The organism is Pantoea eucrina, from assembly GCF_001691555.1.
Lineage (GTDB): Bacteria > Pseudomonadota > Gammaproteobacteria > Enterobacterales > Enterobacteriaceae > Pantoea > Pantoea borealis.
The window spans coordinates 56,634-113,743 of record NZ_MAYN01000008.1; the positions used below are offsets into that span (position 1 = coordinate 56,634).

At 56.0% G+C, this 57,110-nt stretch carries 53 protein-coding genes and 1 riboswitch (1 of these 54 only partly in view); of the genes, 26 read left to right on the forward strand and 27 right to left on the reverse strand.

All coding sequences use genetic code 11. The annotated features are described in order from the left end of the window. The 3 genes in view from rfaC to rfaD are tightly spaced (at most 17 nt apart) and all read right to left on the reverse strand, a layout consistent with a single transcriptional unit that may run on beyond the window. On the reverse strand, positions 1-212 hold the 5' end (the start) of the coding sequence (rfaC, locus tag BBA90_RS06325) for a lipopolysaccharide heptosyltransferase RfaC (RefSeq protein WP_065648425.1). It extends 757 nt beyond the left edge of the window; 212 of the gene's 969 nt are visible here — the first part of the coding sequence; it begins with the start codon at positions 210-212; its stop codon lies off the left edge, out of view. After that, positions 200-1,258 carry an ADP-heptose--LPS heptosyltransferase RfaF gene (gene rfaF / locus BBA90_RS06330; protein WP_065648426.1) on the reverse strand — a complete coding sequence of 353 codons (1,059 nt, stop codon included), beginning with the start codon at positions 1,256-1,258 and terminating at the stop codon, positions 200-202. Before rfaF ends, rfaC begins: the two co-directional genes overlap by 13 nt. A gap of 17 nt (positions 1,259-1,275) precedes the next feature. Continuing rightward, positions 1,276-2,208, reverse strand: coding sequence for an ADP-glyceromanno-heptose 6-epimerase (gene rfaD / locus BBA90_RS06335; protein WP_065648427.1), 933 nt, complete (start codon positions 2,206-2,208; stop codon positions 1,276-1,278). Between the two features lie 230 nt (positions 2,209-2,438). On the opposite strand from rfaD, the gene BBA90_RS06340 reads away from it, so the two are divergent. Both BBA90_RS06340 and tdh read left to right on the forward strand, forming a co-directional pair. Further along, a complete protein-coding gene (locus tag BBA90_RS06340) occupies positions 2,439-3,650 on the forward strand; it encodes a glycine C-acetyltransferase (protein ID WP_065648428.1) in 1,212 nt (403 codons plus the stop codon). After that, entirely contained in the window at positions 3,647-4,675 is a 1,029-nt protein-coding gene (gene tdh / locus BBA90_RS06345) for an L-threonine 3-dehydrogenase (RefSeq protein WP_065648429.1), read from the forward strand. The genes BBA90_RS06340 and tdh overlap by 4 nt, the downstream gene beginning before the upstream one ends. Positions 4,676-4,705: 30 nt before the next feature. Here the strand turns inward: tdh and BBA90_RS06350 are convergent, their stop codons facing one another. From BBA90_RS06350 to envC, 4 genes are all read right to left on the reverse strand, one after another. Then, positions 4,706-5,617, reverse strand: a complete 912-nt coding sequence (locus BBA90_RS06350; protein WP_065648430.1) for a glycosyltransferase family A protein — start codon at positions 5,615-5,617, stop codon at positions 4,706-4,708. Further along, positions 5,610-6,839, reverse strand: a complete 1,230-nt coding sequence (locus BBA90_RS06355) for a glycosyltransferase (protein ID WP_065648431.1) — start codon at positions 6,837-6,839, stop codon at positions 5,610-5,612. The genes BBA90_RS06350 and BBA90_RS06355 overlap by 8 nt, the downstream gene beginning before the upstream one ends. 102 nt (positions 6,840-6,941) lie before the next feature. Then, positions 6,942-7,841: a divergent polysaccharide deacetylase family protein gene (locus BBA90_RS06360; RefSeq protein WP_065650417.1), complete on the reverse strand. Its 900-nt coding sequence runs from the start codon at positions 7,839-7,841 to the stop codon at positions 6,942-6,944. 3 nt (positions 7,842-7,844) lie between these two features. Beyond that, complete coding sequence (gene envC, locus BBA90_RS06365; RefSeq protein ID WP_065648432.1) at positions 7,845-9,146, reverse strand: murein hydrolase activator EnvC; 1,302 nt, start codon at positions 9,144-9,146, stop codon at positions 7,845-7,847. A 249-nt stretch (positions 9,147-9,395) separates the two neighbouring features. Between envC and BBA90_RS06370 the strand changes: the two genes are divergently transcribed. The 5 genes from BBA90_RS06370 (at position 9,396) to cysE (ending at position 12,506) form a co-directional block, all read left to right on the forward strand. Further along, positions 9,396-9,827 carry a rhodanese-like domain-containing protein gene (locus tag BBA90_RS06370; RefSeq protein ID WP_065648433.1) on the forward strand — a complete coding sequence of 144 codons (432 nt, stop codon included), beginning with the start codon at positions 9,396-9,398 and terminating at the stop codon, positions 9,825-9,827. Between the two features lie 18 nt (positions 9,828-9,845). Then, positions 9,846-10,100 (forward strand): glutaredoxin 3, encoded by a 255-nt coding sequence (grxC, locus tag BBA90_RS06375; protein ID WP_039381226.1) that lies wholly within the window; start codon positions 9,846-9,848, stop codon positions 10,098-10,100. A 40-nt stretch (positions 10,101-10,140) separates the two neighbouring features. Further along, a complete protein-coding gene (secB, locus tag BBA90_RS06380; RefSeq protein ID WP_039381225.1) occupies positions 10,141-10,605 on the forward strand; it encodes a protein-export chaperone SecB in 465 nt (154 codons plus the stop codon). Next, complete coding sequence (gpsA, locus tag BBA90_RS06385) at positions 10,605-11,624, forward strand: NAD(P)H-dependent glycerol-3-phosphate dehydrogenase (RefSeq protein ID WP_065648434.1); 1,020 nt, start codon at positions 10,605-10,607, stop codon at positions 11,622-11,624. Before secB ends, gpsA begins: the two co-directional genes overlap by 1 nt. Positions 11,625-11,690: 66 nt before the next feature. After that, complete coding sequence (gene cysE, locus BBA90_RS06390) at positions 11,691-12,506, forward strand: serine O-acetyltransferase (protein ID WP_065648435.1); 816 nt, start codon at positions 11,691-11,693, stop codon at positions 12,504-12,506. On the opposite strand, the gene trmL is transcribed toward cysE, so the two are convergent. The 3 genes from trmL to cpxR are packed head-to-tail and all read right to left on the reverse strand — an operon-like array spanning position 12,503 to position 15,086. Beyond that, a complete protein-coding gene (gene trmL / locus BBA90_RS06395; protein WP_065648436.1) occupies positions 12,503-12,976 on the reverse strand; it encodes a tRNA (uridine(34)/cytosine(34)/5-carboxymethylaminomethyluridine(34)-2'-O)-methyltransferase TrmL in 474 nt (157 codons plus the stop codon). The two genes, cysE and trmL, sit on opposite strands and share 4 nt — an antisense overlap. A 35-nt stretch (positions 12,977-13,011) precedes the next feature. Continuing rightward, on the reverse strand, positions 13,012-14,388 hold the full coding sequence (gene cpxA, locus BBA90_RS06400; RefSeq protein ID WP_039381221.1) for an envelope stress sensor histidine kinase CpxA: 1,377 nt from the start codon (positions 14,386-14,388) through the stop codon (positions 13,012-13,014). Next, complete coding sequence (gene cpxR / locus BBA90_RS06405; protein ID WP_065648437.1) at positions 14,385-15,086, reverse strand: envelope stress response regulator transcription factor CpxR; 702 nt, start codon at positions 15,084-15,086, stop codon at positions 14,385-14,387. Before cpxR ends, cpxA begins: the two co-directional genes overlap by 4 nt. Before the next feature lie 150 nt (positions 15,087-15,236). On the opposite strand from cpxR, the gene cpxP reads away from it, so the two are divergent. The 5 genes from cpxP (at position 15,237) to BBA90_RS06430 (ending at position 20,025) form a co-directional block, all read left to right on the forward strand. Then, positions 15,237-15,749 carry a cell-envelope stress modulator CpxP gene (cpxP, locus tag BBA90_RS06410; protein WP_065648438.1) on the forward strand — a complete coding sequence of 171 codons (513 nt, stop codon included), beginning with the start codon at positions 15,237-15,239 and terminating at the stop codon, positions 15,747-15,749. A 186-nt stretch (positions 15,750-15,935) separates the two neighbouring features. Beyond that, positions 15,936-16,838 carry a CDF family cation-efflux transporter FieF gene (gene fieF, locus BBA90_RS06415; protein WP_065648439.1) on the forward strand — a complete coding sequence of 301 codons (903 nt, stop codon included), beginning with the start codon at positions 15,936-15,938 and terminating at the stop codon, positions 16,836-16,838. A 206-nt stretch (positions 16,839-17,044) separates the two neighbouring features. Continuing rightward, positions 17,045-18,007 carry a 6-phosphofructokinase gene (gene pfkA, locus BBA90_RS06420; protein ID WP_039381217.1) on the forward strand — a complete coding sequence of 321 codons (963 nt, stop codon included), beginning with the start codon at positions 17,045-17,047 and terminating at the stop codon, positions 18,005-18,007. Between the two features lie 140 nt (positions 18,008-18,147). Continuing rightward, positions 18,148-19,137, forward strand: coding sequence for a sulfate ABC transporter substrate-binding protein (locus BBA90_RS06425; RefSeq protein WP_065648440.1), 990 nt, complete (start codon positions 18,148-18,150; stop codon positions 19,135-19,137). A gap of 129 nt (positions 19,138-19,266) precedes the next feature. Continuing rightward, a complete protein-coding gene (locus tag BBA90_RS06430) occupies positions 19,267-20,025 on the forward strand; it encodes a CDP-diacylglycerol diphosphatase (protein ID WP_065650418.1) in 759 nt (252 codons plus the stop codon). A 55-nt stretch (positions 20,026-20,080) separates the two neighbouring features. On the opposite strand, the gene tpiA is transcribed toward BBA90_RS06430, so the two are convergent. The 3 genes from tpiA to fpr form a co-directional block, all read right to left on the reverse strand. After that, on the reverse strand, positions 20,081-20,848 hold the full coding sequence (gene tpiA / locus BBA90_RS06435) for a triose-phosphate isomerase (protein WP_065648441.1): 768 nt from the start codon (positions 20,846-20,848) through the stop codon (positions 20,081-20,083). A 121-nt stretch (positions 20,849-20,969) separates the two neighbouring features. Beyond that, positions 20,970-21,557 carry a YiiQ family protein gene (locus BBA90_RS06440; RefSeq protein ID WP_065648442.1) on the reverse strand — a complete coding sequence of 196 codons (588 nt, stop codon included), beginning with the start codon at positions 21,555-21,557 and terminating at the stop codon, positions 20,970-20,972. Positions 21,558-21,661: 104 nt separating this feature from the next. Next, a complete protein-coding gene (gene fpr, locus BBA90_RS06445; RefSeq protein WP_065648443.1) occupies positions 21,662-22,408 on the reverse strand; it encodes a ferredoxin--NADP(+) reductase in 747 nt (248 codons plus the stop codon). A 286-nt stretch (positions 22,409-22,694) separates the two neighbouring features. Here fpr and emrD point away from each other — a divergent pair, with 286 nt between their 5' ends. After that, on the forward strand, positions 22,695-23,891 hold the full coding sequence (gene emrD, locus BBA90_RS06450) for a multidrug efflux MFS transporter EmrD (protein WP_065648444.1): 1,197 nt from the start codon (positions 22,695-22,697) through the stop codon (positions 23,889-23,891). Here the strand turns inward: emrD and glpX are convergent. The 3 genes from glpX to BBA90_RS06465 form a co-directional block, all read right to left on the reverse strand. Continuing rightward, positions 23,881-24,891, reverse strand: a complete 1,011-nt coding sequence (gene glpX / locus BBA90_RS06455; protein WP_065648445.1) for a class II fructose-bisphosphatase — start codon at positions 24,889-24,891, stop codon at positions 23,881-23,883. The two genes, emrD and glpX, sit on opposite strands and share 11 nt — an antisense overlap. A 97-nt stretch (positions 24,892-24,988) precedes the next feature. Next, positions 24,989-26,500: a glycerol kinase GlpK gene (gene glpK / locus BBA90_RS06460; protein ID WP_065648446.1), complete on the reverse strand. Its 1,512-nt coding sequence runs from the start codon at positions 26,498-26,500 to the stop codon at positions 24,989-24,991. 29 nt (positions 26,501-26,529) lie between these two features. Further along, positions 26,530-27,378: an MIP/aquaporin family protein gene (locus BBA90_RS06465; RefSeq protein WP_039381201.1), complete on the reverse strand. Its 849-nt coding sequence runs from the start codon at positions 27,376-27,378 to the stop codon at positions 26,530-26,532. Between the two features lie 407 nt (positions 27,379-27,785). Here BBA90_RS06465 and zapB point away from each other — a divergent pair, with 407 nt between their 5' ends. Continuing rightward, positions 27,786-28,025, forward strand: coding sequence for a cell division protein ZapB (gene zapB / locus BBA90_RS06470; protein ID WP_065648447.1), 240 nt, complete (start codon positions 27,786-27,788; stop codon positions 28,023-28,025). A 51-nt stretch (positions 28,026-28,076) separates the two neighbouring features. On the opposite strand, the gene rraA is transcribed toward zapB, so the two are convergent. From rraA to priA, 6 genes are all read right to left on the reverse strand, one after another. Further along, the gene (gene rraA, locus BBA90_RS06475) at positions 28,077-28,562 is read right to left on the reverse strand and encodes a ribonuclease E activity regulator RraA (protein WP_065648448.1); all 486 of its coding nucleotides are present in this window, start codon (positions 28,560-28,562) and stop codon (positions 28,077-28,079) included. A gap of 155 nt (positions 28,563-28,717) precedes the next feature. Continuing rightward, complete coding sequence (gene hslU, locus BBA90_RS06480) at positions 28,718-30,052, reverse strand: HslU--HslV peptidase ATPase subunit (protein WP_065648449.1); 1,335 nt, start codon at positions 30,050-30,052, stop codon at positions 28,718-28,720. An 11-nt stretch (positions 30,053-30,063) separates the two neighbouring features. Continuing rightward, on the reverse strand, positions 30,064-30,594 hold the full coding sequence (gene hslV / locus BBA90_RS06485; RefSeq protein WP_071668633.1) for an ATP-dependent protease subunit HslV: 531 nt from the start codon (positions 30,592-30,594) through the stop codon (positions 30,064-30,066). A gap of 175 nt (positions 30,595-30,769) precedes the next feature. Beyond that, positions 30,770-31,708, reverse strand: a complete 939-nt coding sequence (ftsN, locus tag BBA90_RS06490) for a cell division protein FtsN (RefSeq protein ID WP_065648450.1) — start codon at positions 31,706-31,708, stop codon at positions 30,770-30,772. Between the two features lie 210 nt (positions 31,709-31,918). Continuing rightward, complete coding sequence (cytR, locus tag BBA90_RS06495) at positions 31,919-32,950, reverse strand: DNA-binding transcriptional regulator CytR (protein ID WP_065648451.1); 1,032 nt, start codon at positions 32,948-32,950, stop codon at positions 31,919-31,921. Positions 32,951-33,114: 164 nt separating this feature from the next. Beyond that, the gene (gene priA / locus BBA90_RS06500; RefSeq protein ID WP_065648452.1) at positions 33,115-35,313 is read right to left on the reverse strand and encodes a primosomal protein N'; all 2,199 of its coding nucleotides are present in this window, start codon (positions 35,311-35,313) and stop codon (positions 33,115-33,117) included. A gap of 221 nt (positions 35,314-35,534) precedes the next feature. On the opposite strand from priA, the gene rpmE reads away from it, so the two are divergent. Continuing rightward, positions 35,535-35,750, forward strand: coding sequence for a 50S ribosomal protein L31 (gene rpmE / locus BBA90_RS06505; RefSeq protein ID WP_039381182.1), 216 nt, complete (start codon positions 35,535-35,537; stop codon positions 35,748-35,750). A gap of 73 nt (positions 35,751-35,823) precedes the next feature. Here the strand turns inward: rpmE and metJ are convergent, their stop codons facing one another. After that, positions 35,824-36,141, reverse strand: a complete 318-nt coding sequence (metJ, locus tag BBA90_RS06510) for a met regulon transcriptional regulator MetJ (protein ID WP_065648453.1) — start codon at positions 36,139-36,141, stop codon at positions 35,824-35,826. A gap of 275 nt (positions 36,142-36,416) precedes the next feature. Between metJ and metB the strand changes: the two genes are divergently transcribed. Both metB and BBA90_RS06520 read left to right on the forward strand, forming a co-directional pair. Further along, complete coding sequence (gene metB / locus BBA90_RS06515; protein WP_039381178.1) at positions 36,417-37,577, forward strand: cystathionine gamma-synthase; 1,161 nt, start codon at positions 36,417-36,419, stop codon at positions 37,575-37,577. 2 nt (positions 37,578-37,579) lie between these two features. Beyond that, positions 37,580-40,012 carry a bifunctional aspartate kinase/homoserine dehydrogenase II gene (locus BBA90_RS06520; protein ID WP_065648454.1) on the forward strand — a complete coding sequence of 811 codons (2,433 nt, stop codon included), beginning with the start codon at positions 37,580-37,582 and terminating at the stop codon, positions 40,010-40,012. Positions 40,013-40,069: 57 nt separating this feature from the next. Here the strand turns inward: BBA90_RS06520 and ppc are convergent, their stop codons facing one another. Both ppc and argE read right to left on the reverse strand, forming a co-directional pair. Further along, positions 40,070-42,721: a phosphoenolpyruvate carboxylase gene (gene ppc, locus BBA90_RS06525; RefSeq protein WP_065648455.1), complete on the reverse strand. Its 2,652-nt coding sequence runs from the start codon at positions 42,719-42,721 to the stop codon at positions 40,070-40,072. Positions 42,722-42,970: 249 nt separating this feature from the next. Next, positions 42,971-44,119, reverse strand: a complete 1,149-nt coding sequence (gene argE / locus BBA90_RS06530) for an acetylornithine deacetylase (protein WP_065648456.1) — start codon at positions 44,117-44,119, stop codon at positions 42,971-42,973. A gap of 164 nt (positions 44,120-44,283) precedes the next feature. Here argE and argC point away from each other — a divergent pair, with 164 nt between their 5' ends. From argC to oxyR, 5 genes are all read left to right on the forward strand, one after another. After that, positions 44,284-45,288 (forward strand): N-acetyl-gamma-glutamyl-phosphate reductase, encoded by a 1,005-nt coding sequence (gene argC, locus BBA90_RS06535; protein WP_039381168.1) that lies wholly within the window; start codon positions 44,284-44,286, stop codon positions 45,286-45,288. Between the two features lie 18 nt (positions 45,289-45,306). Next, on the forward strand, positions 45,307-46,083 hold the full coding sequence (argB, locus tag BBA90_RS06540; RefSeq protein WP_039381166.1) for an acetylglutamate kinase: 777 nt from the start codon (positions 45,307-45,309) through the stop codon (positions 46,081-46,083). Between the two features lie 14 nt (positions 46,084-46,097). Further along, on the forward strand, positions 46,098-47,315 hold the full coding sequence (locus BBA90_RS06545) for an argininosuccinate synthase (RefSeq protein WP_039381164.1): 1,218 nt from the start codon (positions 46,098-46,100) through the stop codon (positions 47,313-47,315). Positions 47,316-47,383: 68 nt separating this feature from the next. Beyond that, positions 47,384-48,757 (forward strand): argininosuccinate lyase, encoded by a 1,374-nt coding sequence (gene argH, locus BBA90_RS06550; RefSeq protein WP_065648457.1) that lies wholly within the window; start codon positions 47,384-47,386, stop codon positions 48,755-48,757. Between the two features lie 351 nt (positions 48,758-49,108). Beyond that, positions 49,109-50,026, forward strand: a complete 918-nt coding sequence (oxyR, locus tag BBA90_RS06555; protein WP_065648458.1) for a DNA-binding transcriptional regulator OxyR — start codon at positions 49,109-49,111, stop codon at positions 50,024-50,026. Here the strand turns inward: oxyR and sthA are convergent. Further along, on the reverse strand, positions 50,009-51,409 hold the full coding sequence (sthA, locus tag BBA90_RS06560) for a Si-specific NAD(P)(+) transhydrogenase (RefSeq protein WP_039381156.1): 1,401 nt from the start codon (positions 51,407-51,409) through the stop codon (positions 50,009-50,011). The two genes, oxyR and sthA, sit on opposite strands and share 18 nt — an antisense overlap. Positions 51,410-51,602: 193 nt before the next feature. Here sthA and fabR point away from each other — a divergent pair, with 193 nt between their 5' ends. Further along, positions 51,603-52,247, forward strand: a complete 645-nt coding sequence (fabR, locus tag BBA90_RS06565) for an HTH-type transcriptional repressor FabR (protein WP_065648459.1) — start codon at positions 51,603-51,605, stop codon at positions 52,245-52,247. An 18-nt stretch (positions 52,248-52,265) separates the two neighbouring features. Then, positions 52,266-52,622 carry a YijD family membrane protein gene (locus tag BBA90_RS06570; RefSeq protein WP_065648460.1) on the forward strand — a complete coding sequence of 119 codons (357 nt, stop codon included), beginning with the start codon at positions 52,266-52,268 and terminating at the stop codon, positions 52,620-52,622. Positions 52,623-52,650: 28 nt separating this feature from the next. Here BBA90_RS06570 and trmA read toward each other — a convergent pair whose 3' ends face one another. Beyond that, positions 52,651-53,754 carry a tRNA (uridine(54)-C5)-methyltransferase TrmA gene (gene trmA, locus BBA90_RS06575; protein ID WP_065648461.1) on the reverse strand — a complete coding sequence of 368 codons (1,104 nt, stop codon included), beginning with the start codon at positions 53,752-53,754 and terminating at the stop codon, positions 52,651-52,653. Between the two features lie 113 nt (positions 53,755-53,867). Beyond that, positions 53,868-54,047: riboswitch (cobalamin riboswitch) on the forward strand. A gap of 69 nt (positions 54,048-54,116) precedes the next feature. Here trmA and btuB point away from each other — a divergent pair. Both btuB and murI read left to right on the forward strand, forming a co-directional pair. Further along, positions 54,117-55,982: a TonB-dependent vitamin B12 receptor BtuB gene (gene btuB / locus BBA90_RS06580; RefSeq protein ID WP_065648462.1), complete on the forward strand. Its 1,866-nt coding sequence runs from the start codon at positions 54,117-54,119 to the stop codon at positions 55,980-55,982. Next, positions 55,927-56,778: a glutamate racemase gene (murI, locus tag BBA90_RS06585; protein ID WP_065648463.1), complete on the forward strand. Its 852-nt coding sequence runs from the start codon at positions 55,927-55,929 to the stop codon at positions 56,776-56,778. Before btuB ends, murI begins: the two co-directional genes overlap by 56 nt. The last annotated feature ends 332 nt before the right edge of the window (positions 56,779-57,110 follow it).

The window sequence follows — 57,110 nt, forward strand, 5'->3', positions numbered from 1 at the left end:
TGCTGGCTGCCAAACCAGTGTTTGCGCCAGCGCCGGATCGCGACCGGCAGCACCTTATCTACAGCAGGATGCCAGCCGGGGATCTGAGCAAAATTTTCTTCGACGACCCAGTCAAAGCGTATGCCTGGCAGTGCCTGCATCGCATCGGTAAGCGCGGGCAGCGTATGAAGGACATCCCCCATCGAAGAGGTTTTAACGATTAAAACGCGCATGTCTGCTCCTGCGCCGGCTGCAGCAGCGCGCTCAGGGTCTGATGCACGCGCGCAGGCGTGATGTCGATCAGACTCTGATGATACCCTTCAGCGGCATCGCCTTTACGCACCGTGTGATAGCCGCTGATCAACCGGATAACGCGTGCCTGGCGGGAAAGTGGCGGCGTGAAGTCCGGGCTGCTCGGGCCATACAGCGCGACCAGCGGTCGGTTGAGCGCAGCTGCAATGTGCATCAGACCGGAATCGTTGCTGACCACGGCACGACAATGGGCGAGCAGGATCACCGCCTGCTCCAGCTGCGTCTCGCCCGCCAGATTTTTACCGTGCGCGCGTAACGGATCAGGCAGCGCCTGCAGAATGGACTCACCGGTATCGCGATCTTTGGCTGAGCCAAACAGCACGACCTGGTAGCCCTCTGCAATCAGCTGTTCTGCCAGGGCGGCATAGTGATAATGCGGCCAGCGTTTCGCCGGCCCGAACTCTGCGCCCGGACAAAAGCCGATAACCGGACGATCGGCGGAGAGGCCAAACTGCGCGGCTGTCATGCGCTTTTCATCGTCCTCTACGCGCAGCTGCGGCCAGAGCAGAGGCTGCGGCAGTTGCTCAGCTGAGGTAACCGGCGTGTCATACGCCAGAGCAACATAGCGCTCTACCATCAGCGGAAACGCCGCTTTGTCCAGTACCCGCACATCATTGAGCACGCCGTAGCGCATTTCACCGCGCCAGCCGGTGCGTCGCGGAATGCCAGCGAAAAACGGCACCAGCGCCGACTTAAATGAATTCGGCAAGACGTAAGCGCGGTCGTAACCGCTGGCTTGCAGGGTTTTGCCAAGACGACGGCGCTCGCCCAGCGCCAGCGCGCCGTGTCCCAGCGGCATCGCCAGCGCCTGATTCACTTCCGGCATGCGTGACAGCAGCGGGCGGCACCAGGCGGGTGCCATAACATCAATGACCGCATCAGGATGCGCCACCTTGAGAGTGCGATAGAGACTTTGCGACATCATCATATCGCCGACCCAGGAAGGGCCAATAACCAGAATTTTCATCGCTGATGCGGGTGTCCTTATGCGTTGCGATTCAGCCAGGCCATATATTCGCCTACGCCCTGTGCGACGGTTTTGAAGGGCTTGTCATAGCCCGCTTCACGCAGTTTTGTAAGATCGGCCTGGGTAAATGCCTGATAACGCCCTTTGAGCTTATCCGGGAAAGGAATGTACTCAATCTGGCCTTTCTGATGGAATTTAAGCACGGCATCAGCCACTTCCTGGAACGACTCTGCACGTCCGGTGCCGCAGTTATAGATACCGGATACGCCGTTCTCCCAGCACCACAGGTTCACCGCAACAACATCATCTACATGAATAAAATCACGACGGAAGCTGTCGCTGCCTTCAAACAGCTTAGGGTTTTCGCCGTTGCTGATTTGCGTATTCAGATGAAATGCCACGCTGGCCATACTGCCTTTGTGCCCTTCGCGCGGACCATACACATTGAAATAGCGGAAACCACATACCGGCGAATCTGCTTCAGGCAGAATCTGACGCACGTAGTGATCGAACAGCATTTTTGAATAGCCGTAGACGTTCAGCGGCTCTTCATACTGGCGCTCTTCGATAAAGTTCTCATTGCGGCCACCATACGTCGCAGCAGAAGAGGCGTAGAGAAACGGGATCTCACGCTCAAGGCAGAAATGCAGCAGATCTTTGGAGTACTGGTAGTTGTTATCCATCATGTACTTGCCATCCCACTCGGTGGTGGCTGAACAGGCACCTTCATGGAAGACTGCTTCAATGGGTCCCAGATCTTCGCCTGACATGATGTAAGAGAGAAACTCTTCTTTATCCATATAATCGGCGATATTCAGATCCGCCAGATTCACAAATTTGGTGCCATCTTTCAGGTTATCCACGACCAGAATGTCGCTATGACCGCGATCGTTAAGCGCTTTAACGATGTTGCTGCCAATCATGCCAGCGCCGCCGGTAACGATAATCATATGCTTAGCCTTTAATCAGTTGGGGTGAAACAGAAGGTTTCACGCACGAATACTTATCATCATAACATTTCAGCCCTGTCCGGACAGCCAGATGCGTGAGGCGTATCGCACAAACGCTGGCCATGGCGTGAACTATGCTGCAAAACGAACATTTAGCTGGCTGAAATATCGTCTGCACACCATTTGCTCAGTAAGATGCCCCGGTAATTGGCGATCTAAGGAGCAGAATCATGTCCGGTCAGTTTTATTCGCAAATCCGTCAGCAGCTTGAGACAACGCGTCAGGACGGATTGTTCAAACAGGAACGCCGCATTACGTCGGCCCAGCAGGCAGAGATCAGCGTCGACCACGGCGCCCCGGTCATTAACTTTTGTGCTAACAACTATCTCGGTCTGGCTAACCATCCGGCGCTGATTCAGGCGGCCAAAGAGGGTATGGATTCTCACGGCTTTGGTATGGCATCGGTGCGCTTTATCTGTGGTACGCAGGATACGCATCAGCAGCTGGAGCGTAAGCTGGCTGACTTTCTTGGTATGGAAGAGGCGATTCTGTTCTCCTCCTGTTTTGACGCTAACGGCGGCCTGTTTGAGGCGCTGCTGGGGCCGGAGGATGCCATTGTTTCCGATGCGCTGAATCACGCGTCCATCATCGATGGCATACGTCTGTGCAAGGCACAGCGTTATCGCTACGCCAATAACGATATGCAGGCGCTGCGTGCCTGTCTGCAGGAGGCGCGTGATAAGGGTGCCCGTCATATAATGATTGCCACCGATGGCGTGTTCTCCATGGATGGCGTGATTGCTAACCTGCAGGGAATTTGCGACCTGGCGGAGGAGTTTGATGCGCTGGTCATGGTGGATGATTCTCACGCGGTGGGCGTCGTCGGCGCAGCCGGACGCGGTACGCATGAATACTGCGGCGTGATGGATCGCGTCGATATTCTCACCGGGACATTAGGTAAAGCGCTGGGCGGCGCGTCCGGCGGCTACGTGGCTGCGAAAAAAGAGGTGGTGGAGTGGCTGCGTCAGCGTGCACGCCCCTATCTGTTTTCTAACTCGCTGGCGCCGGCCATTGTCTCTGCCTCACTGCGGGTGCTGGATTTGCTGAGTGAGGGCGACGGCCTGCGCCAGCGGCTCTGGGATAATGCACGCTTTTTCCGCGAAAAAATGCGCGCTGCCGGCTTTACGCTGGCTGGGGCTGACCACGCCATTATTCCGGTGATGCTGGGTGAAGCAAACGTGGCGCAGCAGTTTGCCACGCTGCTGCAGCAGGAAGGCATTTACGTCACCGGCTTTTTCTATCCGGTGGTGCCGCAGGGTGAAGCGCGCATCCGCACGCAGATGTCTGCTGCTCATACGCAGGCGCAGCTGGAACAGGCCATCGCCGCGTTTATCCGCGTGGGCCAGCAGCTGGGCGTGATTGCTGCAGGAGCAGAACAATGAAAGCACTTGCCAAACTGAAAGCTGAAGAGGGGATCTGGATGGTGCGGGATGCGCCGGTGCCGGAACCCGGGCATAACGATTTGCTGATTAAGATCCGCAAAACCGCTATTTGCGGCACGGATATTCACATCTACAACTGGGATGAGTGGTCACGCAAAACCATTCCGGTACCGATGATCACCGGACATGAGTATGTCGGTGAAGTGGTTGGCATGGGGCAGGAGGTCAAAGGCTTCGCCATCGGCGATCGCGTTTCCGGAGAGGGCCATATTACCTGCGGTCACTGCCGTAACTGCCGGGCCGGGCGAACGCACCTGTGCCGCAATACGGTGGGCGTGGGGGTAAACCGGCAGGGCTGCTTCGCGGAGTATCTGGTTATCCCGGCGTACAATGCGTTTAAAATTCCCGATAACATTTCTGACGAGCTGGCCGCCATCTTTGATCCGTTCGGCAACGCCGTACATACTGCGCTGTCATTTGATCTGCCAGGTGAAGATGTCCTGATCTGCGGCGCCGGGCCGATTGGTATTATGGCCGCCGCCGTCTGCAGGCATGTGGGTGCCCGTCATGTGGTGATCACCGACGTGAATGACTACCGTCTGAGTCTGGCGCGCGGGATGGGTGTGACCCGGGCCGTTAACGTGGCGCAGGAGAATCTGCGCGACGTGATGCAGGAGCTCGGTATGACCGAAGGGTTTGATGTCGGACTGGAGATGTCAGGCGCACCGGCAGCTTTCCGCACGATGCTGGAAACCATGAATCACGGCGGGCGCATTGCGCTGCTGGGCATTCCACCCGGTGATATGGCGATCGACTGGAATCTGGTCATCTTCAAAGGCCTGTTTATCAAAGGCATTTATGGCCGTGAGATGTTTGAGACCTGGTACAAAATGGCGGCACTGATCCAGTCCGGACTGGATCTCACGCCAGTGATCACCCATCGCTATCATATCGACGAATTTCAGCAGGGTTTCGATGAAATGCGCTCCGGGCGCTCAGGGAAAGTCGTGCTGAGCTGGGATTGACCGGACTCCGGCCCGCGGGCCGGAGTCATATCAGCTGCGTTTTTTCTCTTCATCAGTCAGGTAGCGTACTTTGCGCGTGTAGTCCTGACCTTTAAACTGCAGCGGCTGTGCCGGGTCCTGCAGGTACTTCTGCCATTCACTTAACGGAAAACCGCCGTGGGCGCCAATGACCTCAGGCGGGATCACCGCTGCGGTCCCGCCGATGCGCTTGGAGACCGGCCAGTTTGCCCATTCGCCCAGGTTGACCGTGACCAGATCGAGCATATCCAGCAGCGCAGAGAGCGGCAGCTGATCGGTGGGTGGCTGATTGTCATTCATCAGCTCCCAGGTATCCTGAAACAGCGTCAGCCACAGCAGGCAGATACGCTTCCAGGTCTGACGCGTGGCGGCCAGATAAGCGCCATTGACATGGTCAACCAGATAGGGCCGGATGGCGGGTTTGTAATAAGCCGGGATCTGCTCTTCAGCTGCATTCTCCAGTTTGGCAATCATTCTGCCTTCTCTGAAGCTGGAGTAAAGATGACCTTCCCGCAGGCTGAGGGCAGGGTCTTTAAGCAGGTTAAGGTCAGAGTCGATCATCAGAACGGCGTCACCGCTGGCCTGTAAAGGCGCCTGCAGTTTGATCAGCCGACTGCGGTAAATCTGTTTATAACGGTAGCTCTCTTCGCGATGCGGGATGGTCAGCGTCGCAACACGGGTCTTTGCCGGCAGTTCACCAAATTTTGTTGCGGGCTGGTCGCTGACGATAACAATTTCCGTGATGCTGGTGGCAAAACGGCTGGCAAAGCAGGCGCTGAGCAGCGCTTCTTCAATATAGTCCTCACCGGCACACGGGATCACCACGGAGGTAACCGGAATTGCGCCCTGCACGCGACTCTCGCTGTATGGAATATTGTGACGCGCGCGAATATGGCGGAAACGTTTATTAAAAAAATTAAGCATGACTCTTTTCCTGAATAACATTAGCCAGAACCGTTTCTACGCCCTGAATATAGTTATCAATAGCGTAATGTTCGCGTACCTTTCCGGCAGCAGTGTCAGTTAATTTCTGACGTAATTCTTTGTTTTCCCACAGGGCAATCAGCTGCTGTGTCAGCTGCGCAATATCACCATATTCAAACAGCAGGCCGGTCTGGTTGTGTTCAATCAGTTCAGCTGTGCCGGTCACCCGCGATCCGATAACAGCGGTATTAACCAGCATTGCTTCAAGCACTACGCGGGGTAAACCTTCACTTTGCGAGGCCAGTATAAACGCGTCAAACGCTGCCAGAAAATCGAGCGCATTGTTTTTAAAACCGGTAAAAACGATGCGGTCAGCAATCTGCTCTTTTTCTGCCAGTTGTGCGAGATTAGCCTGTTCCGGACCGGCACCTACAATCAGCATTTTCCAGTCAGCGTGAGGGTAGAGGCGATGAAACCGGCCCAGCGCGCTCAGCGTGTGGTGGTTGGCTTTACGCGCTATCAGTGAACCAATCGAGCCAAATACAAACGTTTCAGGTGCTATCTGCAGGGCCTGTCGAACAGCAGTGCGATCGGGCAACGGCTGGTGAATATCGATGGCATTACTGACGGTATGGCAGAGGTGATGATGAACGCCATGACGCTGCAGGGTATGACTGACGCCGTGCGAAACGCAGATAATTGCCTTACAGTCCCGGTTCAGCATCGTGACCAGCTGACGATTCAGCATCGGGTCGATACGGCAGTGCTGCACCACCGGGATCTCAAGCGGGCGGGCTGCCAGATAGCCTTCAGTATTGGTACTGGGCTGATTATTCATATAAAGCAGGTCAAACTGGCCTGCCTGCAGAAGCTCGCCAATCTTGTGTGCATTCGGAATAATGCGCCACCGGCGATCCACGACATGAACCGCTTTTTTTCTGCGCTCTTTGCTGAAAAAAAGCAGCGTGCGGACTATTTCTTTGCTGATTTTTGCCCAGAGAGGCTGTCTGCGCTGCGGAATAAACGTCACCGGGATGGCTAACGATCCAAGAGTCTGTTCAATGGTTTCGTCATTGCCGCGCGAATAATTATGATAAAAGCAGCAGGTGATATCGAACTGGTTACGATCGATCCGCTTTAGCAATTCCAGCATGCTATTGGTGCCGCCGCCCCACTCGCGACCATTATCAAGCAGTAGAATTTTTTGTTTATGCGGCGTCATTCCTGCTGATGTCCTTGTTCTGTGCAGTGCCTTTTCGGGCAAGAGTATAAACTTTCTGGCTGCAATGTGAATGTCAGCGGTGCGGTCGCCCGCACCACTGATTTAAAACAGCGCTTTCAGTTTGAGCATGAATGGATTCTGCATCAGACCTTCGCCGATGATTTCCACTGCCCGCTGCTGCGGTACCGGCGTGGCGCTGACTTTACAGAGGGCAGGCGCACGGAAATGCGCGCTTGCGGGTTTAGCCGGAGCGGCTGCGGCAGGTTTTGTGGTGTGACGCAGCGGCTCATTCAGCAGCTGTCCTGGCGTAACCAGCGTGACATCAGCCGGAAGCGAAGGCAGCATCTGCTGCAGGACGCGTACGGTTGTCGGGTGCGGATGGCCGATAGCGATAGCAGACCCGTCCCGCTGTGCCAGCTTAACCGCCCGGGTAAACTGCTGCCGTACCATCGCTTCATTTTGATTATCATCAAGAAACACGCGACGTTTTACGACTTTGACCTGCGTCCCCTGTGCTGCCGCAACGGCCTGACTATTGCCGATGGTCATGCTGTCGAGAAAATAGTAGTTATAGTGATTCAGCACCTGCATCACTTTCTGCATTCCGGCCAGGCTGGAAGTCATTTTACTGCCCATGTGATTATTCAGGCCAACCGCATAGGGAACTTTACCGCTGGCTTCACGGATAATGCGGGCAATTTCGTCGCTGCTCATCTCCGGGGTCAGGGTATCTTTTTCCAGCGGCTGTTTGCTGAGCGGGGCCATTGGCAGGTGAATCAACACTTCATGGCCGCGCTGATGGGCTTTAGTGGCCATCTCGCGCGCATGCGGGGCATTGGGCAGTACGGCAACGGAAATGGCCGCCGGCATCGCCAGCACTTTGTTCTCTTCAGCAGGACGGTAGCCAAAATCATCAATGACAATCGCTAATTTTGCCGCGTGTGCGCTGAAGCTCAGAAGAGAGCCGCACAGCAGAGCGGGTAACGTTCGGGATAAAAACAGCACTTATCTTCCTAACCACGGTAGTGGGTTAACAGCTTTGCCCTGACGGCGGATCTCAAAATAGAGCGACGGCGTACCGCGGCCACCGCTGGTGCCTACCAGCGCCACCGGCTGACCGGCTTTCACCTGTGCACCAACGCTTACCAGGGCGCTCTGGTTATAGCCGTACAGGCTCATGTCGCCTTTACCGTGCTCCAGCACCACAACCAGCCCGTATCCCTGCAGCCAGTCGGCCATCAGTACCCGTCCATCCGCAATCGCTTTTACTTCGGTTCCTTCCGGTGCGTCAATCACCAGTCCTTTCCAACGGAGTTCACCCTGCATCGATTCACCGAAGCGGTGTTCAATTCTGCCGCGGACTGGCCAGAAAGCCTGACCGCCCGCGCGCCCCAGCCCGCCGGTACGCGCCATCAGCTCACGCTCGCTCTGCGTTGGGGCATAGCTGGAACCTTTCGCTTTGGCCTGCGCCTGACGCTGACGAACCTTCTCTGCTTCACGCGCCTCACGCTCAGCCCGCTGACGCGCTTCGCGCTCTGCTCTGGCAATTTTATCCTGCAGACGGCTTTCGTTCTGGCGCATTTCAACCAGATCTGCCTGATCTTTTTCCAGCGCGTTTTCCAGCGCGGAGAGGGTTTTTTTGCGGGCAGCGCTGGCGTTTTCCAGCTTGCTTTGCTGCGCCTGCTGCTGAACGAGCAGATTTTTTTGCTGCTGCTGTTTGCTCTGCATGGTCAGGCGCTGTTCAGCCAGCTGCTGCCGGGTCTGGCGCAGTTCATCAATATTTTTTTGGCGCGCGGCGTTGAGGTAACCAAAATAGGCCAGGATACGTTCGCTGCGCTGCGCTTCTGCGCCGCCCAGCAACAGCTGTACACCATTATGCTGTCCCTGACGGAAAGCGGCGTCGAGCTGTTGTGACAGCAGACTTTCCTGCTGCGTCTGCTGCTGTTCAAGGCGGGAGATAGAGGCAGTAAGCTGAGCCACTTCTTTGTCGAGCGTGCTTAAGCTATTGCGCGTCTCACGCAGCTGACGGCTCGCCTGCGCGATGATTTTCTCCTGACTCCGGAGCTGATCGAGCAGTTTACTGCGCTCAGTTTTCTGCGCTTTAACGCGCTTCTCTTTTTCCGCGATACTTTGCTGAATGGTTTTTAACTGCGCTTTGTTGTCGTCAGCGCTGTAACCCGTAACGGGCAGCAAAAACATACCCGCACACAGCAGGCTGAGGGAGAGGGCGGACCAGCGGAATACCAGCTGAGCAGCCGGGCCGTTGTGAGGGGTCCTTGTGGGTGTAATGCGCGCTTTTCCCTTCATAGTTAATAATTATTCCACGATGAACAGCCGCTTACCAGTTATCCCGGCCAGCTTTTAGATTACGAAACATGTCGCTTTAAAGCTTAGCGCGATAAACATTGTCTGAATTTTGCGATTAGAACATTTTTTTTGGAAAATGACGCACAAATCGTATCTCTGCCCGCATCGCGACTGTACATGCGAAGTGGCGCAGGTATACTCAGAACCCTTGTTTTAGCTTATAAGCCCGGTCTGGAGTCGTTACCTCTCATGCAAGAAATCATGCAGTTTGCAAGCAATCACCCCATCCTTAGTCTGGCATGGGTCGTTTTACTTATTCTGGTGATTGTGACCACCGTTAAAGGGATGTTCTCTAAGGTAAAAACCATCAGCCGTGGTGAAGCAACCCACCTGATTAATAAAGAGAACGCGGTGGTAGTAGACGTGCGTTCACGCGACGATTATCGCAAGGGGCATATTTCCGGAGCGGTTAACGTGGCAGCAGCAGATATTAAAAAAGGCAGCTTCGGCGAGCTGGAAAAGCACAAGTCGCAGCCCATAATTGTGGTATGTGCCACCGGTCAAAGCGCGGGTGATTCAGCAGCAACGCTGAGCGCCGCAGGCTTTGAACATGTCGCTGTCCTGAAAGATGGCATCAGCGGCTGGAGTGGCGAAAACCTGCCGCTGGTTCGCGGTAAATAATCATCTGAGGTATCCCGCATGGCGAATGTTGAGATTTACACCAAAGTAACCTGCCCGTATTGCCATCGTGCAAAGGCGCTACTGGATCAGAAAGGCGTTTCTTATCAGGAGATCCCTATTGATGGGGACGCAATGAAACGTGAAGAGATGATCAGACGCAGCGGTCGCACCACGGTGCCGCAGGTTTTCATCGACGCTCAGCACATCGGTGGCTGTGACGATCTCTATGCGCTGGACGGGCGTCAGGGACTCGATCCTCTGCTTCAGGCTTAACTCTTCTGCACTGATAATCATCACTTAAGGACTTAGTAACATGTCAGAACAAAGCACCAACGAAATGCAGTTCCAGATCCAGCGCGTTTATACCAAAGATGTCTCTTTTGAAGCGCCAAACGCGCCTCAGGTTTTTCAGAAAGAGTGGGAGCCGGAAGTTAAACTGGATCTGGATACCGCCTCTTCTCAGCTGGCTGATGAAGTGTATGAAGTGGTGCTGCGCGTGACGGTAACCGCAACCGTAGGCGAAGAGACCGCTTTCCTGTGCGAAGTCCAGCAGGCGGGTATCTTCACCATCAGCGGTATTGATGGCACGCAGATGGCACACTGCCTTGGCGCATACTGCCCGAACATTCTGTTCCCTTACGCACGTGAGTGTGTGACCAGTCTGGTTTCGCGCGGTACGTTCCCGCAGCTGAATCTGGCACCGGTTAACTTTGATGCGCTGTTCATGAACTATCTGCAGCAGCAAGGTGAAGGCGAAGCGCCACGTCAGGATGCCTGATGACAACACATAACGCGTCTATCAGCGTACTCGGTGCCGGCTCGTACGGCACCGCTCTCGCTATCACGTTAGCTCGCAACGGGCATCCGGTTCTGCTCTGGGGCCATAATCCGCAAAGCGTTGCCCGCTTACAGGCTGACCGCTGTAATACCGCTTTCCTGCCCGATGTTCCTTTTCCTGATAATCTGATTGCTGAAGCCGATCTTGCACAGGTCGTTCGCGCGAGCCGCGATCTGCTGGTGGTGGTGCCGAGCCATGTTTTTGGCGACGTGCTGCAGCAGATTAAACCTTACCTGCGTACAGATTCCCGCCTTGTCTGGGCCACCAAAGGCCTGGAAAAAGAGACCGGCCGTCTGCTGCAGGAGGTTGCGCGGGAGATCCTGGGCGATGCTATTCCGCTGGCGGTGATTTCCGGCCCGACCTTTGCTAAAGAGCTGGCTGCCGGTTTACCCACCGCTATCGCACTGGCGGCCACCAATGCAGAGTTTGCTGACGATCTGCAGCAGAAGCTGCACTGCGGCAAAAGCTTCCGCGTGTATAACAATCCTGATTTTACCGGTGTTCAGCTGGGCGGGGCCGTTAAAAACGTTATCGCTATCGGCGCCGGCATCTCAGACGGTATTGGCTTTGGTGCTAACGCGCGTACCGCACTGATTACCCGCGGCCTGGCCGAGATGAGCCGTCTGGGCGCGGCACTGGGTGCCGATCCGGTAACGTTTATGGGCATGGCAGGACTGGGCGATCTGGTACTGACCTGCACAGATAACCAGTCGCGCAACCGTCGTTTTGGCATGATGCTGGGTCAGGGCGAGAGCGTTGAAGAGGCGCAACGCATTATCGGACAAGTTGTAGAAGGCTACAGAAATACCAAAGAAGTCAAAGCGTTGGCGGAAAGAATGGGCGTCGAAATGCCGATAACCGAGCAGATTTATCAGGTACTGTATTGCGAAAAAACGGCGCGAGAGGCAGCATTGAGCTTACTGGGTCGTACAAGGAAGGACGAAAACAGCCCAGGCTAGAGCAGGATGCTCAGCACATCAACCTGTAGCGCCTCTGCGGCGCTTTTTTATCGGGAGTAAACAGCAATGTCGTCTGAAGAGTTAGAACTGGTCTGGAACCATATCAAAGCAGAAGCCAGAGCGCTGGCGGATTGCGAACCGATGCTGGCCAGCTTTTATCACGCGACGTTGCTGAAGCATGAAAATCTCGGCAGTGCGCTCAGCTACATGCTGGCAAATAAGCTGGCGAATCCTATTATGCCTGCCATCGCCGTGCGTGAAATTGTCGAAGAAGCTTATCGTCAGGATCCGGAAATGATTGTTTCAGCGGCCTATGACATTCAGGCTGTACGCCAGCGCGATCCGGCAGTAGACAAATACTCCACGCCGCTGCTCTACCTGAAAGGTTTCCATGCGCTACAGGCCTATCGCATTGGCCACTGGCTGTGGAAAGAGGGCCGCCGCGCGCTGGCCGTCTATCTGCAAAACGAAATCTCCGTATCATTCGCCGTTGATATTCACCCGGCGGCCCATATCGGACGCGGGATCATGCTGGATCACGCCACGGGTATTGTGATCGGCGAAACCGCGGTAGTGGAAAATGACGTCTCTATCCTGCAATCCGTGACGCTGGGCGGGACCGGCAAAACCAGTGGCGATCGTCATCCTAAAATTCGCGAAGGCGTCATGATTGGTGCCGGCGCCAAAATTCTCGGCAACATAGACGTAGGCCGCGGCGCAAAAATTGGCGCCGGCTCTGTTGTACTGCAGCCTGTTCCTCCGCACACCACCGCTGCCGGCGTACCGGCGCGCATTGTGGGCAAGCCCGCCAGCGACAAACCCTCAATGGATATGGATCAGCACTTCACCGGCGCCGGTTTTGAATATGGCGACGGGATTTAATCTTTGATCAGCGCGCCGGCGAAATCGAGCTGGCGCCACGCTTCATACACCACTACCGATACGGCATTCGACAGATTCATGCTGCGGCTTTCGGCGCGCATCGGGATACGTATTTTCTGTCCGGCGGGCAGGGCGTCCAGGATCTCAGCGGGCAGACCCCGGCTTTCCGGGCCAAACAGCAGGTAGTCTCCGGCCTGATAGCTGACCGCACTGTGTGCCGGTGTACCTTTCGTGGTCAGCGCAAACAGGCGTTGCGGCGCTTCAGATGCGAGGAAAGCGCTGTAGCTGGCGTGTTTTTTCAGCGCGGTATATTCGTGGTAATCAAGCCCGGCGCGGCGCAGTCGTTTATCATCCCACGCAAAGCCAAGCGGCTCGATCAGATGCAGCTGAAAGCCGGTGTTGGCGCACAGGCGGATAATGTTACCGGTATTGGGTGGTATTTCAGGTTCGAATAAAACAATGTTCAGCATAAGGCCCCCGCAATCAGGGGCCGAAGCATAACAAATTACTGCCGGGCAGAGTATAGCGGGAGCCAGAGCGTCAGACGCAGGCCGCCCAGAGGGCTGTTATCTGCTTTGACCCAGCCGCGATGCTGCTGTACGGCCGTCTCCACAATCGCCAGCCCAAGCCCGGTGCCGCCAGACTCGCGATCGCGCGCTTCATCCGTACGATAGAACGGGCGGAAAATCTGCTCGCGATCTTCTTCGCTCACGCCCGGACCGTCATCATCCACGTGAACGGTAATGCCCTGAATATCCACCGAGAAGCTCACGCTGATGTGCGAATCAGAATAGCGCAGCGCATTGCGTACGATATTTTCCAGGGCGCTCTCCAGCGCATGCGGGTTGCCGTACAGCGGCCACGGACCAGGCGGATAAGGCACTTCCATGGTTTTACCCATCTGTTCTGCTTCAAAGCGCGCATCCTCCAGCACGCCGTTCCACAGCTGATTTGCTTTCATCGCCTCGCTGACCAGGGCATTTTTATGCTGGGTGCGTGACAGCACCAGCAGATCGTTGATCATGCCATCCAGCCGCTGCGCTTCTGTCTCAATGCGCTGCAGCTCTTTGCCTTCACCATGGCGACGACGCAGCAGAGCGGTAGCCAGCTGCAGTCGCGTCAGTGGGGTGCGCAGTTCATGGCTGATGTCAGATAGCAGGCGCTGCTGCGCGGTCATCATGCGTTCAAGCGCGCTGACCATCTGGTTAAAACTGGAACCGGCCGCCAGAAACTCCTGCGGACCCGACTCCAGTTCAGGATGCTGGCGCAGGTTGCCGCTGGCCACTTCATCCGCCGCGTATTTCAGCTTGCGCGCCGGTCGTGCCAGGCTCCATGCCAGCCAGAGCAGCAGCGGAGAGCTAATCAGCATCGTGACAATCAGCAGCAGTAGCGGCCGGTCAAATAACAGGTTGATAAAATCGAGCTGGGAGCTGGTGGCCGGTCGGATCAGATAGAGCTGATAGTTATCTTCACCGTCGCGCACGGCAAAGGGGCCCACCATCTCAACGCGGCCATATTTTTTCTTCTGCGGGTGATCGGCGTTATCTGACTGGCCGATAAAGTTACGGATCACCTGCATTTCGTTGTGCTGTGCGCCAATCACCCGGCCCTCACTGGTTACCAGCAGCAGGCGCTGGCCCGGTGGTGCCCATTTGTCGATAGCGCGAAACAGCCGGCGCCACCACATCAGGTCATTAGGGGGATCCTGAGAGAGTTCCGCTTCAACATGCTGTTCAATCATGGTGCCCTGCCGTTGTTCGCTTTCCATCAGGGCGGTCATCTGACGCGAATCGAGCTTGGGCACCATCAGGACCAGCATCAACACCAGCGCCAGCGTAAGCCAGAAGATGGCGAAGATGCGGGTCGTCAGACTGCCTATCATGATGCAGAAACCATCAGATAGCCGCGTCCGCGCAGCGTTTTGAACCATGGATGGCCATCACGACGCTCAGGAAGTTTGCGGCGCAGGTTGGAGATATGCATATCGATGGCACGGTCAAAGGGCGTCAGGCGTTTACCAAGCACCTCCTGACTGAGATGTTCCCGCGATACCACCTGGCCGAGATGCTGCGCCAGCAGGTAAAGCAACGTGAACTCAGTGCCGGTGAGATCGAGCGTTTCGTTATCAAAGCTCGCCTCCTGACGGCCTGGGTTCAGGCGCAGGCAGTCAACTTCAAGCGTCGGCGAACTGGTATCGTGCTGCTGTTGCTGCTGCTCGCTCCAGTTTGAACGACGCAGGATCGCACGAATACGCGCCACCAGCTCGCGGTCATTGAAAGGTTTAGGCAGGTAATCATCCGCCCCCAATTCCAGTCCCAGAACGCGATCCAGTTCGCTGCCACGAGCCGTCAGCATGATGACCGGCGTCTGATGCTGCTGACGCAGCTCTTTTAACGTATCGATACCGTTTTTCTTCGGCATCATGACATCCAGCAGCAACAGGTCAACGGAGCTGTCCAGCAGGGTAAGAGCCTGCTCTCCATCGCTGGCTACAATGACGTCAAACCCTTCCATTTCGAGTAATTCTTTAAGCAGCGAAGTTAATTCGCGGTCGTCATCTACCAACAGGATTTTATTCATTTTTTATTGCCCTCCGCAGGCAAAATACCGTGTTCCCACACTGGCAATCCAACGCTTTACGTAGTTTTACACCCCCTGACGGTTGTTTGCAGCTGCCGCCGTAAACTGGGTCTCGTTGAATCGCAAAACAGAGCAAACCGGGAGTAAACGATGCGCAACTTAACCGTCATCGTCATTGCTTCAGCGATGGTTCTTAGTCACGCCAGCGCAGTTGCAGCAGAGACGACAGCGATTGAAGAGATGCATCAAAACGGCGGCTTGACGACAGGCAGTATGACGCAAAATCCGCAAAGTCACATGTTCGATGGAATTGAGCTTACCGAACAGCAACGGCAGCAAATGCGGGACCTGATGCAGCAAGCACGCCATGAGCGCCCGGTGTTAAGCGTTCAGGATATTGAAACTATGCATGACCTTGTCACTGCAGACAAATTTAATGAATCGGCGATCCGCCAGCTGGCTGAAAAACAGGCCCGCGCGCAGGTTGACCTGCAGGTTGAGATGGCCCGGGTTCGTAATCAGATGTATCACCTGCTGACGCCTGTGCAGCAGGCGGCATTAAAAAAGAATCATGAACGGCGGCTGAATGATGTTCGTCGGTTCTCAGGATTGCAGCCATCGTCATCGCTGCAAGCAGTGAGCAGCACCCGTAGTAACCAGTAACATAGTATCCCTGTTTTCCTTGCCATAGACACCATCCCTGTCTTCCCCCGCCATGATGGCGGGGTTTTTTTTGCCCGCGGTATGGCGTGCCGGGAAATGCCGCATCGCAGACGCAGCCTGGCCGGACTGATGATAAACTTGTTTTCAGTTACGACTGGAACACGCATCTGTCTGATAGGGCGAAACATGGATTCTGAGTACGCAACACTGGTCCGGCGTGCTGCGCTGGCCGCGACCTCACTGGCGCTCCTGCTGCTGCTGGTCAAGATTTTCGCCTGGTGGTACACCGGCTCAGTCAGCGTGCTGGCGGCGCTGGTGGATTCGCTGGTAGACATTGCCGCCTCGCTGACTAATCTGCTGGTGGTGCGTTATGCACTGCAGCCTGCTGACGATGATCATACATTCGGGCATGGCAAAGCGGAGTCACTGGCGGCGCTGGCGCAGAGCATGTTTATCTCCGGCTCCGCACTCTTTCTGTTTCTGACCGGTATCCAGCATCTGGCAAAGCCGGAAACGCTGCGCGCGCCGCTGGTCGGCGTCGTTGTAACCCTTGTTGCCCTTTTTTCCACGCTGGCGCTGGTGGCGTTTCAGCGCTGGGTTGTCCGGCGCACCCGCAGTCAGGCGATTCGCGCCGATATGCTGCACTATCAGTCCGATATCGTTATGAACGGCGCAATCCTGATCGCGCTCGGTCTGAGCAGCTACGGTTTTGCGCGTGCTGATGCGTTATTTGCGCTGGGGATCGGCGTCTATATCCTCTATAACGCGCTGCGTATGGGATATGAAGCCGTACAGTCGTTGCTGGATCGCGCGCTGCCCGAGCAGGAAAAGCAGCAAATTATTGCGCTGGTGACAGAGTGGCCTGGCGTGCACGGTGCGCATGCATTGCGTACAAGGCAGTCAGGGCCGACGCGGTTTATTCAGCTGCATCTGGAAATGGAAGATGCGCTGCCGCTGGTTCAGGCGCATCACGTTGCTGATGAGATTGAACAGGCGCTGCGCCGGAAATTTCCGGGTTCCGACATCATTATTCACCAGGATCCCTGCTCGGTCGTCCCGGAACATCAGCAGGGCTTCTTCCGATTTTAGTTTTTTAGTTCAGGCGCTTATATGTTAAAAATGACAAAGCGCTAACAACTCTTTAAAAAATTAGCGAAAACTTGTCTGACCTGAATCAATTCAGCATTGAGCCTTTGATATACTATCTGCAACTATTAAGCCCCACGTTCGGGAGCAGGCATGACCCGGTCGATCGGCGGGAATAATCCTTAGTTTTGAACAATCCAGAGGTTGTCATGATCAAAAAAATCGGAGTACTGACCAGCGGCGGCGACGCCCCGGGCATGAACGCAGCCATTCGCGGAGTTGTCCGTTCCGCCCTGAGTGAAGGCCTGGAAGTTTTTGGTATCTATGACGGCTATCTGGGTCTGTATGAAGATCGCATGATTAATCTCGACCGCTACAGTGTTTCTGACATGATTAACCGCGGCGGCACTTTTCTCGGCTCTGCGCGTTTTCCGGAGTTCCGCAATGAAGAGGTGCGCCAGGCAGCGATCGAAAACATGAAAAAGCGGGGTATCGATGCGCTGGTGGTCATTGGCGGTGATGGCTCCTATATGGGTGCCAAACGACTGACTGAGATGGGTTTCCCCTGCATCGGTCTGCCAGGCACCATCGACAACGACGTCGCCGGCACTGACTACACTATCGGCTATTTCACCGCGCTGGAAACCGTTGTGGAAGCGATTGACCGTCTGCGCGACACCTCCTCGTCGCATCAGCGTATCTCAATTGTGGAAGTGATGGGCCGCTACTGTGGCGATCTGACGCTGGCAGCGGCCATTGCCGGCGGCTGTGAGTTTATTGTGCTGCCGGAAATTCCCTATACCCGTGAAGAGCTGGTTGAAGAGATCAAAGCAGGCATTGCAAAAGGGAAAAAACACGCCATCGTGGCGATTACCGAGCACATCTGCGATATCGACGATCTGGCCCGTTTTATTGAAGAAGAGACAAAGCGTGAAACCCGCGCCACCGTTCTGGGACATATTCAGCGTGGCGGCGCGCCCTGCGCCTACGACCGCATTCTGGCGTCACGCATGGGGGCTTACTCAATTGAGCTGCTGCTGCAGGGCTATGGCGGCCGCTGCGTCGGTATTCAGAATGAGAAGATGGTGCACCACGATATTATCGATGCCATTGAGAACATGAAGCGTCCGTTCAAGCGTGACTGGCTCGATACAGCGAAAAAGCTCTACTAACCTGTGCACAGGCGCGACCCCGTTCGCGCCTTTTCGCTGTCTCTATATTCTCGCAAGTTATAACTGCTTATTTTTAATTCTTTAATCCACTGTTCGCTTTGTGTCACTCTTGCGGCATAACCTACGCGGGAGAGCAGGCAATGAATAAGTGGAGTATTGGCATCACCTTGTTACTGGCATCGTCTGGTGCGCTGGCAAAGGATTATCAGCTGTTAAACGTCTCATACGATCCTACCCGCGAACTCTACGAACAATATAACAAAGCCTTCAGCGCCCACTATAAGCAGGAGACCGGCGACAATGTGGTGATCCGTCAGTCGCACGGCGGCTCAGGCAAGCAGGCGACCTCCGTCATCAACGGTATTCGTGCCGATGTGGTTACGCTGGCGCTGCAGTCTGATGTGGATGCGATTGCTGAGCGCGGCCGTATCGACAAAAACTGGATCAAACGCCTGCCGGAAAACTCTGCGCCCTATACCTCCACCATTGTGTTTCTGGTACGCAAAGGCAATCCCAAAAACATTCACGACTGGTCAGATCTGACTAAGCCTGGCGTATCGGTGATCACGCCAAACCCGAAAACTTCCGGTGGCGCGCGCTGGAACTATCTGGCGGCATGGGGCTGGGCGCTGGATCAGAATCAGGGCGATCAGGCTAAAGCACTCGCCTATGTAAAAGCGTTGTTTAAAAACGTTGAGGTGCAGGATTCCGGCGCGCGTGGCGCAACCAATACGTTCGTTGAACGCGGAATTGGTGACGTGCTGATTGCCTGGGAAAACGAAGCGTATCTGGCAGTCGAAAAACTGGGTAAAGATAAGTTTGAAATCGTGACGCCAGCCGAATCCATTCTCGCAGAGCCTACGGTTTCCGTAGTGGATAAAGTGGTCGACGCGCAGGGTACACGCAGCGTGGCAGAAGCCTATCTGAAATATCTCTACTCTCCGGAAGGCCAGACTATCGCGGCGCAGAACTTCTATCGTCCGCGTGATGCAGAGGTCGCGAAGAAGTTTGCCAGCACCTTTGCACCGGTAAAACTCTTCACCGTGGATGAGAAATTTGGCGGCTGGAGTAAAGCGCAGAAAGATCACTTTGCCGACGGTGGCAGCTACGATCAGGTCATGAAACCGTAAACGCAGTATTATTGCGCCAACACGGTCAGCCATGTGCTGGCCGTTTTACATTATGGTGTCGGGAAAAGCCGTGACAACGCACATTGTTCACGGCAGGATGCGCGGAAATGCATGGCTGAGACAATAATGATGCGGGGACGAAACCGGCTACTGAAGTGGCTTACGCTATGCCTGATGCTGTTGATTGCCGGATTGCTGGTAACAGCATACCGGCTGCATAAAAACGCCGATGCGCTCTGGCAGATTGTCAGTGAACAGTGCGTACCGGGTATGCGTCACCAGCGCAATCCGGCACCCTGCCAGCAGGTTAATCTGACCCAGGGCTATGTCACGCTCAAAGATATTCACGGTCCGCTGCAATATCTGCTGATCCCGACAACCAAGATTGCCGGTATGGAAAGCCCCGCTCTTCTGCAGCCCGCCACGCCCGATTTTTTTGCTGCCGCCTGGCAGCAGCGCAGCCTGCTGGCGCAGCGATGGGGCAGATCTGTAAACGATCGGGCACTGTCGCTGGCGGTCAATGCACAGTATGGCCGTACGCAGAATCAGCTGCATATTCATATTTCGTGCCTGCGACCCGACGTGCGTCAGCAGCTTGACGATGAGGCTCTGCGCCTCAGTGAGCGCTGGCAGCACATCACGCTGCGCCAGCATCCCTATCTGGTCCGTACGCTCTCTGCCGCACAGCTGGCGCAGCAGAGCACGTTTATGCGTCTGGCCAGCGAGGTGCCGGGGGCGCGCGGCGAAATGGGTCGCTACGGTATGGCGCTGGCTGCGCTGCCGGACGGAAGGCTGGTGCTGCTGGCGCTGCAGCGTAACTGGCTGCGTCTGAATCCGGGGGCGGCAGAGATGCTGCAGGATCACACCTGCCGGCTGCTCTCTCCCTGAGTCAGCGGCGATAAAAAAGGCGACCCGCGGGTCGCCTTATACAAAACAGACAGACTTATGCCTGTTTTGCCTGTGCCGCCGCTTTCACGATTACGGCGAAGGCGTCTGCTTTCAGCGACGCGCCGCCAACCAGCGCTCCGTCAATATCGGGCTGGGTAAAAAGTTCAGCCGCATTTTTGTCGTTTACTGAGCCGCCATACTGAATAATGACCTGCTCTGCGACAGCGGCATCTTTCTTCGCAATATGGTCACGAATAAATTTGTGCACCGCCTGTGCCTGCGCTGGTGTGGCAGACTTGCCGGTACCGATAGCCCAGACCGGCTCATAGGCGATGACTGCGCCTTCAAACGCCGCTGCGCCCTGAGTTTCCAGCACGGCATCCAGCTGACGTGCGCACACTTCTTCTGTTTTGCCTGCTTCATTTTCCGCTTCGGTTTCACCAATGCAGAGTACCGGCACCAGGCCTGCCTCTTTCAGCACCGCAAACTTCTTCGCAATAAATTCGTCGCTCTCTTTGTGGTAAGTACGACGTTCAGAGTGACCGATAATGATGTACTTCGCGCCAATATCTTTCAGCATCTCTGCGGAGGTTTCACCGGTGAATGCACCTGAAAGGTTAACATCGACGTTCTGCGCACCCAGCGCAATGTGGCTACCGGAGATCGCATGTTTTGCCTGATCCAGATAAATTGCCGGTGGGGCAATCGCTACACCACAGCCATCCACGCCCGAGAGCGCGGTACGCAGACCTTCAATCAGCTCGCCAGTCATCTGCTTGCTGCCATTCAGTTTCCAGTTACCCATAACCAGTGGATGTCGCATTCGTTCCTCCGCATTACGCGATTCATGAAATAGCGCTGCCGTCATGGCAGCGATGTCTGCCAGACAGTATAGAGATCAAAAAGGGCGCTGGCTTTGCTTTTCGTCATTTCCGCCTGTGATATCAGGGAGCAGGCAGCGTGAGCTTAATCGGCTCCACGGCAAACGTCAGGCCTTTGTCGCCATTGTCAGCCACCACAAAACGCAGCGCACCCTCTGTGCGGCTAAAATAGCGCGCGCCTTTACCGGCGCTCAGTAATGCGTCCAGCTTCTGGCGTCCCTCTTCGGGTGAGAGTCCCGGCACGAAATAGCGCAGCAGTGCGCGCATATAATTTATCGCCTGCTGCTGAGCCAGCTTCATTTCCGGACCCGGCACCGGCAGCCAGGTGATCTGCAGCGTTTTAATCTTTCCGGTACCCTGTTCCAGCGCGGTGGAAGAGTAGAGGGTTTCGCTGATTTTGCTGGCTGCGCGCGTCAGGTGACTTTTATCATCGCGATTATCTATTGCACGGTATTCCGGCAGCGGCAGTGCGGGATTAGCTGCGTTATAGCTTTCACGAAACTGCGCGATCGTCATATCAAACGCAGGCGCGCCTGTCAGCAGATAAGGTGCCACCGGCAGATGCGCACTGCGATCGGGTGGCGTCTCGTCTGCCCAGGCAGGAGATGACAGCGCGCAGCTAAGCAGCAGCGCGGCTGGCAGTGTCTTCATTGCATCGGCCCTGAATCATTCACTTAGGGCACGATTAAAACGGTTTTTACCGCTGAAAGTCAAAACCCGCGCGGTGAAAAGCGTGGCGGGATGTTACGGCAACCTTACCAGTAGTGTTCGCTGGTCATGTGGCCCGGTTTGCGTTTGAAATGTTTGCGCATGCCGCGACTCTCTTTCAGCAGCTGCTGGGTATCACGTACCATCTGCGGATTACCACACAGCATAACGTGGCTGCTCTCTACGTCGAGCGGCAGCCCCACGGCACGCTCCAGCTCACCGCTTTCAATCAGCTGTGGCACCCGGCCCTGTAGTGACCCCGGGCTGCTTTCACGGCTGACCACGGTCTGAATATGCAGCTTATCTGCATAACGCTGCTGCAGCGACTGCATCAGCGGCAAAAAGCTGAGATCGCTGGCATAGCGCGCAGCGTGAACCAGTACAATATGGTCAAAACGCGCCAGGTCTTCACCCTGCTGTAAAATCGACAGGTAAGGCCCGATGGCGGTGCCGGTCGCCAGCATCCACAGGGTACGACAGTCAGGGATCTCATCCAGGGTAAAAAAGCCGGACGCCTCTTTGGTCAGCATCACTTGCTCGCCCGGCTGCAGTGCCTGCAGACGCGGGCTGAGTTTACCTTCCGGTACAGTGACCAGATAAAACTCCAGCAGCGGATCGTCGGGGGCGTTGACGTAGGAGTAAGCGCGCTGCACGCGCTCGCCCTCAATTTCCAGCGCCAGTTTGGCAAACTGCCCGGCGGTAAACCGATCGATAGGGGCAGTAACGCGCAGGCTGAACAGCGCGTCGGCCCAGTTTTTTACCTCTTTTACTTCTGCATTAATCCACTCGGCCATAGGTGCTCCTGTTGAATTCTCCCGGTTATCGCTATCTTTACCAGCCTGCTCCGTGCTTGTCAGCCCGGCTGAGGCGAAAGCGCTCTTTGCGACAAAACCGCCGCACAGATCACTACCTGTAGCAGCCTGTTTACAGTCTGGTACAGGAGGTTGACGGCTGGCAACCCGCCTTCCTGCGGCTCAGCTCTCGATTTGCCCGGTAATCCTGATATTTTTGCCGCCATTACTGCCGGCAAACCTTGTGTGCTGCCGGCGCACTCTTTTTTTCAGGCTGATACCGTGTTCCATGCAGATCGATAAAACTCAAAACCGTTTTCTGTTATTCATGCTGATTGTGCTGGTGGCCGTAGGTCAGATGGCACAAACCATTTATGTGCCTGCTATGGCCGTGATGGCGGAAGCGCTGAACGTGCGCAGCGGCGCAATGCAGCAGGTCATGGCTGCTTATCTGATTACTTATGGCGGATCGCAGCTGATCTATGGCCCGCTCTCTGACAGCGTAGGACGTCGCCCGGTGATCCTCACCGGTATGACGATCTTTGCCTGCGGCGCGCTGATCGCGCTGTTTGCCTCATCGCTGCAGATGCTGGTGCTGGGCAGCGCTATCCAGGGACTCGGCACCGGCGTTGCCGGCGTTATGGCACGCACGATGCCGCGCGATCTGTATGCCGGAACCGCGCTGCGGCGGGCTAACAGCCTGCTGAACATGGGCATTCTGGTGAGTCCGCTGCTGGCACCGGTGATAGGGGCGCTGCTGACCCGGCTGATTGGCTGGCACGCCTGCTTCGCCTTTTTGCTGCTGCTGTGCCTGGGCGTCACGGCATCCATGGCCCGCTGGCTGCCGGAAACCCGGCCGAATGATGCCCCGGCTACGCCTTTTCTGCGCCGCTACGCCACGCTGCTCAGCGACGGCAATTTTATCCGCTATTTGCTGCTGCTGGTGGGTGCACTGGCGGGCATTGCCGTCTTTGAAGCGAGCTGCGGTGTGCTGATGGGGGGCGTACTGGGACTGGATGGCCTGACCGTCAGCATTCTGTTTATTCTGCCCATTCCGGCCGCCTTTTTTGGTGCCTGGTTTGCCGGCCGGGAAGAGACATCCTGGCATACGCTGATGTGGTATGGAGTCAACAGCTGCCTGCTGGCTGGCCTGCTGATGTGGATCCCGTCGTGGTTTGGTGTAATGAATATCTGGACGCTGCTGGTGCCCGCGGCGCTGTTTTTCTTCGGGGCTGGCATGCTGTTCCCGCTGGCGACATCGGGTGCCATGGAGCCTTACGCGTGGCTGGCGGGCAGTGCAGGGGCGCTGATTGGCGGCCTGCAGAACCTGGGATCGGGCGTGGTTGCGTGGCTCTCTGCGCTGCTGCCACAGCACGATCAGTCCAGCCTGGGCCTGCTGATGTTTGTCACATCGCTGGTGATGCTGCTGTGCTGGTGGCCGCTCTCACGTCATCCCGAGAGCGGCAAGCAGACGGTTACAGGATAAACGGGTGCAGCGCCGTATCCTTGCGGTCCAGATAGTGGATCGACTGGATGCGGCGAATGGTACGCGACTTGCCGCGTACCAGCAGCGTCTCACTGGTGGCGATATTGCCGTTACAGGTAATGCCCTTCAGCAGATCGCCGCTGGTGATGCCGGTGGCGGCGAAAATCACGTTGTCGTTTCGTGCCATCTCATTCAGCGTTAACACACAGCCTGCAGCGATTCCCATTTCTGCGCAGCGCCGCAGCTCCTGTTCACCCAGCCGGCGATTCTCTTCGCTCTCGCCTTTAACCTCATGACGCGCCAGCAGACGTGCCTGCATGTCACCATCCATTGCGCGGATCACGGCTGCTGAGACCACGCCTTCAGGCGCACCGCCGATGCCATACAGCACATCCACTTCACTGTCAGGCATACAGGTCAGGATCGACGCCGCTACATCGCCATCGGGAAAAGCAAACACGCGCACGCCCAGCGTCTGCAGCTGCGCAATAACGGTGTCATGCCGCGGCTTCGCCAGGATCGATACCGTTAGCTGAGTAAGCGGCTTACCGAGCGCAATAGCGATGTTTTTAAGGTTGGTCTCCAGCGGCAGGTTAAGGTCGATAGCGCCACGCGCCCCTGGCCCGACAATCAGTTTTTCCATGTACATATCAGGTGCGTGCAGAAAGCTGCCTTTGTCGCCAACTGCCAGCACCGCCAGCGCGTTGGCCTGACCCAGGGCGGTCATGCGTGTGCCTTCAATCGGATCAACCGCGATGTCCACGGCATCGCCCTGGCCGGTGCCGACCTGTTCACCGATATAGAGCATAGGCGCTTCATCAATTTCGCCTTCACCAATGACGATGCGGCCATCGATGTTGATGGTATTGAGCATAATGCGCATGGCATTAACGGCTGCGCCGTCGGCCGCATTTTTATCACCACGTCCTAACCAGCGATAGCCAGCCAGCGCTGCCGCCTCAGTGACGCGGGAAAATTCAATTGCGAGTTCTCGTTTCATGGTCTGCACCTGACAGAAAAACAGGCAGGCAGTGTAGCACAGCGGGAAAAGCGGGAGAGGGAGAAACCCGCGGCATGAACCGCGGGCAGGGGGCTATTTATGCTTCATCTTCCCAGGCTTTGGCACGCGCGACCGCTTTCTGCCAGCCCGCGTAACGCAGGTTGCGTTCAGTGGTTTCGATGCCAGGACGGAATTCGCGTTCCACAACGGCTTTGGCACGCACCTCGTCCAGATCGTTCCAGAAGCCAACCGCCAGGCCTGCCAGATAGGCCGCACCCAGCGCCGTGACTTCACGCACTTCCGGGCGTTCAACGCGCGTGCCGAGGATGTCGGACTGGAACTGCATCAGGAAGTTGTTCGCGACAGCGCCGCCATCCACGCGCAGCGACTGCAGCCGGGTACCGGCGTCGTTCTGCATCGCTTCCAGCACGTCACGTGTCTGATAGGCGATCGACTCCAGCGTAGCGCGGATAATGTGGTTGGCATTGGCACCGCGGGTCAGGCCGAAGATGGCACCACGGGCATACGGATCCCAGTACGGGGCGCCCAGCCCGGTAAACGCCGGCACCATATAGACACCGTTAGTGTCTTTAACTTTCAGCGCAAAATATTCTGAATCGGTAGAGTCGTTGATCAGCTTCATTTCGTCGCGCAGCCACTGAATCGAGGCGCCGCCGATAAATACGGCACCTTCCAGCGCATAGTTCACTTCGCCGCGCGGGCCACAGGCGATAGTGGTCAGCAGGCCGTGGGTAGAGGTGACCGCTTCAGTACCGGTATTCATCAGCATAAAGCAGCCGGTACCGTAGGTATTTTTCGCCATGCCCGGCTGTACGCAGAGCTGACCATAGAGGGCCGCCTGCTGGTCACCGGCAATGCCGGCAATCGGAATACGCGTGCCGCCTTTACCGCCGATATTGGTCTGACCGTAAATCTCAGAAGAGCCCTTAACTTCCGGCAGCATTTCGCGCGGAATGTCGAGGATCTCCAGCATGCGTGCATCCCACTCCAGCTTGTGAATGTTATACATCATGGTACGCGAGGCGTTGGTATGGTCAGTGACATGCACACGGCCCTGCGTCATCTTCCAGATAAGCCAGGTATCTACCGTGCCGAACAGCAGCTCGCCGCGTTTTGCACGCTCGCGTGCGCCTTCCACGTGATCGAGGATCCATTTTACTTTGGTGCCGGAGAAGTAAGGGTTAATGACCAGACCTGTGGTGTGCTGGATATACTCTTCCAGCCCCTCTTTCTTCAGCTTGTTACAGTAGTCAGCGGTACGTGGATCCTGCCAGACAATGGCATTGTAGATAGGTTTGCCGGTCTCTTTATCCCAGACAATAGCGGTTTCACGCTGGTTAGTGATACCGATAGCGGCGATCTGATCGGAGTTAATGTCAGCGTGTGCCAGCACTTCCACCAGCGTTGAGCTCTGTGAAGCCCAGATATCCATCGGGTCATGCTCAACCCAGCCCGCTTTCGGGTAGATCTGCGTAAACTCACGCTGTGAAACAGCAACGATGTTGGCGTCATGGTCGAGTACGACGGCACGGGAGCTGGTGGTACCCTGATCGAGCGCGACGATATATTTTTTATCTGGCGTAGTCATAATAATGTCCTGATGATTAAGAGTGAAACTTACGCTTTACGCTGTTCAGCGCGCGCTACAGGTTTTTCTGTTTTGCTGGTTTCTGCGATGTTTACCGGCAGGTGGCGACCAATCAGCGCACGATAGCTAAAGGCACCCAGACATGCACCCACCAGCGGACCAAACACAGGCACCAGGAAGTAAGGAATATCTTTGCCGCCGGTGAAGGCTACGTCACCCCAGCCAGCGATAAAGGCAAACAGTTTAGGTCCAAAGTCACGTGCCGGGTTGAGCGCAAAGCCGGTCAGGGGACCCATTGAACCACCGATAATAGCAACCAGCAGGCCAATCAGCAGCGGCGCCAGCGGGCCACGCGGTACGCCATTGCCATCGTCAGTCAGCGCCATGATAACCGCCATCAGTACGGCTGTGATCACCATCTCTACCAGAAACGCCTGACCGACCGTGATGTGCGGATTAGGATAAGTAGAGAAGATACCCGCCAGGTCGAGGCTCTGCACGCTGCCACGCACCATTTGATGGCTCGCTTCATAATCGAAAAACAGATTGTAATAAAGGCCGTATACCAGTGCAGCGGCACAGAAGGCGCCGGCAACCTGCGCCAGAATGTAAGGTAAAACTTTACGCCCTTCAAAATTAGCAAACAGGCAGAGCGCCACGGTGACCGCCGGATTGAGATGCGCGCCGGAAACGCCCGCACTCAGATACACCGCCATCGAAACGGCCAGACCCCAGATGATACAGATTTCCCACTGACCGAATGCCGCACCAGCAAGCTTGAGCGCAGCCACACAGCCTGCGCCAAAAAAGATAATCAAACCGGTGCCGAGAAACTCGGCGATACATTGACCTTTGAGTGTGTTCGTTGTCTGACTCATAATGGAATTCCTGAAGCGAGGTTAAATGTTATCAGTTTTTGTTCTCAATCCCTGAGTCGCCCAGCGCTAATGTAGGGTTGATGTGAATTTATCGTTAACGAACATAAACGAGAAATAGCGAAATTGAATTCTGTGTACTGCGTCATAAAAATGCGCGTTTTCGCGTCTTTTACCTTTCTTTAAGGCTAATTAACCCGTCAGTTAACGCGCTTAACCCAGCCAGGCAGACCGCGGGTCTATTTTTTAAGCATTACCTGAAAAGTGTTACAGACTGACCGCCAGGATCCCGTGCCGCTGGACTTGCCGGGTTTGGCTACATACAATCGGGTCAACATGGCTGCGTGCGTCTTTATTCAGGCACCTGCAGCTTCATCAACGCCTTGCGAGTTTTAGGAGAGGTCAGAACGATGTCATTTGAAGTATTTGAGAAACTGGAAGCGAAAGTACAGCAGGCGATTGATACCATCACGCTGCTGCAAATGGAAATTGAAGAGCTGAAAGAGCAGAACAGTACGCTGAAAAACGAAGTAAGCCAGGCTTCCGGCAACCAGGACGCGCTGGCGCGTGAAAATCAGCATCTGAAAGAAGAGCAGCATGTCTGGCAGGAACGTCTGCGGGCACTGCTGGGAAAAATGGAAGAGGTTTAAGCACCTGCGCTTAAACCTGCGGGTGCTCAGGCACCCGTTTTTGTTTGCGGTTTACTCAATATCCAGCGCATCTTCTGACAGAATAATGCCCGTATTGTCCGCGTAGAGATGATCGCCGGAGAAAAAGGTTACGCCGCCGAAGTTGACGCGTACGTCACTTTCACCAATGCCTTCACCTGCAGCACCCGCGGGGATGGCGGCAATTGCCTGAATGCCAATTTCCAGCTCCTCCAGTTCATCAACCTGCCGTACCGAGCCGTAAATCACCAGGCCTTCCCACTCGTTTTGCGCCGCGAGCCGGGCCAGCTGAGCATCCACCAGTGCACGACGTACCGAACCGCCGCCATCGACCAGTAGCACCCGTCCGCGCCCGTTCTCTTCCAGCAGATCGTAAAGCAGGCCATTGTCTTCAAAACATTTGACTGTGGTTATCTGCCCACCAAATGAGGTGCGTCCACCGAAGTTGGAAAAAAGTGGTTCAACCACATTCACTTCTTCATGGTAGATGTCACAGAGTTCAGATGTATCGTATTTCATAAGGATGCCGTCTGTTTGCCACAGGAAAGGTAAGTATATCGCTATCTGAAGATTGTTGGCAAAATCATCACCGGGAAAAAGCAGCGCCGCATCAATATCCTGCGCAAAAAAATGCCCGGCGCAATGGCCGGGCAGCGGGGGCGGTCAGAATGGTGTTACAGGATGAAGCGGCTGAGATCTTCGTCTGCGACCAGCACATCCAGATGCTTGCCAACATACTCTGCGTCGATGGTAATCGACTCACCGTGGCGATCGCTGGCGTCATAGGAGATATCTTCCATCAGACGCTCCAGCACGGTATGCAGACGGCGTGCACCAATGTTTTCAGTGGTTTCGTTAACCTGCCAGGCTGCTTCAGCAATCCGGCGGATACCGTCTTCGGTAAAGTCCACGTTGACGCCTTCGGTACCCATCAGCGCTTTATACTGCACGGTGACGGACGCGTTAGGTTCAGTAAGGATACGCTCGAAGTCGTTCACGGTCAGCGCCTGCAGTTCAACGCGAATCGGCAGACGACCCTGCAGCTCCGGGATCAGATCGGACGGGCTGGCCACCTGGAATGCGCCGGAAGCGATAAACAGGATATGGTCGGTTTTAACCATGCCGTGCTTGGTAGAGACGGTGCAGCCCTCTACCAGCGGCAGCAGATCGCGCTGCACACCTTCACGTGATACGTCCGGGCCAGAAGACTGACCGCCGCGCTTACAGATTTTATCGATCTCATCGATAAACACGATACCGTGCTGCTCTACCGCATCAATCGCATCCTGCTTCAGCTCTTCCGGATTAACCAGCTTTGCCGCTTCTTCTTCAATCAGCAGCTTCATGGCATCTTTGATTTTCAGCTTGCGCGGCTTCTGTTTCTGACCGCCCAGGTTCTGGAACATGGACTGCAGCTGGCTGGTCATCTCTTCCATGCCCGGCGGTGCCATGATCTCTACGCCAGCCGGTGCAGCAGCCAGATCGATCTCAATCTCTTTATCATCCAGCTGGCCTTCACGCAGTTTTTTGCGGAAAGACTGGCGCGCGGCTGATGGCTCAGCATTCTGCTCTGGCTGACCCCAGTTATTTTTAGCTGGCGGGATCAGTGCGTCAAGAATGCGCTCCTCTGCCATCTCTTCAGCGCGATACTTATTTTTTTCAATCGCCTGACTGCGCACCATTTTAATGGCGGAATCAGTCAGATCGCGGATGATGGAGTCCACTTCTTTACCGACATAGCCGACTTCAGTAAATTTTGTCGCTTCAACCTTGATAAACGGCGCGTTGGCCAGCTTCGCCAGGCGACGCGCAATTTCGGTTTTACCGACACCGGTCGGGCCGATCATCAGAATATTTTTCGGGGTGACTTCATGACGCAGCTCTTCGTCAAGCTGCATGCGGCGCCAGCGATTACGCAGCGCAATGGCAACCGCTTTTTTAGCGCCGTCCTGGCCGATGATAAAGCGATTAAGCTCGCTGACAATCTCGCGTGGAGTCATCTCAGACATGGTTTTGGTCCTTACGCCTTAGACGGTAATTCTTCGTAGTTGATATTATGGTTAGTGTAGATACAGATATCGCCGGCGATGTTCAGCGCTTTCTCAACAATATCGTGTGCACCAATGTCGGTATTTTCCAGCAGCGCACGGGCCGCTGCCTGGGCGTAGGGGCCGCCGGAGCCAATAGCGATTAAATCGTTTTCCGGCTGAATAACATCGCCGTTACCGCTGATGATCAGCGAAGAGTTCTCATCCGCTACCGCCAGCAACGCTTCAAGACGGCGCAGCATGCGATCGGTGCGCCAGTCTTTTGCCAGCTCAACTGCGGCTTTAACCAGATGGCCCTGATGCATTTCCAGCTTACGCTCAAACAGTTCAAACAGGGTAAAGGCGTCGGCAGTGCCGCCCGCAAAGCCCGCAATCACTTTATCGTTGTAAAGACGACGCACTTTTTTGACGTTGCCTTTCATTACGGTGTTGCCGAGCGTTGCCTGGCCATCACCACCAATAACGACCCGGCCGTTGCGTCGTACACTTACTATTGTTGTCACGGGCAGACCCCTTGTTGCAGTTGAAAAAAGACACCACGCACCCGGCGCGGCGTATCATGCAAACAGATATGGGGTGGGTTAAGAAGGTTTCAACCCCTCAGGAAGATGGGGTTTATCTTAATTCGGCTGCGCCTGCTCCCGGTGGCATCAGACGCCGGGAGCAGGGCTGGTACTATCAGGGCAGGGCTAGCGGAATGCAGCTGCCGTGACCGGCGCTGTGCAGCCGCTTCACGGTACTGTCAGCTTTACTGCGATCTTTAAACGGACCAATCACCACACGATTCCAGCCGCCGCCGGTGGTGATACGGCTTTCAAAACCTTCGAAAGCGAGACCGGCGCGCACCGACTCCGCCTGATCGCTGCCTTTAAAGGAGCCACACTGCACCATCCAGCGTTGTGAAGAGGCTTTCTCTTCCGGCTTCACTTTGGTGGCTTCTGGTTTTGCCTGCTGTACCGGTGCCGGTCGGTCAGCCTGCTGCTGTTGCTGTTGCTGTTGCTGTTGCTGACGCTGCTGAGCCTGCAACTGCTGCTGACGCTGCTGCTGTAACTGTTGCTGACGTTGCTGTTGTTGCTGCTGCCGCTGCTGTACCTGCTGCTGCTGTGCCTGCATCTGCTGCTGACGTTGCTGCTGCTGCACCTGCTGACGCTGTAATGTCTGCTGCCGCTGGGCTGGCGTCTGCTCATTCCACGGCACCTCGTTCAGCTGAGTAGGCTGCTGACGCATATCCGCCTGCATCTGCTCCAGCAGCTGACGCTGTTCATCAGTCAGCTGCGTCTGCGACTGCACTTCACCGCCAGCAGAAGGCTCAGTCGGTGAGGGAACCGTGATCTGCCGGTTTTCCAGCTCCTTGATGTATTTCCAGCGCTCTTCCGGCTTGGGCGGCAGGCCGTTACCATTGACTTTGTGATTCGGAATAACCGGCGTCTCTTCTTTTTTATGGTGCGCGATGAACCATAAGCCACCGGCAAAAGCGACCAGTACTGCCGCAGCGAGTACCACCATCACTTTCGATATACCCGAGCCGCCTTTGCTTTTTTTGCTGCTGCGGCCGGCGGGTTTTTTGCGACGCGTCCCTGTTGAACGCCCGCGGCCTACATAATCTCTTTGTGCCACTTTCGTCCTGATACCTTCAAAATGCCTGCGGGCGTAGGCCCTGAACAGTGTGAGTTGCAACCAGCCTGGCTGCAGCTTGAAAAATGACGGGTGTAAATGAGGTGTAAACCGCCCGGCAATGAATGCGCCATGTTACTCAAGGGTGCGAACTTTGACCAGCAGACTCTGTCTTCAGAATCTGCTGAAAATGCGCAGTGCGGCACGCATCACCTAACGCTTTTTAGCCGGTGCCGTACTCCCGCGCACGCGCAGTTCTGCATCCAGCAGGCGCGAACCATTATTTACCCGCTTGCCCTGCAGCTCATCCAGCAGCAGCAGCATTGCTTCACGGCCAATGTCAAAGCGGGGCTGCGCCACGGTAGTCAGAGGGGGTTCGTAATAGCGCGCCAGCTCAATATCATCAAAGCCGACGACGGAGAGATCCTGCGGAATGCGCATACCCAGTTTGCGCGCCTGATTCATGGCGCCCAGCGCCATCAGATCGCTGTGGCAGAATATCGCTTCCGGTGGCTGCGGCAGACTCATCAGCTGCTTCAGAGCGCGTGCACCGGCTTCGAAAGAGAAATCGCCACGCACGATAAACGTGGGTTCAACGGGGAGGCTGCTGCGGCGCAGCGCCTGAATATAACCCTGCAGACGATACTGGCTGAGCGGAACCGCTTCCGGCCCGGTAACACAGGCGATACGACGATGTCCGAGCTGCAGCAAATGGTTGACCGCTTCAAACGCAGCGGTCAGGTTGTCAATGTGCACGGTAGGCAGCGCCATCTCCGGCGCAAACTCATTGCCCATGACCATGGGTGGCAGGCTGCGCAGTGCCTCGGGATCGGCGTCAAACGGCAGCTGTGAGCCCAGCAGCACCATGCCATCAATCTGTCGCGTCAGCATCAGATTAAGAAAGGTTTTTTCCTGATGATCCTGATGCGCGCAGTCGCCAATCAGCACCAGATACCCCTGCTGCGCGGCAGTGACCTCTATGCCCCGGATAATTTCACTGAAAAAGGGATCGCAGATATCGGGCACAATCACCAGGATAGTCCGGGTTTCATTGCGTCTGGCATTGCGCGCCAGGCCATGCGCTGCGTAGCCTGTCGCAACGACCGCCTGCTCCACTTTTTGCCGGGTGGCAGCAGACACTTTCTCCGGATTCATCAGCGCCCGGGAAACGGTCGCCGTCGAGACGCCTGCGTGCTCAGCCACATCTTTCATCGTGGCAGCAGATGAAGTTTGCTTCGGGTCCAACGTATTACTCCTGGCATGATACAGCGTACAGTTTGCCTGCAAGGGCCGGTCCTGGCCGGATTGCTCTATTGATAACGCATTGGCGGGCAGGGTTGTTACTTAATTTGCATAAAAACTGTGACTTGTTCGACTTTTTTCGATCTGGCTCGCAGATGCAGGCGCTGTCAACTCTCAACAGGATCGATATCCAGCGTCCATTTCACTTTGCGTGCAGCGGGTAATGTGCTCAGCAGCGGCAGCGAGCTGCCCAATAATTGCTGCAGCCGTTTGCGTGACGGATGCTGCAGCAGCAGCTGCCAGCGCCAGCGGCCGCTGCGCTTGGGTGCCAGCGCCGGTACCGGGCCCATCAGCCAGGTCGCTTCATCTTTCAGCGGGCTCGCCTCCAGCAGATTACGCAGCTGCACGAGAAAAGCGGCAGCCTGCTGATTATCCATATCTTCGGCACGAAACAGCGCGTGGCTGGTCCAGGGCGGCAGCTGCACTGACTGGCGTTCCAGCAGCGTCTGGTCAGCAAACGCAAAGTAGCCGCGATGCAGCAGCGTCTGCAGCAGCGGATGTTCCGGATGGTGCGTCTGCAGCAGCACTTCGCCCTGTTTACCGGCGCGTCCGGCACGACCCGCAACCTGGGTATAGAGCTGCGCGAAACGCTCTGCCGCACGAAAATCAGCAGAGAAGAGCGCGCCGTCAACGTCCAGCAGCGACACCAGGGTAACATCAGGGAAGTGATGGCCTTTTGCCAGCATCTGTGTGCCCACCAGTATTCGCGCACCGCCGCGATGCACATCCGCCAGATGCTGCTCCAGCGCACCTTTCCGGCTGGTGGTATCGCGATCGATGCGCGAGATCGGCACATCCGGAAACAGCGTGCCCAGCTGCTGCTCCAGCTGCTCTGTTCCTACGCCAACCGGCATCAGATGGGTTGATCCGCAGCCGGGGCACTGCAGCGGCAGCGGGCGCTGACTGTCGCAATGATGGCAGCGCAGCTGACGGTGATGCTGATGCAGCGTGTAGTAACTGTCACACCGCTGGCACTCCGCCAGCCAGCCGCAGTCGTGGCACATCAGCGCCGGTGAAAAGCCGCGCCGGTTGAGAAACAGCAGCACCTGATTGTCTGCCTGCAGATGCTGACGCATTTTACTGAGCAGCGCCGGTGCCAGACCGCCTTTAAGCGGTTGTCCTTTAAGATCGATCAACTGCTGCAACGCCGGTTTTGCATTACCGGCGCGTTGGGTGAGGTTGAGCTGCCGGTATTTGCCGACGCGCACGTTATGCAGCGTCTCCAGCGCGGGAGTGGCCGAACCCATCACAATCGGGATGTTCTCTTCATGCGCGCGAAACACCGCCAGATCGCGTGCCTGATAACGCCAGCCCTCCTGCTGTTTATAGGAGCTGTCGTGCTCTTCATCGATAATGATTACGCCGGGCCGCGCCAGCGGGGTGAACAGCGCGGAGCGTGTACCAATGATAATCGCACTTTCGCCGCGCCGGGCGCGCAGCCAGACCGCCAGCCTTTCGCTGTCATTCAGCGCAGAGTGCAGGACATCAATCGGGGCATCAAAGCGTTCACGGAAGCGTGCGATGGTTTGCGGCGTCAGGCCAATCTCCGGCACCAGCACCAGCGCCTGCATACCGCGCGACAGAATGTTTTCCAGAATAGTGAGATAAACCTCGGTCTTACCGGAGCCGGTGATCCCGGCCAGCAGCCACGGAACGTAGCGATCGTCTTCTGCGCGGATCGCACCAACGGCCATGGCCTGATCGGTATTAAGCCGCAGACGCTCGCCTTTAATGGCAAAATGCGTCCGCCAGTCTGCAGTCGGTGGCGCATGTTCGCGCAGCTCGCATAGCCCTTTGGCTCTGAGCGCCTGCAGTGCGGCGTCATTAAAACTCTGTTCGCTCACCTGATGGCGATAGAGTGGTCGCTGACGCAGGGCGGCCAGCGCCTGCTGCTGCTTTGGCGCGCGCTTCAGACTTTCAGCAGCCACTTCACGCCCGGCCTCCGTTATCACCCACTGCCACAGCGGCGCTTCCTGCGCCGGTTTACCCTGGCGGAGCAGAACCGGCAGCGCATGACTCAGCACTTCCCCGACGGGTGAATGGTAGTAACCTGCCGCCCAGTTCAGAATGCGCCATAGCGCGGGCGAAAACAGGCTGCTGTCATCCAGCACCGCGTCTATCGGTTTCAGCTGTTTCAGCGGCAAATCGCTGCTTTCGGCCACACCGGTCACAATGCCAGTCAGCTTACGATTGCCAAAGGGCACGCTGACGCGACTGCCGGTTGCCGGCTGCGAAGCGTCAGCAGGAAGCAGATAATCAAACAGGCGCGGTAGCGGGACGGGCAGGGCAACCTTTACGACGGACATCGCGATCTCTATCCAGTTCTGTAATCAGGGACGGTAGTGTACACGCTGGGGCCGCAGGCGTGTATGGCTGAGCAATGTTTGCCTTGGGCGGTTAAATTCTGTATACTATGCCGCCTTTGGTGAGATGGCTCGCCAGAGATACATATAATGTTCAACCGCGTGTGGTGCTGTGCAGGTTCGCCTGGCATGGAGAGCGACACGGCCTTTTATGAGGTTTTCCCATGAAACAAGGTATTCACCCGAAGTACGAAGCAGTGACCATCACTTGCTCTTGCGGTAACGTGATCAACACCCGTTCTACCATGAACCACGACCTGAACCTGGACGTGTGCGGCAAATGCCACCCGTTCTACACTGGTAAGCAGCGTGTTGTTGACACCGGCGGCCGCGTTGATCGCTTCAACAAGCGTTTCAGCATTCCGGGCAGCAAAAAATAAGATTTATTTGCCGCCGGGTTATCCCGGATGCAAAAGAAAACCCAGCTTCGGCTGGGTTTTTTTATATCAGCGTTTAATATTCCCAGCTATCCGGGTCGATGCCCATTTCACGCATAATCTGCTTCGCTTCTTCCGGGATCTCATCGCTGCGCTCTTTGCGCAGGTCAACGTCATCGGGCAGAGGCTGGCCGGTAAACGCGTGCAAAAAAGCTTCGCACAGCAGCTCACTGTTTGTGGCGTGACGCAGATTGTTAACCTGGCGACGTGTACGCTCGTCGGTTAAAATTTTAAGCACTTTCAGCGGGATAGAAACCGTTATTTTTTTAACCTGCTCGCTTTTTTTACCGTGCTCAGCGTACGGGCTGATATATTCGCCGTTCCATTCAGCCATGAGTTACCTTAATTAATAAAAGTGTTATAGGGGATAATCCGTGGATTATGCCCGATTTTTGTGTGCCTGACCGCCTGCGCCGTGGATTTTGTGCTTCAGCGCGGCGTTAATAAAGCGCATGCGCTGCTCAGCAGGCAATAACGTATAATTTTAGCGGTTATTCGCGTTACGCTCAATCTATACGCAAAGACATTTAGATGTCCAGATGTATTGACGTCTGTTAGCGGAATGTTATCCTGTGGGCACTTTACCCCTCTTCAGGAACAGCAGAGCCCATGACGCGCAAACAGGCAACCATCGCAGTACGCAGCGGTTTGAATGATGACGAGCAGTATGGCTGCGTAGTCCCGCCCATTCACCTCTCCAGCACCTATAATTTTCTCGACTTTAATGAGCCGCGTGCCCATGACTATTCGCGTCGTGGTAATCCGACGCGTGATGTGGTGCAGCGCGCGCTGGCCGAGCTGGAGGGCGGCGCGGGTGCCGTACTGACGAATACCGGCATGTCTGCGATTCATCTGGTTACCACTGTGTTCCTGAAACCTGGCGATCTGCTGATTGCTCCTCACGACTGCTATGGTGGCAGTTATCGCCTGTTTGACAGTCTGAGCAAGCGCGGCGCTTATCGTGTGAAATTTGTCGACCAGGGCGACAGTGCGGCGCTGGCCGCAGCGCTGGCGGAAAAACCAAAGCTGGTGCTGGTGGAAAGTCCGAGCAATCCTCTGCTGCGCGTGGTGGATATTGCGGCAATCTGTCAGGCCGCGCGCGCGGCGGGCGCCGTCAGCGTGGTGGATAACACCTTCCTGAGCCCGGCACTGCAAAATCCGCTCGCTCTGGGGGCTGACCTGGTGATCCACTCCTGCACCAAATACCTCAACGGCCACTCTGATGTGGTAGCCGGTACGGTGATTGCAAAAGATCCGGCCGTTGCCACTGAGCTCGCCTGGTGGGCCAATAACATCGGCGTGACCGGCGCGGCGTTTGACAGCTATCTGCTGCTGCGCGGCCTGCGGACGCTGGCGCCCCGCATGGCGGCCGCCCAGCGTAACGCGCTGGCGATAGTGGACTACCTGAAGCAGCAGCCGCTGGTGAAAAAGCTGTATCATCCTTCTCTGCCGGAAAATGCCGGTCATGAATATGCGCGGCGTCAGCAACGCGGCTTTGGCGCAATGTTAAGCTTCGAGCTGGATGCAGATGAAGCGCGTCTGCGCCGTTTTCTGAAAGCGTTACAGCTGTTTACGCTGGCGGAATCGCTGGGCGGGGTAGAGAGCCTGATTTCACATACGGCCACCATGACACATGCCGGCATGTCCGCGGAAGCGCGTGCGGCCGCCGGGATCTCTGAAACGCTGCTGCGGGTCTCCGTCGGCATTGAAGATCACGAAGATTTAATTGCCGATTTGGATAATGCCTTCCGAATCGCAGCCGGGGAGTAATCATGACCAGTACAGCAGGCGCGGGAACGCCGACGAAGCAGTTGCATAAATTTGGTGGCAGCAGCCTGGCGGATGCCAGCTGCTACCAGCGTGTAGCGGCCATTATGGCTGATTACAGTCAGCCAGGCGATCTGATGGTGGTCTCTGCCGCAGGCAGCACCACGAATCAGCTGATCAGCTGGCTGAAGCTGAGTCAGAGCGATCGCCTCTCTGCGCATCAGGTGCAACAGACGCTTCGCCGCTACCATAGCGATCTGATTGCTGCCCTGCTGCCGGCTGAAGCGGCCGACCGCCTGACCAGCCTCTTTATCCGCGATCTGGAGCGGCTGGCGGCGCTGCTGGATGGCGCGATAACCGAAGCGGTATATGCGGAAGTCGTCGGGCATGGCGAAATCTGGTCAGCGCGCCTGATGGCTGCAGTACTGAGTCAGCGCGATATTGACGCCACCTGGCTGGACGCGCGTGATTTCCTGCGGGCTGAACGCGCCGCTCAGCCACAGGTGGATGAGGGTAAATCCTGGCCGCTGCTGCAGGCGCTGCTGACACAGCATCCGCATAAACGTCTGGTGGTGACCGGGTTTATCAGTCGTAACGAGGCGGGTGAAACCGTGCTGCTGGGCCGCAATGGGTCTGACTATTCTGCCACCCAGATTGGTGCGCTCGCCGGGGCGGGACGCGTCACGATCTGGAGCGATGTGGCCGGCGTCTATAGCGCCGATCCGCGCAAAGTTTCTGATGCCTGCCTGCTGCCGCTGCTGCGACTGGATGAAGCCAGTGAGCTGGCGCGCCTGGCGGCACCGGTACTGCATACGCGTACGCTGCAGCCCGTCTCCAGCAGCGATATCGATTTACAGCTGCGCTGCAGCTATCAGCCTGAGCAGGGATCAACGCGTATTGAGCGTGTGCTTGCTTCCGGCACCGGCGCGCGGATTGTCACCAGTCACGACGATGTCTGTCTGGTGGAGATCCAGCTTTCTGAAGGTCACGACTTTGCCACGCAGCAAAAAGAGATCGATCAGCTGCTGAAGCGTGCCCAGCTGCGTCCGCTGGCAAGCGGCCTGCATCCCGATCGTCGTCTGCTGCAGCTCTGCTATACCGCTGAAGTGGTGAACAGCGCCTTTACGCTGTTACAGGATGCGGCCCTGCCGGGCCATCTGCAGCTGCGCGATGGCATGGCGCTGGTGGCACTGGTAGGCGCCGGCGTAACGCGTAACCCGCTGCACAGCCACCGTTTCTGGCAGCAGATTAAAGATCAGCCGGTTGAGTTTGTCTGGCAGTCAGAAGAGCATATCAGCCTGGTCGCGGTGCTGCGCACAGGGCCGACTGCACATCTGATTCAGGGATTACATCAGTCGCTGTTTCGCGCAGAAAAGCGCATTGGCCTGATGCTGTTTGGAAAGGGCAATATCGGCGCGCGCTGGCTGGAGCTGTTTGCCCGCGAGCAGGAGACCCTCTCCGCCCGCACCGGCTTTGAGTTTGTGCTGGCCGGCGTGGCTGACAGCCGCCGCAGCCTGCTGAGCTACGAAGGGCTGGATGCCAGCCGCACGCTGGCCTTTTTCGATGATGAAGCGCAGACGCTGGATGAGGAGTCACTGTTCCTGTGGATGTGCGCGCATCCGTTTGATGACCTGGTGGTGCTTGACGTGACCGCCAGTGCACCGCTGGCGCAGCAGTATCTCGATTTTGCCAGCCACGGTTTTCACGTGATCAGTGCGAATAAAGTGGCCGGCGCATCAGACAGCCAGAGCTGGCGTCAGATCCGCGATGCATTCGCTAAAACCGGGCGTCACTGGCTTTATAACGCAACGGTGGGTGCCGGTCTGCCGGTTAACCATACGGTACGCGATCTGCGTGAAAGCGGTGACACGATACTCTCTATCAGCGGCATATTCTCCGGCACGCTGTCATGGCTGTTTTTGCAGTTTGACGGCAGCGTTCCCTTTAGCGAGCTGGTGGATCAGGCGTGGCAGCAGGGGCTGACGGAACCCGATCCGCGCGTTGATCTCTCCGGACAGGATGTGAAGCGCAAGCTGGTGATCTTGGCGCGTGAGGCGGGCTATGATATTGAACCGGATCAGGTGCGGGTAGAGTCGCTGGTACCAGCCGACTGCGAAGCAGAATCGGTTGATCACTTTTTTGAAAACGCCGACGAGCTGAATAATCAGATGCTGCAGCGCTATGAAGCGGCGCAGGAGCTGGGCCTGGTGCTGCGCTATGTGGCGCGCTTCGATGCCAGCGGCAAAGCCCGCGTTGGCGTAGAAGCGGTGCGGGCTGAACATCCGCTGGCGGCGCTGCTGCCGTGCGATAACGTTTTTGCTATTGAAAGCCGCTGGTATCGTGATAATCCGCTGGTGATCCGTGGTCCCGGTGCAGGACGCGACGTGACCGCTGGCGCGCTGCAGTCGGATCTGAATCGCCTGGCCCAGCTGCTTTGATTCATCCCGCAGCAACGAGGATTAAAAAAGGAGCCTGAGGCTCCTTTTTTGTCCCGGCTAACCGGTGTTGCGCATGCCGGCGGCCACGCCGGCGATGGTTACCATCAGCGCCTGCTCAACCCGTGCATCCGGTTCGTCACCGCGCGCTTCCTGTGCGCGGGCGCGCTGCAGCAGCTCTGCCTGCAATACGTTCAGGGGATCGGTATACACGTTGCGCAGCGCGATTGATTCGGCGATCCACGGCTGATCCGCCATCAGATGCGCATCATTTGCGATGGTCAGCACCGCTTTAATGTCAGCTTCCAGCTGATCGCGCAGCTGTTTACCCAGCGGCCAGAGTGCTTTGTCGACCAGGCGCTGATCGTAATATTCTGCCAGCCACAGGTCAGCCTTGGAGAAAACCATCTCCAGCATCCCCAGGCGGGTAGAGAAGAATGGCCAGTCGCGGCACATCGTTTCCAGCTGATCCTGGTGCCCTTCATCCATCGCTTTCTGCAGCGCTGCACCGGCGCCGAGCCAGGCTGGCAGCATCAGACGATTTTGCGTCCAGGCGAAGATCCACGGAATGGCGCGCAGGGATTCAACGCCCCCGGTCGGACGACGTTTAGCCGGGCGCGAACCCAGCGGCAGTTTGCCCAGCTCCTGCTCCGGCGTGGCAGAACGGAAGTAGGGGACAAAGTCAGGGTTTTCCCGTACATAGCCACGATACATGGCGCAGGAGTGTGCAGAAAGCCCGTTCATGATCTCCTGCCATTCCTGTGCAGGCTCCGGCGGCGGCATCAGGTTCGCTTCCAGAATGGCCCCGGTATAGAGCGACAGGCTGGCGATGGTGACTTCCGGTAAACCATATTTGAAGCGGATCATCTCGCCCTGTTCAGTCACGCGCAGGCCGCCTTTAAGGCTACCCGGCGGCTGAGAAAGCAGGGCCGCGTGCGCAGGTGCGCCGCCGCGACCGATGGAGCCGCCGCGACCGTGGAACAGCGTCAGAGTAATACCCGCTTTTTCACAGGTCTTGATCAGCGCGTCCTGCGCCTGATATTGCGCCCAGCTGGCGGCCATTACGCCGGCGTCTTTTGCCGAGTCGGAATAGCCAATCATCACCATCTGTTTGCCGTTGATAAAGCCGCGATACCAGTCGATGTTCAGCAGCTGTGTCATCACATCGTTAGCGTTGTTCAGGTCATCCAGCGTTTCAAACAGCGGTGCGACCGGCATGGCATAGGGGATACCCGCCTCTTTCAGCAGCAGATGCACTGCCAGCACGTCAGAAGGGGTCTTAGCCATAGAGATCACGTAGGCCGCGATTGAACCCTGCGGCGCCTCGGCGGCAACTTTACAGGTTTCCAGCACTTCACGCGTGTTGTCGCCGGGCTCCCACTGGCGCGGCAGCAGCGGGCGTTTGGAATTCAGTTCGCGGATCAGAAACGCCTGTTTGTCCGCTTCTGACCAGCTTTCATAGTCGCCAAGACCCAGATAGCGCGTGACTTCAGCCAGCGCTTCGGTATGACGGGTACTCTCCTGGCGGAGATCAATACGCACCAGCGGCACGCCAAAGCACTTCACCCGGCGCAGCGTGTCCAGCAGCTGACCATTGGCGATAATGCTCATGCCGCACTGCTGCAGCGACTGATAAATAGCAAACAGCGGCTGCCAGAGCTGCTCATTGGAGACCAGCAGATCGGCAGGCCGCGGCAGGCGTTCGCCTTTCAGACGCTGCTCCAGATACGCCTGCGTGTTCATCAGCTGGCTGCGCATGCGTTTCAGGATCATACGGTAAGGTTCAATTGCCTCCGGATCGCCGCACAGCACGCGTACCTCGTCGCTGCACTCCGACATCGACAGCTCAGAGATCAGCACACCCACGTCGCGCAGGAAGAGATCGGCTGCTTTCCAGCGGCTCAGCTGCATAACGTGGCGGGTGATGGGGGCCGTCACGTTGGGGTTGCCGTCGCGATCGCCACCCATCCAGGAGGTGAATTTAATCGGCACAAAATCTACCGGCAGCTGAATGCCAAACGTCTCTTCGACCTGTTCATTCAGTTCACGCAGAAACGCGGGGACCCCTTCCCACAGGCTGTTTTCTACGACGGCGAAGCCCCATTTCGCTTCATCAACCGGGGTCGGACGGTATTTGCGGATCTCATCCGTATGCCATGCCTGCGCCACCAGCTGGCGCAGGCGACGCATCACCTGATTGCGCTCATAGTCGGTGATATCGGCATGATCGAGCTGCTCAAGGCAGCTGTTGACTTCACCGAGCTTGTGGATCAGGGTGCGGCGGGTAATTTCAGTGGGATGGGCGGTCAGCACCAGCTCCAGCGACAGCTCTTCAATCGCCTGACGAATAGCCATTTCGCTGAGATCGCCCTGCTGCTTCAGACGTTCAAACGTTTTTTTCAGCAGCTCCGGATGGTTAGCGCCATCGCCGCTGCGTGAAATGGTCTGATACTGTTCAGCCACGTTGGTAAGGTTAAGAAACTGACTAAAGGCGCGGGCCACCGGCAGCAGCTCATCATTAGAAAGGTTCTGCAGCGTTGACAGCAGCTCCCTGCGATGAGAGTCATTTCCTGCACGGGATGACTTAGAGAGTTTGCGGATGGTTTCCACCCGATCGAGAATGTTCTCTCCCAGTGCATCCTTTATCGTATCCCCGAGCAGTTTGCCGAGCATACTGACATTACTTCGCATTGCGGAATATTGTTCGTTCATTTGACCCTGACACCCTTATCGTCTTTTAACCCCCCTGGACCCAACCAGCGGGTATAACATCATCTTTTATCTAGCCACGATTTGTGAACTCCGTCAATTAGCCTGAACTGGCGAAAACAGGTGGCTAACGTGCGGAAAGTGATAAGTTTTATCGGGGAAGAAGAGAGATAAGTTATTCTTATCAGCAAACGCCAGATAATGACGGGGCATTTTGCTGATTAAACAGTGAAATGCCCCGCAGATTATCTATCAGTGACAAAAATGCTGCACAACCTGCGTGATCAGCGCATGAGTGGGCTTAATAAATGCGGTATCGATAAATTCATCTGGCTGATGCGCCTGTTCAATTGAACCCGGCCCCAGCACCAGCGTCGGACAGAGCTGCTGAATAAACGGCGCTTCGGTGCAGTAGTTAACCACTTCCGTCGGCACACCCAGCAGTTTTTCCACCACCGTGACCAGCTCATGGTCAGCCGGACATTCATAGCCCGGGATAGGCGGATGCAGTTCGCTTACGGTCAGACGGCCGGGCCAGCGGGCGCTCACCGGGGCCAGCGCTTCATTCAGTAAGCCATCCAGATCGTTCAGGCTCAGACCCGGCAGCGGCCGGATATCCATATGCAGTTCGCAGCAGGCGCAGATGCGGTTAGCCGCGTCACCGCCATGAATATGACCAAAGTTCATGGTCGGATAAGGAATGGCAAAGCCATCGTGGTGATAGCGCTCTTTCAGGGTATGACGCAGCTTCATCAGTTCTGTAATGGATGCATGCATCAGCTCAATCGCATTCACGCCGCGCGCCGGATCGCTGGAGTGGCCTGACTGACCCTCAATGCGGATAGCGTGTGATAGATGGCCTTTGTGGGCGCGCACGGGTTTGAGCGAGGTCGGCTCACCGATAATGGCGCAGTCGGGGCGCAGCTGTGCAGACTCAGCGAAATATTTTGCACCCGCCATGGTGGTCTCTTCATCGGCGGTCGCCAGCACATAGAGCGGTTTTTTGAGCGTAGTGACGTCAACATCGCGCAGCGCATCGAGAATAAAGGCGAAGAAGCCTTTCATGTCTGCCGTGCCCAGTCCGTAAAGTTTATTGTCATGTTCAGTCAGCACAAAGGGGTCGCGCGTCCAGCGCCCGTCATCAAAGGGCACGGTGTCAGTATGGCCCGCCAGCAGCAGTCCGCCTGCGCCTTCACCGCTGCGTGCCAGCAGGTTGAACTTATGGCGCGTACCCGGTACCGGCTGAACTTCAACGCTGAAGCCCAGATCGCGGAACCAGCCCGCCAGCAAATTGATTAAACTTTCGTTGCTCTGGTCAAGCGCGCTGTCGGTTGCGCTGATTGATGGTGAGGCGATCAACTGGCGGTAGAGTTCGATAAAAGGTGGAATTTTTGACTTCACTGTTGACGGTCCTTAGGTTAGGATGTATCAATATTCATGCACTAATAGTGAATAAAAATACATTAACGTCGTCTGCATGTGAACTGAAAAAGTGCAAACGGCATCGTGGGCAACGGGGCACGGCCGCGACCCGATACGTTGACTGTAAAAAGGTATACAGCCTGATGTTGAATACGCTGATCGTTGGTGCCAGTGGTTATGCTGGCGTAGAGCTTGCCACTTACCTGAATCGCCATCCGCATATGAACATAACCGCTTTAGCGGTTTCAGCGCAAAGCCCGGATGCCGGAAAATTGCTCTCCGATCTCCATCCGCAGCTGAAAGGCATCGTTGATTTGCCGCTGCAGCCGCTGAGCGATCCGGCGGCGTGGGCAGAGAAAGTCGATGTGGTGTTCCTTGCGACGGCGCATGAAGTCAGCCACGATCTGGCGCCTGAATTTCTGAAAGCAGGCTGTGTGGTCTTCGATCTGTCAGGCGCATTCCGGGTCAATGATGAGGCGTTTTACACCCGTTACTACGGCTTCAGTCATCAGCATCAGGCGTGGCTGGATAACGCAGTATATGGTCTGGCTGAGTGGAATCACGAGCGCATTAAAGAAGCGCAGCTGGTGGCAGTGCCTGGATGTTATCCCACGGCGGCACAGCTGGCGCTGAAACCGCTGCTTAAAGCGGATCTGCTGAATGACGCACAGTGGCCGGTTATCAACGCCACCAGCGGCGTCAGCGGAGCCGGGCGCAAAGCCAGCGTCGCGACCAGCTTTTGCGAAGTGAGCCTGCAGCCCTACGGCCTGTTTAACCACCGTCATCATCCGGAAATAGTTGCCCATCTTGGCGCGCCGGTTATTTTTACCCCGCATCTGGGTAATTTTCCCCGCGGTATTCTCGCAACCATCACCTGCCGTCTGAAAGCGGGCATTACGCAGCAGGATGTGACCGATGCGTTTTATGCGGCCTATCACGACAAGCCGCTGGTGCGCCTCTATGACAACGGCGTACCGGCGCTGAAAGCGGTAGTGGGCCTGCCGTTCTGCGATATCGGTTTTGCCGTACAGGATGAGCATCTGATTGTGGTTGCGGCAGAAGATAACCTGCTGAAGGGTGCGTCATCACAGGCGATTCAGTGTCTGAATATTCGTTTCGGTTTCCCTGAAACGCTCTCTCTGATTTAACGGACGGATAACGTAACCATGAGCAATCCACTGATCATTAAACTGGGCGGCGTACTGCTGGATAGCGAAGAAGCACTGGCCCGGCTGTTTGATGCGCTGCTGGCGTATCGTAATGAACATCAGCGTCCGCTGGTGATTGTGCACGGCGGCGGCTGTCTGGTCGACGAACTGATGAAAAAGCTCGCGCTGCCGGTGAAAAAGAAAGATGGCCTGCGCGTTACACCCGCCGATCAAATCGACATTATTACCGGCGCGCTGGCGGGCACTGCGAATAAAACGCTGCTGGCGTGGGCAACCCGTTACGGCATTAATGCTGTCGGGCTGTGTCTGGGCGATGCCGGACTGGTCAGCGTCGCGCAGTTTGATGAAGAGCTGGGGCATGTCGGGCAGGCCACGCCGGGCAACCCTGCGCTGCTGAATACGCTGCTTAATGCAGGCTATATGCCGGTTATCAGCTCAATTGGCATCACTGCCGGCGGAGCGCTGATGAATGTGAATGCCGATCAGGCAGCGACGGCGCTGGCAGCCACTATCGGAGCCGATCTGGTGCTGCTCTCTGACGTCAGCGGCATTCTCGACGGCAAAGGCCAGCGCATCGCTGAAATGACCGCAGCGAAAGCGGAACAGCTGATTGCGCAGGGCATTATTACCGACGGTATGATTGTTAAAGTCAACGCTGCGCTGGATGCGGCACGCACGCTGGGCCGTCCGGTCGATATCGCCAGCTGGCGCCATGCTGAGCAGCTGCCCGACCTTTTCAACGGCGTGTCGATTGGCACCCGGATTCTCGCATAATCAAGGATTAAGACATGAGCACGCAAAACATTAAAAAAATCGTTCTGGCCTACTCAGGCGGCCTCGATACCTCAGCCATCATTCCATGGCTGAAAGAGAACTACGGCGGCTGCGAAGTTGTGGCGTTTGTCGCCAATATTGGTCAGGACCCGGCCGACCTGGAAGGCGTTGAGAAAAAAGCGCTGCAGTCGGGCGCATCTGAATGTCACGTAGTGGATCTGCGTGAAGAGTTCATCAGCGATTACGTCTATCCGGTGCTGCAGACCGGTGCCCTGTATGAAGGCACCTATCTGCTGGGCACGTCAATGGCGCGTCCTATCATTGCTAAAGCGCAGGTTGAACTGGCGCTGAAAGTGGGTGCTGACGCGCTGTGCCACGGCGCAACCGGTAAAGGCAACGACCAGGTGCGTTTCGAAACCACCTATACCGCGCTGGCACCACAGCTTAAAGTTGTTGCGCCATGGCGCGAGTGGGATCTGCGTTCGCGTGAGGCGCTGCTCGACTATCTGAAAGAGCGCAATATCCCGACGACCGCGTCGCTGGAGAAGATCTACAGCCGCGATGAGAACGCGTGGCATATCTCCACCGAAGGTGGCGTGCTGGAAAGTCCGTGGAATGCACCGAATAAAGATTGCTGGGTATGGACCGTGGATCCGCTTGAAGCGCCGGACCAGCCGGAAAATGTCACCGTGACCGTTGAAAAAGGCTGCGTGGTTGCCGTAAACGGCGAGCAGCTGAGCCCGTTCCAGTGCCTGGAAAAACTGAATGTACTGGGTGCAAAACATGGCGTTGGCCGGATCGATATCGTGGAAAACCGTCTGGTCGGCATTAAATCACGCGGCTGCTATGAAACCCCCGGCGGTACTATCATGGTGAACGCACTGCGTGCGGTTGAGCAGCTGGTGCTGGATCGCGACAGCTTCAAATGGCGTGAGCAGCTGGGCCAGGAGATGTCTTACGTGGTTTATGATGGTCGCTGGTTCGCACCGCTGCGCCAGTCTATTCAGGCAGCGGCAGCCTCGCTGGCGGAAGAGGTTAACGGCGAAGTGGTTCTGCAGCTCTACAAAGGTCAGGCAACGGCGATTCAGAAAAAATCTGCTAACAGCCTCTACTCAGAAGAGTTCGCTACCTTTGGTGAAGATGAAGTGTATGACCATCGTCACGCGGGCGGCTTTATTCGCCTGTTCTCCCTCTCTTCACGCATTCGTGCGCTGAACGAGCAGAAGAAGTAAGCACGCAGCAGCAGTTATGCAAGGGCGGCTCAGGCCGCCTTTTTCAACACGATTTCAGGAGCAAGCAGATGGCACTTTGGGGCGGACGGTTTTCGCAGGCAGCAGATCAGCGGTTTAAACAGTTTAATGATTCACTGCGTTTTGATTATCGCCTGGCGGAGCAGGACATCACCGGCTCTGTGGCGTGGTCAAAAGCGCTGGTGACCGTAAACGTTTTAACCCAGGCGGAACAGCAGCAGCTTGAGGCAGCGCTGAACGAACTGCTGGCGGACGTACGTGCTAATCCGTCGCAGATCCTTGAAAGCGATGCAGAAGATATTCACAGCTGGGTCGAGGGCAAACTGATCGATAAGGTCGGCGCGCTGGGTAAAAAGCTGCATACCGGTCGCAGCCGTAACGACCAGGTTGCCACCGATCTGAAGCTCTGGTGTAAAGAGCAGGTTGCCCTGCTGCTGGATGCCACGCGTCAGCTGCAGAGTGCGCTGGTGACAACGGCAGAAGCGAATCAGGATGCCGTCATGCCGGGCTATACGCATCTGCAGCGCGCGCAGCCGGTGACGTTTGCCCACTGGTGTCTGGCGTATACCGAAATGCTGGCGCGTGACGAGAGCCGTCTGCAGGATACGCTGAAGCGGCTGGATGTCAGCCCGCTGGGCTGCGGAGCGCTGGCCGGTACCGCTTATGAGATTGACCGCGAGCAGCTGGCGGGCTGGCTCGGTTTTGCGTCGGCAACGCGTAACAGCCTGGATACCGTATCCGATCGCGATCACGTGCTGGAACTGCTCTCTGATGCGTCAATCGGCATGGTGCACCTGTCGCGCTTTGCGGAAGACCTGATTTTCTTTAATACGGGCGAGGCGGGTTTCGTCGAGCTGTCCGATAAAGTGACGTCAGGCTCATCGCTGATGCCGCAAAAGAAAAACCCTGATGCGCTGGAGCTGATCCGCGGTAAATGCGGCCGTGTACAGGGCGCACTGACCGGCATGATGATGACGCTAAAAGGCCTGCCGCTGGCCTACAACAAAGATATGCAGGAAGATAAAGAGGGGCTGTTTGACGCGCTGGATACCTGGCTCGACTGTCTGCATATGTCAGTGCTGGTTCTGGACGGCATTCAGGTTAAACGTCCGCGTTGTCAGGAAGCCGCTGAGCAGGGCTACGCCAATGCCACCGAGCTGGCAGACTATCTGGTTGCGAAAGGCGTGCCGTTCCGCGAGGCGCACCACATTGTGGGAGAGGCGGTGGTCGCGGCTATCCAGCATGGCGTGGCGCTGGAGGCACTGAGCCTGGCACAGCTGAAACAGTTCAGTGACGTCATTGAAGAGGATGTCTATCCGGTGCTTTCGCTGCAGTCCTGCCTCGAAAAGCGTAACGCGCGCGGCGGTGTTGCACCGCAGCAGGTCGCCCTGGCAATCCGTGAAGCACAGGCGCGCCTGCAATAGCTAATTCCGGCCGCTGCCGCTGGTTTGATGCGCCATAAAAAAAGCGGGCTTTATAAAAAAGCCCGCTAACCTCTGGCTTCGGAATTGCATATTTTTATAGGCACATCATCAGTGTACCGGCACTCCCCGCCAGCACAGTGATTGGGTTCAGCAAAACAGATTTGCTGCATAAAAAGCGTTTTTTATAAAAGCGTTCAGGCCCGGCACACGTTCAGCAAATAAATAAATTTCTCCACAAATGCATGGGCTTAAATCAGTGAGCGCTATTATTCCCGTGCATGTCTTGATAGGGCCAATCGTTCGTTGCTATTCTATCTATCGCCACGGGCTATCGTGGTTTGGAGGATATTAATGAACATTCGCGATCTCGAGTATCTGGTTTCACTTGCGGAACACCGCCATTTTCGCCGCGCCGCTGATGCCTGTCATGTCAGTCAGCCGACCCTGAGCGGGCAGATCCGTAAGCTGGAAGATGAACTGGGCGTCATGCTGCTGGAACGTACCAGCCGTAAAGTATTGTTCACCCAGGCAGGATTGCTGCTGGTTGATCAGGCGCGAACCGTACTGCGTGAGGTTAAGGTCCTGAAAGAGATGGCCAGCCAGCAGGGTGAAGCGATGTCCGGACCGCTGCATATCGGGCTGATCCCCACGACCGGCCCCTATCTGCTGCCCAATATTATTCCTATGCTGCATCAGACTTTCCCAAAGCTGGAGATGTATCTGCATGAAGCACAGACTCAGCAACTGCTGGCACAGCTCGACAGCGGGAAACTCGACTGCGCTATTCTGGCGCTGGTTAAAGAGAGTGAAGCCTTTATTGAAGTGCCGCTGTTTGATGAGCCCATGAAGCTGGCGGTCTACCAGGATCACCCGTGGCACGATCGCGATCGCGTCCCGATGTCCGATCTGGCGGGTGAAAAACTGCTGATGCTGGAAGATGGTCACTGCCTGCGCGATCAGGCGATGGGCTTCTGCTTTGAGGCGGGCGCTGATGAAGATACCCATTTCCGCGCCACCAGTCTGGAAACGCTGCGTAATATGGTGGCGGCCGGCAGCGGCATTACGCTACTGCCTTCGCTGGCGGTGCCTAAAGAGCGCGTGCGCGACGGCGTCTGCTATCTGCCCTGTTATAAACCGGTGCCGCAGCGCACTATCGCGCTGGTTTACCGGCCGGGTTCGCCTCTGCGCAGCCGCTATGAGCAGCTGGCAGAAGCAATCAAAACCCATATGCAGGGCCATTTTGACGCCGCGTTAAAACAGGCGGTTTAATCCGTTCAGCGCGGCTACACGATAGGCTTCAGCCATGGTGGGGTAGTTAAAGGTGGTATTCACGAAGTACTCAATCGTGTTACCGCCGTTTTTCTGCTCCATAATGGCCTGGCCGATGTGAATGATCTCCGCCGCGCGCTCACCAAAGCAGTGGATCCCCAGAATCTCTTTTGTCTCGCGGTGAAACAGGATTTTCAGGCTGCCGACGTGCATGCCAACAATCTGCGCGCGTGCCAGATGCTTAAACTGCGCACGGCCTACTTCATAAGGCACTTTCATTGCGGTCAGCTGCTGCTCTGTTTTTCCGACTGAACTGATTTCAGGGATGGTATAGATACCGGTCGGGATATCTTCGATCAGATGCGCACTCGCTTCACCTTTGATGATCGCCTGAGCGGCAATGCGTCCCTGATCGTAAGCGGCGGAAGCCAGACTCGGATAGCCAATCACATCGCCCACGGCATAAATGTGCGGCTGCGCGGTCTGATACATGCTGTTAACTTTCAGCAGGCCGCGTCCATCGGCTTCCAGACCCACGTTCTCCAGCGAAAGCGAGTCGGTATTCCCGGTCCGGCCATTGGCATACAGCAGACAATCCGCTTTCACTTTTTTGCCTGACTTCAGATGCATAATCACGCCATCACTGACGCCTTCGATCTTCTCAAATTCCTCGTTGTGACGGATCACCACGCCGCTGTTCCAGAAGTGGTAAGAGAGAGAGTCGGACATCTCCTGATCGAGAAACGCCAGCAGACGATCGCGGGTGTTAATGAGATCGACCTTGACGTTAAGACCCCGGAAGATAGAGGCGTATTCACAACCAATGACGCCGGCACCATAGATAATCACATGACCCGGTTCATGATGCAGGTTCAGAATGGAGTCGGAATCGTAAATGCGCGGATGCGTAAAGTCGACGTCGGCCGGATGGTAGGGACGTGAGCCGCAGGCAATGACAAATTTTTCTGCCGTCAGCTGCTCGCGAGTGCCATCAGGCTGCTCCACCTCTATCGTGTTGGCATCCACAAAGTGCGCGTCGCCCTGATAGAGTTCGCAGCGGTTGCGCTCATAAAAACCCTGGCGCATGGCAGTCTGCTGGCTGATAACGTTCTCGGTGTGATTGAGTATGTCAGCGAACGAAGAGCGGAGAAGACGGGTGTGATCGCTGTAGAGCGGGTTCTGATTAAATTCAATGATGCGGCTGACAGCATGACGCAGCGCTTTGGAGGGAATGGTTCCCCAGTGTGTACAACCGCCGCCAATGTTGTGGTAGCGTTCGATCACTGCGATGCGCGCTCCCTGCTTGACCAGCCCCATCGCCGCACCTTCGCCGCCCGGACCGGAGCCAATCACAATGGCATCGTAATCGTAAGACTTTTGCATACCAGTACGTCCTATTCTTCTATACATTTTTACAACGAGATTCTAACATCTCGCCGCGCACATCTGAATTCTAACAGTGAAAAATGCAGAAGTTTGACAATCAGTGAGGTTAACAGGCGGTGACAAAGTTTGCCCGGCTGTACGCTGAAAAGTTTGTTATAGTGAGCGCCTGATTACTCACAAGGCCGCAAAAATGGGCGTTCGGGCGCAACAAAAAGAACGTACAAGACGTTCGCTGATTGAAGCTGCATTCAGTCAGCTTAGTGCAGAAAGGAGTTTTGCCAGCCTGAGTTTACGCGAAGTGGCACGTGAAGCCGGCATTGCCCCTACCTCATTCTATCGTCATTTCCGTGATGTGGATGAGCTTGGACTGACCATGGTTGATGAGAGCGGGCTGATGCTGCGCCAGCTGATGCGCCAGGCGCGTCAGCGTATCGCGAAAGGTGGCAGCATCATTAAAACGTCGGTGGCAACCTTTATGGAGTTCATCGGCAACAACCCGAATGCGTTTCGGCTTCTGCTGCGTGAACGCTCCGGCACGTCTGCCGCCTTCCGCGCCGCTGTTGCCCGTGAGATTCAGCATTTTATTGCAGAACTGGCTGACTATCTGGAGCTGGAAAGCCGCATGCCGCGCAGCTTTACCGAAGCGCAGGCTGAAGCAATGGTGACCATTGTTTTTAGCGCCGGTGCTGAAGCGCTGGATGTGGATCCTGACCAGCGGCGTAAGCTGGAAGAGCGGCTGGTACTGCAGCTGCGTATGATCGCCAAAGGCGCCTACTACTGGTATCGCCGGGAACAAGAACGGCTGGCGGTAACCCTGGAAATCCCTGAAAAGTAACGTGATAAGGATAATGAAATGATTGAGCAGCATCCTCGTGATAAAGGAACGTTATTACTGGCTTTTATCACTGGTTTAGCAATCAATGGCTCCTTTTCGGCGCTGTTCAGTACCTTTGTGCCGTTTTCCATTTTTCCGCTGATAGCGCTTGGGCTGTCAGCATGGTGCCTGCATCAGCGTTATCTTAATCGCAATATGCCGGACGGCATGCCGTCACTGGCCGCGGCATTTTTCCTGCTGGGCATCCTGGTTTACAGCGCCATGGTGCGTGCAGAATATCCGGATATCGGCTCAAACTTCATTCCTGTCATTCTGATGGTGGCGCTGGTGTTCTGGATTGGCACGCGTTTCCGTCGCGCCAGAAGCCGGCAGTAATAAAAAGGGAACCCGCGGGTTCCCTTTTTTATGCTTTACGCGTCAGCACCACGCCGCATTCCATATGGTGGGTATAGGGGAACTGATCGAACAGCGCCAGCCGCTCAATCTGATGCGTGCCTGACAGTACAGCCAGATTGTCGCACAGCGTCTGCGGATTACAGGAGATGTACAGAATGCGCGGATACGCCTGCACCATTTTTACCGTTTCATCATCCAGCCCGCTGCGTGGCGGATCGACAAAAATGGTCTCGCACTGATAGCTGCTGAGATCGATGCCTTCCAGCCGGTTAAAGGTGCGCACGCCGTTCATGGCTTGTGTAAATTCCTCTGCCGCCATACGAATAATCTGCACGTTATCGATCTGGTTCACGGCGATATTGTACTGGGCCGACGCCACCGAAGGTTTGGCAATCTCCGTTGCCAGCACGCGACGGAAATTACGCGCCAGCGCCAGCGAAAAGTTGCCGTTGCCGCAGTAAAGCTCCAGCAGATCGCCCCGCGACTGCTGCGTAACATCCAGCGCCCACTCCAGCATCTGAATGTTCATGGCAGCATTAGGCTGGGTAAAGCTGTTTTCCACCTGGCGGTAAATCATCTCTTTGCCCGCCACCGGCAGGCGCTCATCCACGTAGTCGCGATCCAGACAAATTTTGGTTTTGGTGGCGCGTCCAATCAGCTGCACGTCAAATCCTTTGGCGCGCAGCTGGTCACGCAGTGTGCTGGCGGCGGCATGCCACTCTTCTCCCAGCTTGCGATGATAGAGCAGCGAGATCACTATCTGGTTGCTCATCGTGGAGAGATAATCGATCTGGAATAGCTTGAAGCGCAGCACCTGATTATCGCGTATCGCTGCCATCATTTCAGGCATCATCTGGTTAATCAGTTCGCTGGCGGCCGGGAAGCTGTCCACGCGAATGCGCTGTTTGGTCCCCTGGTCGAAGATGATGTGATAGAGGTCGTCACCGTCGTGCCAGATGCGAAACTCGGCGCGCATACGGTAGTGACTGACCGGCGATCGGAACACCTCCACGTCAGGCGCGGTGAAAGGGGTCATCATCGCCTCTAAACGGCTGACTTTTTCAGCGAGTTGCGCGTCATACTGGTCAATCGGGAGCTGTTCGGGTGTCATCTTCAATCCTGGTAATAAGCCTGCTTGCCGGGCGATTGTAGGCATTCAACTGCTGATGTCCAGCCCAACCGAATGTCAGAAAGCGGGAGGGGTGGATCGGCAGCGGGCTTAACCGTAGACTGCGGCCGCCGGCCTCATTGAGTTAAAAGGGAATCCAGTGCAAATCTGGAGCTGACGCGCAGCGGTAAAAGAATGTCATGGTGATCGCCCAGGCAGACACTGTCCTGACGGACGGGAAGTCTTCACCATTTATGATTCTCAGCCCGAAGACCTGCCGGTGTATCGTCGCAAACGCTGAGATCATCGCGTGCTATCGATCTCAGGCCTGCGGCATCCGGCCCGATCTTTTGGATGCTACAACAATGAAAATAACGTCTGCATCGCTGTTCGCCCTGAGTGCAACAGCGCTGTCGCTCTGGGCGCCCTCTGGCTATGCCCGGCAAAATGATAACACGCAGCTTGTCACCGCTAACCGCTTTCAGCAGCCGGTCAGCAGCGTGCTGGCACCGGGTGAGGTGATCACGCGGGAAGATATCGATCGCTGGCAGGCTAAATCGCTGACAGATGTCATGCGGCGCCTGCCGGGTGTGGATATTGCGCAAAACGGCGGTCCGGGCCAGACCAGTTACATCTATATCCGCGGTGCGGAAGCGCGCCATACGCTGGTGTTAATCGATGGTATTCCGCTGGCGAAGTCGGGGATCACCGGGATCGCTGACTTTAGCCAGATTCCGCTGGCGTTGATTCAGCGTATTGAGCTGATCCGCGGACCACGCTCCGCCGTTTACGGCGCCGATGCCATTGGTGGTGTGATTAACATAATCACTGAGAACAGCGAGCCAGGCGGACAGATAACGGCGGGCCTCGGTTCAAATCGCTATCAGCAGTATGACGCTGCACTGCGACAAAAGGTGGGTGAAGATACGCTGGTAACCGCAGCGGGAGCCTTTCAGTCGACGCGCGGCTACAACATCCAGCCACAGTCGGCTTACGCGGTTGATGGCGATCGCGATGGCTTTCGCAGTAAAACATTCTGGGCCGGTGTGAATCACCGTTTCAGCGACAGTTTATCCGCCTTCTTTCGCGGCTATGGCTACGGTAATAATAGTGCGTATGATGCAGGCTATCAGGACGGCAGTGATAAACGGCAGGTTTATAATCACACCTATGAAGGTGGCATGAAGTTCAGTGAGGAGCGCTACTCTTCAGAATTGACCTACAGCTACCAGCGTTATAAAGACTATAACTATGCCAGCACGCTTGGCCTTTATGGTCCCGGCACGTCGCTGGATGATATGAGCCAGCGCAATCTGCAGTGGGGTAATAGTGTCGCCATGGCAAATGGCACACTCAGCGCCGGCATCGACTGGCAGCAGCAAAAACTGGTGTCCCGCGATCGGTTCAATGCCGACAGCTATAGGCGTAATAACACCGGTTACTACCTGACCACGCAGCAGCAGTTCGATACGATTACGCTGGAAGGCGCCCTGCGCGGTGACGACAACAATCAGTTTGGCTGGAACGGCACGTGGCAGGCGGCAGCGGGATGGGCGTTTATGCCTGATTATCGCCTGATTGTCTCCTACGGCACCGCATTTCAGGCGCCTACGCTGGGGCAGATGTATGGACAGAGTCGTCTGTTTATCGCGTCCAACCCTGCTCTCCGGGCTGAGAAGTCACATCAAATTGAAACCGGTATTGAAGGACTTAGCGGGCCGGTGGAGTGGCACCTCTACGTTTATCAAAATAAGATCAATAACCTGATTGACTACAGAGCCGATGAAAACTTTGTTGGTACGTATTACAACGTACAGTCAGCGACGATAAAAGGCGTTGAGTGGAGCGGCAGTGCGGATACCGGCATCTTTACTCACCGCATTACGCTGCAGTATATCGATCCGCGCCGCGATCAGGATAATGAGGTGCTGGCACACCGCTCCCGTCAGCAATATAAGTATCAGCTCGACTGGACAGCACTGGATGTTAATTTCGATCTCGCCTGGCAATATTTTGGTAAAAGCTACAACAACAATACCAACCAGTACGCAGCGACACAGCGGCGCATGCCAGGTTATACCCTGGTCGATTTCGCAGCTGCGTATCCGGTCACGTCTCATCTGACAGTTCGTGGTAAAATTGCCAATCTGTTGGATAAGGATTATGAGACGGTTTATGGCTATCGCACCCCTGGACGAGAATACTACCTTAGCGCCAGCTACAGCTTCTGATCTCCGTCCCACCGTGCTGGTTTTTGACTCCGGCGTAGGTGGGCTCTCCGTCTATGATGAAGTCCGGCAGTTGCTGCCGGACCTGCACTATCTCTATGCTTTCGATAACGAAGGGTTTCCCTATGGTGAAAAAACGGAAACGTATATCGTTGAACGCGTAGTGGCAGTGGTCACGGCCATCACACAGCGTTTTCCGCTCGCATTAGTCATTATTGCCTGCAACTCCGCCAGCACCGTCTCTTTACCGGCGCTGCGCGAACGGTTTGCATTTCCGGTCGTCGGCGTAGTGCCGGCAATCAAACCGGCAGCGCGTCTGACACGGAATGGAGTGGTTGGACTGCTGGCAACACGGGGAACGGTAAAGCGTCCTTATACTCATGAACTGGTCAAACAGTTCGCCCGGGAATGCACTATTGAGATGCTGGGCTCCGCTGAGCTGGTTGAACTGGCAGAAGCGAAGCTGCATGGGGAACCAGTATCACTGGATGATGTACGCCGGGCAGTGCAGCCCTGGCTGCGTATGAAAGAGCCGCCAGATACGGTTGTACTGGGCTGCACCCATTTTCCACTGCTTCGCGATGAACTGCAGCAGGTCCTGCCGGACGGCACCCGGCTGGTGGATTCCGGTGCCGCTATAGCGAGGCGTACCGTCTGGCTGCTTGAGCATGAGGCGCCTGATGCGGCCGCTGCTGGCAGCAACATTGCATTTTGTACATCTATGGATGAAGAGGCTGTGCAATTATCAGGCGTTTTACAGCGTTATGGCTTTCCGCTGCTCGAAAAACTGGCGGTTTAAGACGGTTTCGCTGAAAAAATCAGCACTCGGAAAATAATTCGAAATTAGCACTTGTCAGCCCGGAAGAACTCCCTATAATGCGCCTCCACTGACACGGCACAACGGCTTACGAAGCGTCGCGTTAAGCAGGTGGCTTTTACAGCAACCTTCAGAAAAGCAAAAATAAATGCTTGACTGAAAATGCGGAAAGCGTAATATACGCATCCCGCGCCGCTTGAGAAATCGCGGCACTGCTCTTTAACAATTTATCAGACAATCTGTGTGGGCACTCGCAGGATTGATATCACAAGCCTACGGGCTTTAAAAAATATCAAGTCTTTGCTGAGTGAACA

Bases quoted from the DNA above. Each gene is read 5' to 3' on its own strand.
- rfaF (WP_065648426.1), bottom strand. From the start codon at position 1,258: ATGAAAATTCTGGTTATTGGCCCTTCCTGGGTCGGCGATATGATGATG.
- rfaD (WP_065648427.1), bottom strand. From the start codon at position 2,208: ATGATTATCGTTACCGGCGGCGCTGGCATGATTGGCAGCAACATCGTT.
- BBA90_RS06340 (WP_065648428.1), top strand. From the start codon at position 2,439: ATGTCCGGTCAGTTTTATTCGCAAATCCGTCAGCAGCTTGAGACAACG.
- tdh (WP_065648429.1), top strand. From the start codon at position 3,647: ATGAAAGCACTTGCCAAACTGAAAGCTGAAGAGGGGATCTGGATGGTG.
- BBA90_RS06350 (WP_065648430.1), bottom strand. From the start codon at position 5,617: ATGCTTAATTTTTTTAATAAACGTTTCCGCCATATTCGCGCGCGTCAC.
- BBA90_RS06355 (WP_065648431.1), bottom strand. From the start codon at position 6,839: ATGACGCCGCATAAACAAAAAATTCTACTGCTTGATAATGGTCGCGAG.
- envC (WP_065648432.1), bottom strand. From the start codon at position 9,146: ATGAAGGGAAAAGCGCGCATTACACCCACAAGGACCCCTCACAACGGC.
- BBA90_RS06370 (WP_065648433.1), top strand. From the start codon at position 9,396: ATGCAAGAAATCATGCAGTTTGCAAGCAATCACCCCATCCTTAGTCTG.
- grxC (WP_039381226.1), top strand. From the start codon at position 9,846: ATGGCGAATGTTGAGATTTACACCAAAGTAACCTGCCCGTATTGCCAT.
- secB (WP_039381225.1), top strand. From the start codon at position 10,141: ATGTCAGAACAAAGCACCAACGAAATGCAGTTCCAGATCCAGCGCGTT.
- gpsA (WP_065648434.1), top strand. From the start codon at position 10,605: ATGACAACACATAACGCGTCTATCAGCGTACTCGGTGCCGGCTCGTAC.
- cysE (WP_065648435.1), top strand. From the start codon at position 11,691: ATGTCGTCTGAAGAGTTAGAACTGGTCTGGAACCATATCAAAGCAGAA.
- trmL (WP_065648436.1), bottom strand. From the start codon at position 12,976: ATGCTGAACATTGTTTTATTCGAACCTGAAATACCACCCAATACCGGT.
- cpxA (WP_039381221.1), bottom strand. From the start codon at position 14,388: ATGATAGGCAGTCTGACGACCCGCATCTTCGCCATCTTCTGGCTTACG.
- cpxR (WP_065648437.1), bottom strand. From the start codon at position 15,086: ATGAATAAAATCCTGTTGGTAGATGACGACCGCGAATTAACTTCGCTG.
- cpxP (WP_065648438.1), top strand. From the start codon at position 15,237: ATGCGCAACTTAACCGTCATCGTCATTGCTTCAGCGATGGTTCTTAGT.
- fieF (WP_065648439.1), top strand. From the start codon at position 15,936: ATGGATTCTGAGTACGCAACACTGGTCCGGCGTGCTGCGCTGGCCGCG.
- pfkA (WP_039381217.1), top strand. From the start codon at position 17,045: ATGATCAAAAAAATCGGAGTACTGACCAGCGGCGGCGACGCCCCGGGC.
- BBA90_RS06425 (WP_065648440.1), top strand. From the start codon at position 18,148: ATGAATAAGTGGAGTATTGGCATCACCTTGTTACTGGCATCGTCTGGT.
- BBA90_RS06430 (WP_065650418.1), top strand. From the start codon at position 19,267: ATGCGGGGACGAAACCGGCTACTGAAGTGGCTTACGCTATGCCTGATG.
- tpiA (WP_065648441.1), bottom strand. From the start codon at position 20,848: ATGCGACATCCACTGGTTATGGGTAACTGGAAACTGAATGGCAGCAAG.
- BBA90_RS06440 (WP_065648442.1), bottom strand. From the start codon at position 21,557: ATGAAGACACTGCCAGCCGCGCTGCTGCTTAGCTGCGCGCTGTCATCT.
- fpr (WP_065648443.1), bottom strand. From the start codon at position 22,408: ATGGCCGAGTGGATTAATGCAGAAGTAAAAGAGGTAAAAAACTGGGCC.
- emrD (WP_065648444.1), top strand. From the start codon at position 22,695: ATGCAGATCGATAAAACTCAAAACCGTTTTCTGTTATTCATGCTGATT.
- glpX (WP_065648445.1), bottom strand. From the start codon at position 24,891: ATGAAACGAGAACTCGCAATTGAATTTTCCCGCGTCACTGAGGCGGCA.
- glpK (WP_065648446.1), bottom strand. From the start codon at position 26,500: ATGACTACGCCAGATAAAAAATATATCGTCGCGCTCGATCAGGGTACC.
- BBA90_RS06465 (WP_039381201.1), bottom strand. From the start codon at position 27,378: ATGAGTCAGACAACGAACACACTCAAAGGTCAATGTATCGCCGAGTTT.
- zapB (WP_065648447.1), top strand. From the start codon at position 27,786: ATGTCATTTGAAGTATTTGAGAAACTGGAAGCGAAAGTACAGCAGGCG.
- rraA (WP_065648448.1), bottom strand. From the start codon at position 28,562: ATGAAATACGATACATCTGAACTCTGTGACATCTACCATGAAGAAGTG.
- hslU (WP_065648449.1), bottom strand. From the start codon at position 30,052: ATGTCTGAGATGACTCCACGCGAGATTGTCAGCGAGCTTAATCGCTTT.
- priA (WP_065648452.1), bottom strand. From the start codon at position 35,313: ATGTCCGTCGTAAAGGTTGCCCTGCCCGTCCCGCTACCGCGCCTGTTT.
- rpmE (WP_039381182.1), top strand. From the start codon at position 35,535: ATGAAACAAGGTATTCACCCGAAGTACGAAGCAGTGACCATCACTTGC.
- metJ (WP_065648453.1), bottom strand. From the start codon at position 36,141: ATGGCTGAATGGAACGGCGAATATATCAGCCCGTACGCTGAGCACGGT.
- metB (WP_039381178.1), top strand. From the start codon at position 36,417: ATGACGCGCAAACAGGCAACCATCGCAGTACGCAGCGGTTTGAATGAT.
- BBA90_RS06520 (WP_065648454.1), top strand. From the start codon at position 37,580: ATGACCAGTACAGCAGGCGCGGGAACGCCGACGAAGCAGTTGCATAAA.
- ppc (WP_065648455.1), bottom strand. From the start codon at position 42,721: ATGAACGAACAATATTCCGCAATGCGAAGTAATGTCAGTATGCTCGGC.
- argC (WP_039381168.1), top strand. From the start codon at position 44,284: ATGTTGAATACGCTGATCGTTGGTGCCAGTGGTTATGCTGGCGTAGAG.
- argB (WP_039381166.1), top strand. From the start codon at position 45,307: ATGAGCAATCCACTGATCATTAAACTGGGCGGCGTACTGCTGGATAGC.
- BBA90_RS06545 (WP_039381164.1), top strand. From the start codon at position 46,098: ATGAGCACGCAAAACATTAAAAAAATCGTTCTGGCCTACTCAGGCGGC.
- argH (WP_065648457.1), top strand. From the start codon at position 47,384: ATGGCACTTTGGGGCGGACGGTTTTCGCAGGCAGCAGATCAGCGGTTT.
- oxyR (WP_065648458.1), top strand. From the start codon at position 49,109: ATGAACATTCGCGATCTCGAGTATCTGGTTTCACTTGCGGAACACCGC.
- sthA (WP_039381156.1), bottom strand. From the start codon at position 51,409: ATGCAAAAGTCTTACGATTACGATGCCATTGTGATTGGCTCCGGTCCG.
- fabR (WP_065648459.1), top strand. From the start codon at position 51,603: ATGGGCGTTCGGGCGCAACAAAAAGAACGTACAAGACGTTCGCTGATT.
- BBA90_RS06570 (WP_065648460.1), top strand. From the start codon at position 52,266: ATGATTGAGCAGCATCCTCGTGATAAAGGAACGTTATTACTGGCTTTT.
- trmA (WP_065648461.1), bottom strand. From the start codon at position 53,754: ATGACACCCGAACAGCTCCCGATTGACCAGTATGACGCGCAACTCGCT.
- btuB (WP_065648462.1), top strand. From the start codon at position 54,117: ATGAAAATAACGTCTGCATCGCTGTTCGCCCTGAGTGCAACAGCGCTG.
- murI (WP_065648463.1), top strand. From the start codon at position 55,927: ATGGCTATCGCACCCCTGGACGAGAATACTACCTTAGCGCCAGCTACA.